Below are 57671 nucleotides of genomic sequence, written 5' to 3' on the forward strand. Positions count from 1 at the left end.
TGGTGGGCGATACCGGTCTCGAACCAGTGACCCCCTCCTTGTAAGGGAGGTGCTCTCCCAACTGAGCTAATCGCCCTCGTCAGTTTAAGCATCACAACATAAGACACCGAAAAAAGTGGTGGGCGATACCGGTCTCGAACCAGTGACCCCCTCCTTGTAAGGGAGGTGCTCTCCCAACTGAGCTAATCGCCCTTATGTTGTGGAGTGGCATTATAAGTGTTATGGCATGACAGTCAACACATTTTTGCGCTATTTTGCCCGATCGACGTAAAAATAGGCATAAATTTCGATTTTTTATCGTGCATCGCGGCAAGTCATAGTACAATAATGCGCATTTATTCTTAGCTAAAATAAAGGCACTATAATGAAATCAGAATCCCTTTTTCCCTTAGATCCGAATGTGAAAGTACGCACCCGTTTCGCTCCCAGCCCGACCGGCTATTTACACGTCGGCGGCGCCAGAACCGCGCTGTATTCCTGGTTATACGCCAAACACAATCAGGGCGAATTCGTGCTGCGGATTGAAGATACGGATTTAGAGCGTTCCACCCCGCAAGCCACACAGGCGATTTTAGAAGGCATGGCATGGCTGAATCTGAGCTGGGAACACGGCCCTTATTATCAAACCAAACGTTTTGAGCGCTACAATCAGGTGATCGATCAAATGCTGGAACAAGGCCTTGCCTACCGCTGTTACTGTTCGAAAGAACGGCTGGAGGAATTGCGTCACAGTCAGGAACAGCACAAACAAAAACCGCGCTATGACCGCCATTGCCTGAATGATCACAGCCATTCACCGGATGAACCGCATGTAGTGCGGTTTAAAAATCCGACGGAAGGTTCCGTGGTATTTGAAGATGCGGTACGCGGACGGATTGAAATCAGCAACGGCGAACTGGACGATCTGATCATCCGCCGCACCGACGGCTCGCCGACTTATAACTTTTGCGTGGTGGTGGATGACTGGGATATGGGCATCACTCATGTGGTGCGCGGCGAAGATCATATTAATAACACCCCGCGCCAGATTAATATTCTGCAAGCGTTGGGCGCACCGATCCCGACTTATGCTCATGTTTCCATGATTCTCGGCGATGACGGTCAGAAACTATCCAAACGTCACGGCGCAGTCAGCGTCATGCAGTACCGTGACGACGGCTATTTGCCGGAAGCGCTGGTTAATTATCTGGTTCGTTTGGGCTGGGGACACGGCGATCAGGAAATTTTCAGCCGCGAAGAAATGATTGCCTTGTTCGATCTGCATTCCGTCAGTAAATCCGCCAGTGCGTTCAATACGGAAAAATTGCAATGGCTGAACCAGCATTACATGAAAACGCTGGATCCCGCCTATGTGGCGCAGCACCTCGCCTGGCACTATCAGGCACAGGGCATCGACACCACAAACGGCCCGGCGCTGGCGGATATCGTCACAATGCTGGCGGAACGCTGCAAAACCCTGAAAGAAATGGCTGCGGCAAGCCGCTATTTCTTTGAAGACTTCGACACTTTCGACGAAAGTGCGGTGAAAAAACACTTTAAATCCGCCGCCATTGCGCCGTTGGAAAAAGTGAAGGAAAAACTGACCGCACTTGAGCACTGGGATCTGCATGGCACCCACCAAGCCATTGAGCAAACCGCCGCCGAACTGGGCGTCGGCATGGGCAAAGTCGGTATGCCGCTGCGCGTAGCCGTAACCGGCGCCGGTCAATCGCCTTCCATGGATGTCACGCTGGTCGCCATCGGCCGCACGCGCACATTGGCGCGCATTCAGAACGCCATTGATTTTATTCGGGCGAAAAATGCTTAATATTTCGTCTGCCGGAAGAATATTCACGATTTTCTGTTGACAGGAAGGAGAGCGAAATTTATCATTAGCGCCACGAACAGAATGACGGGGATATAGCTCAGTTGGGAGAGCGCTTGAATGGCATTCAAGAGGTCGTCGGTTCGATCCCGATTATCTCCACCAAATCTTAGCCTTATCAATTGATAAGGCTTTTTATTGGCCGCACGGCCGATAACTCCGCCGCCCGATTTAACGCCCGCATCATTCCCGCCGGTTATTTTATGTAACATTTTAATCTAAAACCGAACTTGAATTTCCGCACATTATCGTGTTAAATCACCTCCAGTTAGATAGATTTCATCAGGTCAAAGATTTTATGTGCCAGCTACTCGGAATGAACTGTAATACCCCGACAGATATCGTGTTCTCTTTTGAAGGCTTCCGTCGCCGTGCGGGGTTGACGGATTGCCACTCGGACGGCTTCGGCATCGCCTTTTTCGAAGGCAAGGGCGTGCGCATTTTCCGTGACAATCATCCCGGTCATTCATCGCCTATCGCCGATTGCGTTAAGCAATACAACATTAAATCCTTAAATGTGATTGCGCATATCCGCAAAGCCACGCAGGGCGATGTGAATATCGAAAACACCCATCCGTTCATCCGCGAAATCTGGGGTGAAAACTGGGTATTCGCGCACAACGGCAACCTGAATACGCTGCCGGATATGTCGGAAAGTTTCTGCCAGCCAATCGGCTCCACCGATTCGGAAACCGCATTCTGCTATATGGCGGAACAGCTGAAAAACCGTTTTCGGAAAAAACCGACGGAAAAACAAATCTTTACCGCCATTCAGGAAATCAGCGCAGAATTATCCTCGCGCGGCACGTTTAACTTTATTCTGTCCAACGGCGAGTGGATGATCGCCCATTGCTCCACCAACCTGCATTATCTCATCCGTAAAGCGCCGTTCGGCACCGCACAGCGCATTGATGACGACAGTGTGATTGACTTCCGCGATTATGCCAAAGACGGCGATCAAATCGTGATTATCGCCACCTTCCCGATTACCAAAAACGAAGTCTGGACCAAAATGGAACACGGCGGCTTCGCGTTCTTTAAAGAAGGGGAAAAAGTGTATGAAATCCTCGGCACCCCGAAAGACGCCGTTGACGACGGCACTTTAGGCAAGCAAAAGGCGGCATAATCAGGCGAAAAACGGCGCGATCGCAGCGCCGTTGGTATTGTCGTTATATCTTTTCTTTATATCATCCGCTCCCCCGATTAAAACCCAATGTTAAATTCTGGTAAACAATCCGCCATGCTTTAGCCGGTTTTAAACTAAAAAATGAGATCCTTTTCACAAATCGGATATCTTTATTTGAAATATTTCTCCAATCAACATATTATTCCGCACCGAAACTCGGCGTATTTGCCAATATGCCGTTTCAGGCTGAAAACAACACATAAAAAACCAAAATAAACAAGAAATATGGGGATGTATATGGTTAACGATTCTTCCGTTAAATGGAACAAATTTGATTTACTTTGGGCGTTAAATTTATTCGGAACCGCGGTTGGCGCCGGGGTGTTATTTTTACCGATTAACGCCGGTATGGGCGGCTTCTGGCCATTAGTGGTGATGGCAATCTTAGTCGGCCCGATGACCTATTTTGCGCACCGGGCGCTGTCACGATTCGTCTTATCGTCTTCCGTTGAAGGCAGCGACATCACCGAAGTGGTGGAAGAACATTTCGGCAAAAACGCCGGTAAACTGATTACCCTGCTTTATTTCTTCGCCATTTTCCCGATTTTATTAATCTACGGCAACGGCATCACCAACACGGTGGATTCCTTTATCGTCAACCAAATGGGCTTAGCCTCGCCGAATCGCGTGGTATTGTCTTTCGTGCTGATTGCTTCGTTAATTTCGGTCATGTTAATGGGCGAAAAAATCATGCTGAAAATCACCGAGTTTCTGGTTTATCCGCTGGTGCTGATTTTATTCGTGCTGTCTATTTACCTGATTCCCGAATGGAATACCTCAATGCTGCACGAAATGCCGACCGCACAGGGTTTTATCACCACATTATGGATCACCATTCCGGTATTGGTATTCTCCTTTAACCACTCGCCGGCGATTTCCTCTTTCTCACAATCGCAGCAACGCCAATATAAAGAGCGGGCGATAACCGAAAAACATGCCGCGCACACGTTAAAAGGTACCGCCACGATTCTGCTGTTTTTCGTGATGTTCTTCGTGTTCAGCTGCGTGCTGACCTTAACCCCGGAAGAACTGGCGCTGGCTAAACAGCAAAATATCAGTATTCTGTCTTTCCTGGCCAATAAATTCGAGAACCCTTATATCTCTTATTTCGGTCCGTTGGTTGCGTTTTTAGCCATTACCAGTTCATTCTTCGGCCATTATTTAGGCGCCAAAGAAGGCTTGGAAGGGCTGTTTGTTAAAATGACCGACAATCACAAGATTAATCGCAAAAAACTCAATTATATGACCGCACTTTTCTTCCTGATTACCCTGTGGGGCGTGGCAATCGTCAATCCGAGTATTCTGGGATTAATCGAATCTTTCGGCGGGCCGATTATTGCCGCGATTCTGTTTATTATGCCGATGTACGCCATCCGTAAAATTCCGGCCATGCAGCGTTATCAGGGGCAGCTCAGCAATGTGTTTGTCACCGTGATGGGCATTATCGCGATTTCCGCCGTCATCTATGGCTTATTCTAAAAATTAATGTAAAATAACGCGCTTTTTTATCATAACAAAATAACCGGCCCTTTTCTGACCAAGGGCCTTTCATCAGTAGGCACAAAATGATTAGCGTTTTTGATATTTTCAAAATAGGCGTCGGGCCGTCCAGTTCGCACACCGTCGGGCCGATGAAAGCGGGAAAACAGTTTATCGACGATTTGATCGAGCAAAATCTGCTGGAACGCGTCAGCCATATCAAAGTCGATGTTTACGGTTCCTTATCCATGACCGGTCTGGGACACAATACGGATATCGCCATTATTATGGGGCTGGCGGGCTATCTGCCGCACGATGTGGATATCGATCTGATTCCGTCATTCATTTCCGAGGTAAAACGCACCGCACTTTTACCGCTGGCGCAAGGCAAAAAAACCGCGCAATTCGATTATGCGCAGGATATGAGATTCCATCAAACCTTTTTACCGCTGCACGAAAACGGTATGACGCTGACGGCGCTGGCGGGCGAAGCGCTGCTGTACCGCCAGACTTATTATTCTATCGGCGGCGGCTTTATCGTTGATGAGGCGCATTTTAACCAACCGGCGGAGCAACCGCTTGCCGTGCCGTATCCGTACAAAAACGCGGCGGATATTCTGCATCATTGCCGTGAAAGCGGCCTGTCGTTATCCAGCGTCATGCTGAAAAATGAAATCGCCCTGCATGGGAAAGCCGCCCTCAGCGAACACTTACAAGCGGTATGGCAAACCATGCACGCTTGTATCGAACACGGTATCCACACCGAAGGCGTGTTGCCGGGGCCGCTGAAAGTGGCACGCCGCGCCGCCACGCTGTATCGCACTTTGCAAGCCAATAACGGGCTGTCCAATGATCCGATGAAAATCATCGATTGGGTGAATATGTTCGCGCTTGCGGTCAATGAAGAAAACGCCGCCGGCGGGCGGGTGGTGACTGCGCCGACTAACGGTGCCTGCGGCATTGTGCCGGCGGTGCTGGCCTATTATGAGAAATTCATCTCTGCGTTAACGCCGGAAATCATCGAGCGTTACCTGCTGGCCTGCGGCATGATTGGCTCACTGTATAAAATGAACGCCTCTATTTCCGGCGCCGAAGTCGGCTGTCAGGGCGAAGTGGGCGTTGCCTGTTCAATGGCGGCGGCGGGCTTAACCGAAATTTTAGGCGGCAGTCCGGAACAGGTTTGCACCGCAGCGGAAATCGCCATGGAACACAATCTGGGGCTGACCTGCGATCCGGTCGGCGGCCAGGTACAGGTGCCTTGTATCGAACGCAACGCGATTGCCTCGGTAAAAGCCATCAATGCCAGCCGCATGGCTTTGCGCCGAACCACCATTCCGCGCGTTACGCTGGATAAGGTGATCGAAACCATGTACGAAACCGGTAAAGATATGAACGCGAAATACCGCGAAACCTCGCAGGGCGGCTTAGCCATTAAAGTGGTCTGCTCGTAACGCAACTCACCCCATACCGCATGGATGGGGTGATGTTTTCTACACCAAGCGTTTAAACCGCTTATTCGAACTCTAATTCCACCGCACTTTCGCCCAGCATATCCACCAGCGCCGCCAGCAGATCATCGGTCGGATTCACCGACCACTGCACGCCGAACCGCAGCAGCGCTCTGCCCTGCGGACTTTGATAATAAATATGCAGCGGTAAGCTGCCGCCGCTGTAAGGGGTGAGCGTTTGTTTGAATTTTTTCATAAACGGGGCGGTAATCTGTTCCTGCGACAAACTCAGCGCCAGACTTTTGGCATAGCGGCTGCGGGCTTCGTCCAGCGTCATCAGTTCGCGTACCGACATTTTCAGCCCCTGTGAAAAATCATCGAAACTCACCTGCCCCGACACGATAACCACGCTATCTTTCTGTAGCTTATCGCCAAAGCGTTCCAGCGCATCGGCAAACAACGTAATATCCAAACGTCCGGAACGGTCGTCCAGCGTCGCAATCCCCAGCCGATTGCCTTTTTTGGTCACCGCAAAGCGGGCATTGACGATCAGACCGCTGGCCATACTGATTTGTCCGCGATAATTCGGCACCAAATCTTTCAGACGGTTCGAACTGTAATGCGACAGTTCTTTCAGATAACGGCTGATCGGGTGGCTGCTTAAATACAGCCCGAGCGTTTCCCGTTCGCCGTCCAGAATTTGTTTTTCCGTCCAGCGCGGCGTATTGGCATAGGCGGTTTCCACATCTTCCGGACTTTCGGTCAGCACACCGAACATATCCGCCTGCCCGATCGCTTCGTCTTTGGCATGCTGATCGGAGGCGCGCAGCGCATCTTCCAGATTCTTCGACAGCGCGGCACGATGCGGCCCCAGCTTATCGAAGGCGCCCGACATAATCAGGCTTTCAAAGGTACGGCGATTGATTTTTTTCAAATCCACTCTGGCGCACAGATCAAATAAATCCTTGAAAATTCCGCCCTTGTTGCGCGCTTCCACCAAGGCTTCGATCGGCCCTTCGCCCACGCCTTTAATCGCCCCGATGCCGTACACGATTTCGCCGTTATCGTTCACACTGAAATGGTGCTTGCCGGTGTTAATATCCGGCGGCACCACGGTTAATCCCATGCGCAGACATTCATCATAAAAACCGACGATTTTATCGGTGTTATCCATTTCCGAGGTCATCACCGCCGCCATAAATTCCGCCGGATAATGGGCTTTCAGCCAGAGGGTTTGATAAGACACCAGCGCATAGGCGGCGGAGTGGGATTTATTAAAGCCGTAACCGGCGAATTTTTCCACCAAATCGAAAATTTTCATCGCCAGATCGCCGTCGATCCCGTTTTTGATTGCCCCCTCTTTAAACACGGAACGCTGTTTCGCCATTTCCTCCGGTTTTTTCTTACCCATGGCACGGCGCAGCAAATCCGCACCGCCCAGCGTGTAGCCCGCCAGAACCTGCGCAATCTGCATCACCTGTTCCTGATACAGAATAATGCCGTAGGTCGGCTCCAGAATCGGTTGCAGGGAAATATGCTGATATTCCGCATCGGGATAAGAAATTTCTTCCTCCCCGTGTTTGCGGCGGATAAAGTTATCCACCATGCCCGATTGTAACGGGCCGGGACGGAACAGCGCCACCAGCGCGATAATATCTTCGAAACAGTCCGGCTTCAGGCGTTTGATCAAATCTTTCATACCGCGCGATTCGAGCTGAAACACTGCGGTGGTTTCCGAATTCAGCAATAAATTGAAGGAAGCGGCATCATCCAGCGGAATGCGGTTAATATCCACCGGCGGCTTGCCCTCTTTCGCCTGACGGGCGTTGATCATATCCAGCGCCCATTTAATGATGGTCAGGGTACGCAAGCCCAAAAAGTCGAATTTCACCAGTCCGGCGTATTCCACGTCATTTTTATCGAAATGGGTCACCGGATGTTTGCCTTCGCTGTCGCAATACAACGGCGAAAAATCGGTGATCAGCGTCGGCGATATCACCACTCCGCCCGCATGCTTACCGGCGTTGCGCGTCACCCCTTCCAGCTTGCGCGCCATATCAATCAGCGCTTTAACCTCTTCGTCGCTGTCATAAATTTCCGGCAGGCGCGGTTCCACCTCAAAGGCTTTCGCCAGTGTCATACCGGGGTCTGGCGGCACCAGTTTGGAAATCCGATCGACAAAACCGTAAGGATGGCCGAGTACCCGCCCCACATCGCGAATTACCGCTTTGGCCGCCATCGTGCCGAAGGTAATAATCTGCGACACCGCACCGCGCCCATAGGTTTCCGCCACATGATCAATCACCCGGTCGCGGCCGTCCATACAGAAATCCACGTCGAAATCGGGCATGGACACGCGTTCCGGATTCAGAAAACGTTCAAACAGCAAGTCGAATTCCAGCGGATCCAAATCGGTGATTTTCAGCGCGTAAGCCACCAATGAGCCGGCGCCGGAACCGCGTCCCGGGCCGACGGGAATATCATTATCCTTCGACCATTGGATAAATTCCATCACGATCAGGAAATAACCGGGAAAGCCCATTTGGTTGATCACATCCAGCTCGATTTGCAGGCGCTGATCATATTCCGCCCGCCGCTGCGCCCGCTCCCGTTCGTCGGGAAACAGAAATTTCAACCGCTCTTCCAGACCGTCGCGGGATTTTTTAATCAGATAATCTTCCGTACTCAAATCGCCGGTGGGAAACTGCGGCAGAAAATATTCGCCCAGCCGAATGGTGACATTACAACGCTGCGCGATCAGCACGCTGTTAGCCAGCGCCGACGGAATATCGGCAAATAATTCGCACATTTCCTGTTCGGAACGGAAATATTGCTGTTCACTGTACAATTGCGGCCGTTTCGGATCGTCCAGCGTAAAGCTGTCATGAATGGCGACCCGGATTTCATGGGCTTCAAAATCCTCCGCCGCCAGAAAACACACATCGTTAGTCGCCACCACCGGCAACTGCCGCTGCTCCGCCAACGCCACCGCCGCCTGAATATAACGTTCTTCGTCGGCACGTCCGGTGCGGGTTAAGGTGAGATAAAAATGATCAGGGAAATACGCCTGATAAAAAGCCAGCGCGCTGTCGGTCTCGTCGGCGGCTTCTTTCAGCAATTTCTTGCCCACATCGCCGTTGCGTCCGCCGGACAGAATAATGATCCCGTCGCGGTGTTCAATCAGCCATTGCTGATCGATATAAGGCAAATCGCTGTAGCCCCGTTCATAGGCTTTGGACAGCAATAAGGTGATATTGTGATAACCGGTGTTGTTTTTCGCCAGCAAAGTGAGTTCGAACGGCTCATCGCCCATTAACTCGCTTTTTACCAGCACATCGGCGCCGATAATCGGTTTGATGCCGCTGGATAACGCTTCGCCGTAAAAACGCACCAGCCCGCAGAAATTGGTAAAATCGGTCAGCGCCATCGCCACCATCTGATGCTGCACACAGGTTTTTACTAACGGTTTGACTTTGGCAATACCATTAATCATGGAAAAATCACTGTGAACGCGCAGATGCACGAAACGGGGTTGCGACATAAAAAATCCTTCATTCAAGACCGAAAGTGCGGTCTATTTTAACGGGATTTTTCGGTCAGCGAAAGGATAAAAAATGCGGCGCCGAAAGCGCGGTTATCCTCACTCGGCGGCAATCGCCTGCGCACAGGCATAGGCGGAACTCCACGCCCACTGGAAATTATAACCGCCCAGCCAGCCGGTAACATCCAGCACTTCGCCGATAAAATACAGCCCCTTTACCGACATACATTCCATGCTTTTGGACGAAATCGCCGCACAATCCACTCCGCCCATCGTGACCTCCGCAGTGCGGTAGCCTTCGGTGCCGTTCGGCCGAACCTGCCAGCGATGAATCAGATTTGCCAGATTTTCGCACCGCACTTTGCTTAACTGCGCCAGCGCGCCGTCCTGCAACATACCGCGTTGCAGCCACAATTCCACCAGCTTATTCGGCAGCAGGCGGGATAACGCCGTTTTCAGCCGCATGTTCGGCGAACCGGCGCACAATGCCTGCAAATACGCGCAGATATCCTGCGCCGGCAGCAAATCGATACTCAGCCCTTCGCCCGGCTGCCAGTAATTGGAAATCTGCAATATCGCCGGTCCCGACAAACCGCGGTGAGTAAATAACAGATGATTGGTGAAGGCTTGACCGCAATGTGCCGTGACCGTCGCCGGCAGCGCAATGCCGGCAAGTGCGGTGTAAAATTTCTCCGTTTCCCGCCAGGTGAACGGCACCAGAGCGGCGCGCGGAGCCACCACCGGCAAGCCGAAATGTTCCGCCAGCTGATAACCGAAAGGGCTGGCGCCCAACCCCGGCATGGATAATCCGCCGCTGGCCACCACCAGATTTTGGCAATACCAGCGCTGTCCGTTCGCCAGCAGGGTAAAACGCCCCGGCGCGCCCGCACATGCCGCCGTTACCGCGTCAATCTGCCGGCGCAGAAAAATCGTCGCGCCATATTTTTCGCACTCCGCCGCCAGCATGGCCACGATATCCTGCGCACCGTTATCGCAAAACAACTGACCCAGTTCTTTTTCGTGATAAGGAATGCCGTACGCCTGTAGCATGGCGATAAAATCCCACTGGGTGAAACGCGCCAGCGCGGATTTCACAAAATGCGGATTGCGCGAAAGATAATGCTGCGGCGTCACCTCAAGATTGGTGAAATTACAAAATCCGCCGCCGGACATTAAAATTTTACGCCCGATTTTTTTACCGTTATCCAGCACCGTCACCTGCTTTCCCCGCTTCGCCAGCTGCCCGGCACAAAACAGGCCGGCGGCACCGGCGCCGATAATTAAGGTGTCGGAAAAATGTATGGTCATAAGCGCGTCCGTCTCACAGAAAAAAGGCGGCGCAATTGTAACAAGATCAGCCGCCTTTGCCTACTGTCAAAACCCGCCCGGCATTTTCACCACAGAAAACGGCAGGCTTGGCGCCTGCCGCGGCGGTTAAAAGTGCGGTCGTTTTTCAGTGTATTTTTCACGCGGCGTTCATCGCTATCCGTTCGCCTTGCGGTATTTGTCCAGTAAACGGATATTCACCTTCGCCAGCAAATCGCCGTTCAATTTATAATAGCGGAAATATACGAACAGCTTGACGGCATAGAAAACAATCGGCAATCCGATCATAATCACTTTCATGTAAAAAACGGTGGTTTCGCTTTGCGCCACATTCGGCACATAATCAATGGCGCTTAACAGCACGCCGATCAGAAACGCCGAAACCGCCGAGCCGGCTTTCACCACCATAGTCTGTACGGCGTAAGCGATACTTTCCGAACGAACGCCCAGTTTATATTCGCCGTAATCCACCGTATCCGCCACCATAATCACCTGCAATGTCCAGAACAGCGCGGTGCCGATATTCATCAGTACGCCGGCGACAATAATCAGGAAAATATTTTGGCTGTCGAAAATGCCCGCATAAGCCAGCGTCAGACAGCTTAACATCGGCGCAATGGAAGAAGTTGCCCATAGCACCCGGCGCGACAAAATTTTAGCCAGTCTGGAAAACAGGATAATCACCGCCAGATTGGCGACCCCGGCATAGGACATGTAATAAGGAAACAGCGCCTTATCGCCGGCAACATAGGTGAAATAATAAATGGCGAAAGCGGAAATGATATTGCTGGCGATGTTATAGCACAGCGCCATTACCAACAGGCTGGAAAGCTGATCATTGCGCGGAATCAGCGAAATCAACTGTTTCAGCGGCAATTTGGCGACGGGCTGGTCATTTTGCTGCTGATCGGAGGAATATTTTTCTTTCACATTCACTAAAGTAATCAGAGTAGAAACCATAAAGAATGCGATAATCACCAACGTAAACATACGAAAGCCGAAACTTTTATCCTCGCCGCCCACCGCATCCACAAACGGCAGACACACGCCGGCGGTGACAAAGCCGGCCAGACTGGCGAAAAAGCGCGGATAAGGCACCAGTTGTTCCCGCTCGCGCTGATCCAGCGTCAGGGTCGGCGTGAGCGACCAAAACGGAATATCCATCAGGGTATAAGTCATGCCCCATAAAATATAGGTGACCGCAATATAAATGATTAACCCCGTTCCGCTGAAATAATCGGCGCAGAACAGGGAAAACAGCACGATGGAATTTAATACCGTCCCGATCAGAATCCAGGGTTTGAACTTGCCCCAGCGGCTGCGGGTATTGTTGACAATCCAGCCCATAATCGGATCGTTCACCGCATCCCAGATGCGCGCCACCATAAAAATCGTGCCCACGGCCGCCGCCGAGACCCCGATCACATCGGTGTAATAATACATTAAATACATATACACGATACCGATGGCGAAATCCTTGCCGTAAGCACCGAGTCCGAAACTGATTTTGGTTTTCATGGATAAACTCATCACTCACTCCTTGCTATTCGGTGAAAATCATAGCGGCGGGATGCGCGCCGCTATGGGTTGAACTTAACGGTTAATCCATTGCGGCAACCAGTCTTTGTGGGCAATCAACAACTCATCCACCAGCGCATAAATCTCTTCCAGACTTAGCGCCGCGGCGGTATGCGGATCCAGCATGGCGGCATGATAAATCCGCTCGCGGTTTTCCGTTAATAACGCTTCCGTCGTAAGGCGTTGAACATTAATGTTAGTCTGCATTAATGCCGCCAGATGATTCGGAATCGCGCCCACTTTGGTCGGCGTAATGCCGTTGGCATCCACCAGACAGGCCACTTCGACGCAGCAATCGGACGGCAGATTATCAATTAAACCGGCATTTTTCACATTACCGTAAATCACGCTCGGTGTGCCGGTCCAGATTGAATTGATAATGATGCTGGCATATTCGCGCGACTCCGGCACGCTCAGGCTTTCCGCCTGTTGATAATCCGCCAGATCCTGCTTCCAGCGGGCGATTTGCTCGACACAGCGTTTCGGATATTCATCCAGCGGCACCTGATAACGTTCGATCAGATCCGGGCGGTTCGGCTTGATAAAATACGGGGTATATTCGGCAAAATGCTCTGAGGATTCGGTGACGAAATAGCCGAGTTTTTTCAGCATTTCATAGCGAATAATATTGTTACAGCGCGGGTTGTCCGCTCTCGGTTTCGGCGCACGTCCTGCGCCATAAGCCTCCAGCAGATCGGGGTAAATGCTGACATAACCGCCGTCCGGCAGTTTTTTCTCCAGATGCAGGTAAAATGCCATATGATTGATACCGGCGCACACATAACGCAGGTCATGATGATCCAAATCCAGATCGCGCGCCAGTTCTTCTGCGGTGCCCTGCACCGAATGGCATAAGCCGACCTGTTTGATCTGCGGGTATTTTTCAAACATCGCCCAGCTGTTCATCGCCATCGGATTCACATAATTCAGCATGGTGGCATTCGGGCAGACCTCCAGCATATCCTCGCAGATTTTCCATAAATGCGGCACCGTGCGCAGCGCCCGCATAATCCCGCCGACGCCCAGCGTATCGGCGATGGTTTGCTCCAGACCATATTTTTTACAGATCTCGAAATCCGTCACGGTGCAAGGTTCATAACCGCCGATCTGAAATGCCACAATCACGAAATCCGCATCACGCAGCGCCGCTTTCTGATCCGTATAGCATTCGATCGTACCGTTGGCGCCAACGGATTTCATCAGTTTTTCAATCACAAAATGCGATTCCGCCAGACGGGTTTCATCAATATCCATCAGTGCGATACGCGCCTGTTTTAAGGCGGGTTTATGAAACACATCGCCTAAAATATTTTTCACGAATACGGTGGAACCTGCGCCGATAAAGGTAATTTTCGGGGAATTCATAGCATTGCTCCTGTTTAAGTATGAAATAAACCGCTAACAAACGAAAAATCATTGTCGATAATCATCATGACACAGAACGACACCGGATTTCGTTTCGGATTTAACGGTAAAATTCCCGAAAACTCATTTTTATCGATCCAACAATCATAATCTGAGATTTCAGGAATTTTTAGATAAAAAATGCTATTTTTCTTTTCCCGCCGGTGTTACCCTTAAGGCGGTCAATCACAGTATTTTTGACGGAATTGCCGTTCGGTGTGGCGGCAAACAGCCCGTAAAACAAGCCAAAGTGCGGTGGAATTTATGCCCGAAATTAACCTTGCAGCAACCCACGCCGATAAGACGATATACGGTAAGAAAATCGTCAGTCCGCTGTCCCTGTATTCGGATCGGCAATCACTCAATGTGGAATTACAGCAGCCGCCGAACGTGATGGACGGTTATCACTGGCACGGTCATATGGAAATCAATATTCCGTTCGACGGCGATGTGGCATATATGTTTAACGGTCGGCACGTCACTCTAACCGCCGGGCATATCGCCTTATTCTGGGCGTCGGTGCCGCATCGGGTAGTGAATTGCAAAAACTGCCGCACTATGGCGGTGCTGGATATTCCGGTGCATTTGCTGCTGTCATGGCCGCTGCCGCATAAACTGATCAACCAACTGACGCACGGCATTGTGATCCAATCGGCGCAGCCTGATCTGGTGAGCGAATTTGAAGTACGGCGCTGGGAAAATGAACTGCAATCCGATAATCTGAACCGCCAGCAGCTGGTTTATGATGAAATCCAGCTGATGATCAAACGCCTCAGTCTGGACGGCTGGACGCTGCTGCTGGAAAACGTTTATCATCTGAATCAGCATGTCAAATCCTCCCGCCACGGGCAGCATTATGTCAGCCTGATGCTGGATCATATCGCCAATCATCACAGCATGCCGTTGACGGTCGCCGATGTGGCGAATGCGGTCGGGCTGAACGCCAACTACGCCATGGGACTGTTTCAAAGCGTGATGCAGCTGACGATTAAGCAATATATTACGATGATGAAAATCAACCACGCCAAAGCGCTGTTAAGCGAAACGGACAAAACCATGCTGGATATTTCACTGACGGCCGGTTTTAATGCCATCAGCCGTTTTTACGACAATTTTCAGAAATATACCGGCACCTCGCCGCAAAATTACCGTAAACGGGTTCGCGCCAATGACAGCATTATCGGCACAAACAACCGTTAAGCGCACGCCGGCTTTATTGCCGTCCCTGCCGCAGCATTTCCGCCATTTGCATACGCTGAATAATGGCGCGCCGATCCACATCCGCTTTACCGCTGTCGAGAATCTGCTGCCATAAATTCAGCGCCTGCGTATAATCCGCATGCAAAAACGCCTCGCCCGCCAGCAGCGATAAACTGGCGGTCTCTGCCGGCTCCTGCCGTAACGCGCTGTCCAGTAAACGACGAACGCGCGGCGTAATCTGCTGTCCGGCCTGATAATACAGCGCGGTTGCCGCCAATCCCAGAATCGGCGCTTTGCTGCCACTGAGTTTTTCCGCATTGCCGTAAGCGGTTAGGGCGTTGTCGAACTGATTATTCAGCATATAAGCCTGCCCCAGTTCAAGCCATTGCTGCGCATCATTCGGATCACGGCGCAACCGGTTTTGGATCGCGGCGATATAATCCGCGTTTTTTTCCGCCGCACCGGTCTCCGCCAAACGCAGCTGCTCGGCGCGAACCGCCCGTTCGCCCTGTAAAACCGTCGTGAAACGATCCAGGGTAAAATAGCTGCCGACTGGTAACAGAATCAAAAGCGCCAGCAGCAAACATTTAAGCCGAAAACCGACCGCACTTTTTAGCCCGTCCGCCGGTATGGCAAAGTGCGGTTGATTTTCCATCAGTTTTTCATCCGCCAGTAAACGCTGCGCAAACTCATCGGCAAGTTCGCTGTCCGTACAGCTTGCCGCCTGTTGCTGATACAGGGCGATATTCTGCCGGCGACGATAATTTTGCCGCCAGTTTATGTGGGCGTTCAGCGGTGCAAAAATCAGCAGCGCCGGCAAGATAAAAATCAGGATACCGAGAAAAAATATTGTCATTCGTCATTCCGTTTTTGCAATAAGCGTTTTAGTGCCTGCCGCTGTGCATCGTCCAGCGGTTCACGGCGTGCCTGCATACCGCCGGCATAACGCCACACGGCAGCCGCGCCCGCCAACAGCAACACGAAAGGCAAGCCCCATAATGCCGCAGTCGTCCATTTAAACGGGGGATTGTAGCGCACAAAATCGCCGAAACGTTCGGTCATCCGCGCGACAATCTGCTGATCGGATTGCCCGTCGTCCACCATGCGATAAACTTCAAGGCGCAAGTCATAGGCAATCGGCGAATTGGATTCCACCAGATTCTGATTCTGACACTGCGGGCAGCGCAACGATTTTGCCAACGCCACCGCTCGCTGGCGATCCTCGCTGTTTTTAAACTGATAGGTATCCACCATTTCGGCGCGCAGCGCCACGCTCAGAACTAACAGCAGCAGCCAAATACAGTGTTTCACGGTTTGTCCTCCGTTAATGCGGTGATAAGCGGCATAAATTCCTGCTGCCAGACCTGCTCATTCAATACGCCGGCATAGCGATAACGGATAATACCATGCGCATCCAGCAGATAGGTTTCCGGCGCGCCGTCCACGCCGAGCTTCAGCGCCAGCACGCCTTTGCTGTCATCAATCACCAAAAGAAAAGGGTTGCCGCGTTTAGCCAGCATATCCAGCGCACTTTGTCGGTTATCGCGGTAATTCAGACCGACGATTTTTACCCCCTGCTGCGCCAGCCCCATTAAAAACGGGTGTTCCTGCTGACAATATACGCACCAGCTGCCCCACACGTTCAGCACAAAAATGCCCGCCGGCAGATTGCGGTTATTCAGTGTGTTTGCGCTCTCGAACAGGTCGGGCTGATAAAATTCCGGTATCGGTTTGCCGATTAACGCCGAGGCGATTTTTTTCGGATCCTGCTGTAAGCCGGACAGCAGTAAGCCGCACAATGCGAGAATCAGCAATAAGGGGACAGACAGCAGAATTTTTTTATACATCGCCTTGCTTCCTTAAGCCTAATGCGCCGCACAATGCGCCCAGCGCCATTAATATGCCGCCCAGCCACAGCCAGCGCACAAACGGTTTGTAATGCAGACGGAAGGTAAACTCGCCACGGCCGGTTTTATCGCCCATCACGATATACAGATCACCCAGCCAGCCGGATTGCAGCCCCACTTCCGACATAGTCATGCCACGCACGTCATAATAGCGGCGTTCGGGATAAAGTGCGGTGATTTTTTTGCCGTTTTTGAAAATATCAAAATGCGCTTTCTCGCTGGTATAATTCGGCCCCAGTTCATTGCTGAAACCGAGGTAACGGAATTCGTAACCGCTTAGCTGCCGGCTTTGCTGCGGCGCCAGACGAACGCCGATTTCGCTACCGAAATAACCCGACATCACCGCGCCTATCACCGTTACCGCCACGCCGCCGTGAGCAAACAACACGGCACAGCGTTTGAAAGTCGGTTTATAACGCAATGTGCAGCATGCGGTCAGCAGCAGCCAGATCGCAAGGCTCAGCAACAACCATGCCAGCATATTAAAATGCAGGCTTGCTTCCTGCCGCAGCGTCAATTCAATCAGCAGATACGCCAAGCCAAAGGCCGGCAGCGACAATACGGCATATTTTCTCGGCAGCGGGCGGCGGATGTGTTTCCACTCCGTTGCCGGCACAAACAGCATCATCACCAGCAGCACCACGAACAGCGGCAAAAACACGGTGTTAAAATAAGGCGCGCCGACGGAAATCGATCCCCAGCCCAGCGTGCTGAACAGCAGCGGGTAAAAGGTGCCGAGAAAGACGCTGACGGTGGCGATGCTGAAAAACAGATTTGCCGCCAGCATGGCGCTTTCCCGCGAAAACAGGGAAAAACGCACCGCACTTGCCGGCGCTTTCGCTTTCAAAGCGAAGACGCTCAACGCACCGACGCTGAGCAGAAAGAACAAAATCAGCAGTGCCGCACCGCGCTGATTATCCATCGCAAAGGCATGCACCGAAGTCAGTACACCGGAGCGGATAATAAAGGTACCCAACAGGCTGAAAGCAAAACTGAACAGAGAAAATAAGATCGTCCAGTAGGAAAAAATCCCGCGTTGTTGCGTTACCGACAGGCTGTGTAATAACGCCAATCCCAGCAGCCACGGCATCAGGGAGGCGTTTTCCGCCGGATCCCAGAACCACCAGCCGCCCCAGCCCAGTTCGTAATACGCCCACCAGGCGCCCAGCATGATGCCTAAGGTCAAAAACAGCCAGGCCACCAATACCCACGGGCGCATCCAGCGGGCGATTGCCGCATCCAAATGCCCACTCACCAATGCCGCCAAGGTTAAGGCGAAATTGACCGCAAACCCGACATAACCGAGGTAAAGCAAAGGCGGATGGAAAATTAATCCGATATCCTGCAGCATCGGATTTAAATCGCGTCCCTCCGGCGGTGGCGGGAACAATCGCAGAAACGGATCGGAAAAAAACAGGATAAATACCGTCAAACCGAGACTGACAAGCCCCAGCAAAGATAAGGTGCGGGCGGCGAGAAGCGGGTCGATTTTACGGCTGAAAAAGGCAAACGCACTCATCCATAGGCTCAATGAAAACAGCCAGAACAGCATCGAGCCTTCATGGCCGCCCCAAGTGGCCGCAAGTTTAAACAAAAGCGGCAATTGGGAATTGGCATGCGCCGCCACATACTGCACGGAAAAATCGTCGGTGGCAAAGGCATAGGCCAGCAACGCAATGGAAAGTGCGGTGAAAACGGCGAATAAATAGGTGAAATGCCAGGCAAGCCGGACTAAACCCGGCTGACGGCGAATGATGCCGATTTGCGGTATGACAGCGAGCAATACCGAACAGGTCAACGCAATAAGTAAAGCAAGAAAGCCGAGTTCCGGGAGCATCATGTTGTATAAAAGTTTAATTAAAACGCATAACCGTCGTGATGACATCACGCGGCAAACTATGTTGATTAAGGGAGCGGATTAATGACATATCGGGCGGACACAATGGCCCGCCCGACGTCGTCTTTTATCCTGTCAAATGACTGTGTCAGGCCAGCGTCATTTGCCCTGCGTACAGGACAAAATAGCGCAGACAAAGCACGCCGACTAATCCCAGCACCGCAACTAGCAGCATAAAACCTTTGCGGTGTTTCACGCTGTCTTTCGCCACGGCGTTAAGCAGCAATGGTAACACAATACCGATGCCGACGACACCAATCCAGAACACATTTGCCCAGAAACCGCCTAAAAGTGCGGTCTGAAATGCAACGGTTTTCTGACCGCCGCCGAGATATAATCCGACAAAAAAGGCGAACAGCAAGAAAGCTTCAATTAACACTACCGGCAATTCAAATTTATGCAGGAAGGCAATGGAGGCCGAATGCGTGCTTTCTTTGGTAAACAGCAGCGTACATACAATCAGCGCCGCAATCCCTGATGAAGTACCGGACGCCAAAAATAATGCCGGCAAAACCGGGTTATTCAGCATCGGGTAGCTGACCAGCGCGGAAAGCAGGAAGCCGGTATAAGCGCCGAGGGCGACACTTAAGATCAGCGTAATGATTTCAATCGGGCCGGTAAATTTGGCGATGAAATCAATGGTTTTTTCCGCAAAATCGGTCAATTTCGGGATAAAACGCTTAACCAGATTCAACACCCAGAATTTGAAAATAACCGCCAGCCATAGGATCAAAAACAGCATGTACACCTGGAATAACATCACCCCCATGGACATAATCGAGGTGTGGTGATAGTTAAACATTAAATACCAGAATGTCCAGGGTTTGGTTAAATGGAAAATCAATAACAACAAACCGAGGATAATGCTCACCGGCGCCAGCCACGCATTACAGCGCAGTACATTGTTTTCTTCCGGCCGCTCTCCGGCAAGGCCGCTGCGTTTGAGCAATACGGCCAGCATTGTGGCACCGGCGGAAATCCCCAATAAAAAGAGATAAACGGCAATCGGACCGTCCCATACCAGAGACGGAAAATGAAACGGACTATTCATCGTCTAATCTCCCCCGGACGTGCCGGCACATGATAGAGATTCGGATCAGTGCCGAGCTCTACTTTCGTGCGGTAAACTTGTTTCTCTTTCAGTTTTAAGGAAATGGCGCTGTGCGGATCATTGGTATCGCCGAAGGTCAGCGCCTTGGTCGGACAGGCCTCCACACAGGCCGGTTGTTTGCCTTTCGCCAGATTGGTATCGCGGCAGAAGTTACACTTATCGGCCGATTTATACACCGGGTGAATAAAACGTACGCGATACGGGCAGACGGCAATACAATACTGGCAACCGACGCACAGATCCTTATTCACATCCACGATTCCGGTCGCTGCATCAATATAAGAGGCGCCCGTCGGACAAACCGCAACACAAGGCGCATTCGTGCAATGCTGACAGGAATGGCGGAAAAATTCATATTTCACATCGGGAAATTCACCATAAGGCTTGCTGCGAATAATTTCCAGACGCGAAACCCCTTGCGGCACCTGATTCGTCTCACGGCAAGCGTCCATACAGGCCGTGCAACCGATACACGCGCTTTCATCGTGTAGCATTGCATAGCGGATTGGCTGCTTTTCCGTTGGACTTTGTGCCGCCGATTTCATTGTTGTTCCCGTCATCAGGATTAACGCTCCCATGCCGGAAACAAAACTACGGCGTGAGCAAGCTGTCATTTTTTATCCTTTTGTTCGGTGGCTGGGTCTTCGGTTTTCAACTGTTGTGCTTTACGTTTCTGCTGTTCGCCATGGCAATCCACACACAGTTTCACCTGTTCTTTCGGCGCGATGCCCTTCATTTTATCCTTTTCCGGATGTAGCGTATGGCAGCTGGCACAAGGCAGTTTCATCGCGTGAACATCATGCGCCCACAGTTTTTCGCGCAGTTTTTCCGGCTGATGGCAGGAAAAACAAACTTTATTTTGTTCCTGCACCGAATACATCGGCGGTTCGTCACTGAAAATATTGCCGTCAAAGCGCATCACATCTTTCGCACCGCGCCGGTGATCTTCGGAAATATTGCCGTGACAGCTGACGCAGGTAATCGGTTTTCCGGTACTCGGGTTGGTTTTGGATAAATGCAGACCGTGGAATTTACCGAAGTGTAAATCGCCGCCGGATTGCTCGTCATTGGCGTCCAGTTTATGACATTTGGCGCAATATTCATTCGGGTTGCGCTGATTTTCCAGCGTCGGCTCATAGCTAAGCTTATTGTCCGGCGCCGTTTGTGCCGCTGCAGGCAAGGTCAGCATCATCGCCCCCGCTATCGCCGCAACGGTCATCATTTTTTTTAATACAGAGTTCATGTTCATTACCTCAATTCGTTGCTCGGCTAAACCGCACTTAGGTTAATAAGTGCGGTCATATTTTTGATTATTTTGCAGGAGGCGCTTCAAAAATTAAGCCTTTATCAATGGCTTCTTTATTCCATTGCGGCACAATTTCTTTGAGGAATTTTTCTTTATCCGCACGTTCTTTCTCAATATCGATACCCATGACTTTCCAGGCATTTTCCGCGGTGGAAATATCAGGCACTTTAACCGGAGTCTGAACGCCGTGTTTAACCAAAATCACCGCCAGTTTCGCCCGCGCATCCGCCGCGCGATCCAGACCGGAAGCAATCACTTTCAGCAGTACATCCGGTGCGTGCATGTGGCCGCCGTGTCCTGCCGCCGAGAAATCCCAGCGCCATTGCGCATGACGAATCGCCTGCAACGCATCTTTCATTTCGGCTTCGGTTGCGCCCGCATCCCATGCGGTTTTGGCTTCAAAGTGAGCGCGAACCAGTTGATCTTCCAGTTTCAGCATCACCTCTTTAATATCATGCTTACGGGAATCAACAATGGCGCGCAATTTTTCTTTGCTTTGATCATGACAGTTGGCGCAGGTATTTTCAAACGCATCAAACGGATTACCGATTTTATGATCGGTATAAACCTTACCGTCCGCGCCCTGTACTTTCGGCATATGACAGTCAATACAGGTCACACCGTTTTTACCGTGGATCCCCAGCGACCAGGTTTCATAATCCGGGTGCTGCGCTTTCAGCATCGGCGCTTTAGACATGGAATGAACCCAGTCTTTGAATTCGATATCATCGTAATATTTTTCTATGCTGTCCACATCCACACCGTTAAACCATGGGAACACCACATTATTTGTGACGTTTTTATCGAAATAGTATTCCACATGGCAGTTAGCGCAGACCGCCGCACGCTGATCGGTTCTGTCCAGACCGGAGAAATCCTTACCGATGGCGTCTAACGCGCGCAATACATGCGGACGGGCGATGCGTAACGCCGGTTTACCTTCGGCGAAATCTTTTGATGTGGTGTCATGGCAATCGGCACAACCGATGGAATTGACCACTTCCGCCCCGCCTTTCGCCCATTTACCGTTAAAATAACCCTCTTCACCCCACTCGGCGATTAAACGCGGCACATCCGGCCCTTTACAGGTCCAGCACGCCATCGGTTGCGGCCCGCTGTTGGCATCCATCGGCGCACCGGTACGCAGAATGTTACGCACATCGGTTACGGCGTAAAAATGGCCGCGCGGTTTGTTATATTCTTTGGAGAACGCATAGCCGCCCCACAGCACGATCATACGCGGGTCCACCTCAATGGCCGGCACGATTTCCGTCGATTTATCCGTATCTTTCCAGCTGTTGTACTGACGCGCGTACTTTTCGGCAAAGGTCGCGTTATTCGACTGAATCTTCACATCGGTCGGTTTTGCCAACTCCTGTAAGCTCGGGGCATGCTTACCACTTTCGGTCGTCACTGTTTTTGTTTCGGCAACCGCGCTTTGGGTCATTGCCAAACCTAATCCGGCCAAAGCCAGAGAAGCCAGCGTTTTTCTGAAAATGTTCACGATAATTACTCCACTAAAAAATTAACCAAGGACTGTCCGTTTATAAAAATGAATGCTAGTTATCAACCTGCCGCAACCATAAATTAATGATAATTTTTATCATTAAAATCTATTAACCGGTTGATAAAAAGAGAGTTGTTCGAGGGTAAAAATAGCAAATAACGGCATTATTTTCATGGTTATTTGCAGATTTCTTGCGTTTGATCAAGATTCTGACAGAAAGCGCCTCTTTTAAATTTTTTTGCTACATGAAAATAATTAGAAAGGGGTATGGAAATTGAAGAAAATCAGCCGTTTTTCAGCAAGTTACATCGCAAAATGTAAAAGTTACATAAAAAACAAATACAATACCCATTTATGGGTATATTAAAATTTATGCTACATTTTTGTACGCAATAAAAATGCGGCCGAAAACGACCGCACTTTTACCCGAAATCACGGCGCTTATTTCACCAAGCCGCCGCTGGCCTGTAAATCCGCATGGTAGGAAGAACGCACGAAAGGCCCGCAGGCGGCATGTTCAAAGCCCATTTCCTGCGCTTGACGGCGAAACAGGTCGAACTCTTCCGGCGGTACATACCGCGCTACCGGTAAGTGATGCCGGCTCGGCTGCAGATATTGCCCCAGCGTCAGCATGGTCACGCCGTTAGTACGCAGATCGCGCATAACCTGTAAAATTTCTTCGTTGCTTTCGCCCAGCCCGACCATTAATCCTGATTTGGTCGGAATATGCGGGAACATGGCTTTAAATTCGCGCAGCAATTTCAGCGACCATTCATAATCCGCGCCCGGCCGGATTTCACGGTATAAACGCGGCACGTTTTCCAGATTATGATTAAACACATCCGGCGGGTTGTCTTTCAGTTTATCCAGCGCCTGTGCAATGCGTCCGCGAAAATCGGGTACCAGAATTTCAATCTTAATTCCCGGATTCAACGCACGGATTTCTTTAACGCAGGCGGCAAAATGCCCGGCGCCGCGATCGGGTAAATCATCGCGATCCACCGAGGTAATCACCACATAACGCAATTTCATATCCTGAATGGTTTCCGCCAGTTTGCGCGGTTCTTCCGCGTCCGGCGGCAGCGGTTTACCGTGCGCCACATCGCAGAACGGGCAACGACGGGTGCAGATCGCGCCCAGAATCATAAAAGTTGCGGTGCCGTGATTAAAACATTCGTGCAGATTCGGGCAGGAGGCTTCCTCGCACACAGAGTGCAAACCGTGCCGGCGCATGCCGTTTTTAATGCTGTTAATCCGCGCTGAATTAGCCGGTAATTTGATCTTCATCCATTCGGGCTTTTTCAATAATACCTGATTGGGATCGATATTTTTCACCGGGATAATGGAGGTTTTTGCCGCGTCGCGATATTTCACGCCGCGTTCCATTTTAAAGGGAGTCGCCATCGATAGATCCTATGCTTGTTAAAAATTTGTTACATTATACGCCAATAATTGGGTAAAGTATGTAACTAATTTCGGTGCGACTTTATCGCACTGCGCTTCGTCCGCCGACACAAAATCCGCCAGCTGGCACATTTCAAGCCCGGCATAACCGCAAGGATTGATATTCCGAAACGGTGAAAGATCCATATTGATATTTAACGCCAGCCCATGAAACGAGCAGCCTTTGCGAATCCGCAATCCCAGCGAGCAGATTTTTTTGCCGTTCACATACACGCCTGGCGCATCGGCTTTCGGATAGGCCTGCACGCCGTAATCGGCCAGCGTTTTCACCACCGACTGTTCCAGCGCGGTCACCAGTTGGCGCACATTGAGCTCATGCCCCTGCGCTTTACGCCGTTTAATGTCGATTAACACATACATCACCTGCTGACCCGGCCCGTGATAGGTAATCTGCCCGCCGCGATCAGACTGCACCACGGGAATTGCGCTGCGCTGCAGCAAATGTTCCGGCTTGCCCGCCGAACCTTGCGTAAATACGGGAGGATGCTGCACCAGCCAGATTTCATCGGCGCTGTCGGCATCGCGTTGATCGGTAAAATCCTGCATGGCATGCCAGATTTCCTGATAATCGCGCACGCCGAGCTGCCGGATAAGGATTTCTGAATCGGATAACATCGCCATTACAGCACCATTCTTACGCCGTCGATTTTGGCCAGTTCAATATACAGCGTTTCCACCTGCTCGATATTTTCCGCGATAATATCCACGGAAACCGAATTATAAGTGCCTTTCGAGCTAAGATGTTCACGCGGAGTATAATCGCCCGGCGCATATTTCTGGATCACCGCCAGCGTATCGTCGGCTAAATCAACGCGGTTTTTGCCCACCACTTTGAAGGTAAACGCACAGGGAAACTCGAGCAGATCTTTTAATTGCTTTTGCGGGATGTCTTCCAGTTTCACGACTTTTTCTGTCATCTTATCTCCTAATAAATAAATTCGGACGCCACATCGGCGTCCTTAACTGTACTAAAGTGCGGTTACTTTTCGCTTAATTCAAGTTTAGTTGAAAAAACTCTTTACCGTCAGCACCAGCCAATCCCAGATCTTGCCGAAAAAGCCGCCTTCTTTCACCTCTTCCATCACTTGCAGATTCACTTTCGCCACATCTTTACCGTCTAACTGATAAATCACCTGACCGACAACCTGCCCTTTCGCCAGCGGCGCTTCCAGATATTTCTTTTCCAGCTCATAACGGGCTTTCACATCCGCCTGACGGCCTTTCGGTAAGGTAATAAACTGATCCTGCAACACGCCTAACTGCACTTTGCCCGCATCGCCGTAATACACGCTCTGTTCGGAAACGCCTTTGCCCGCTTCCAGCGTTTTAAAGGTTTCAAAGTTCGCAAAGCCCCACTGCAATAATTTTTTGCTTTCCACTTCACGCCCTTTGTACGTCGGCACGCCCATAACGACAGAAATCAGGCGCATACTGCCGTTGCCTGTGGCGGAAGCCACCAGATTATAACCGGCTTTGTCCGTATGACCGGTTTTCATGCCGTCCACATTCATACTTTTATCCCACAGCAGACCGTTGCGGTTAGGCTGTTTGATATTGTTGAAGGTAAAATCTTTTTCAGCGTAAATTTTATATTCTTCCGGCAAATCGCGGATCAGGTGCGAACCGATAATCGCCATATCGCGGGCGGAAGAAAACTGATTTTCATCATCTAAACCGTGTACCGTGGTGAAATGGGTATTTTTCAGCCCGAACCGGCTGACAAATTGATTCATCGTCTCAATAAAATTCCGCTCCGAACCTGAAACATGTTCCGCCATCGCCACACAGGCATCATTGCCGGAAACGATAATAATACCGCGGTTTAAATCCGCCACCGACACCTGCTGATTCAGGTTCAGGAACATTTTCGACGATCCCGGAAAATTCTTGCCCCAGGCACTTTCACCGATGGTGATCACATCCGTATTATGGATTTTCCCCTGCTTGATGGCGTCCCCCACCACATAGCTGGTCATCATTTTCGTTAAGGATGCGGGATATTGACGCTGATCCGGATTCAATGCGGCCAAAACCGTACCGGAATGATAATCCATCAGAATATACGTCTGAGCATTAAGTTCCGGCGCGCTAATACCGAATTGAATATCTTCCGGCTCGGCCATTGCCGATGCGGCCGATACCGCAAGCATACCGGCGATCAAGGTTAATTTTGTGTTGTTAAATACTTTCTTGAGCATACCTCTACATCCTAAAATTAGTTCGTGGTTTATCTGTTATAACTGTACACGATCAATTGCTTCGCACCGTTAAGTTTCTGTAACTGCGCTTTCAATTGATTCACCTGGTTTTTCGTAGTTAACGGCCCGAAGTGAATATCGTATCCTTTGCCGTTGCGCGCAATTTCCGTTTTCACATTTTCCAGCGCCAACCCTTCGATGACTTTTTCCGCCTGCCGTTTGCTGTTAACATTCAGCATGCGGAGCTTATAACTTTCCGAATCGGGCGGATTTTTCACCGCACTTTTGGCGCTCGCCTGCGCCGTTACCGTCGGATCGAGACGCCGCACCGCCTCCGGCGTTTTGGCAATTTTAGCCAACGATGTCGCCGCCGCGCCGGAAATTTTACCCTCCGAGCTGACATGCAGCGCCTCTACCCGCACCGGACTGGTTCCGCGCCCGATAATGCCGATTTCTTTCGCCGCTGCACTGGAAAGATCGATAATTCGCCCTTTGGTGAACGGCCCACGATCATTAATGCGCACAATCACTTTCCGGTTGGTACGCAAGTTCGTCACCAGCGCATAAGAATTTATCGGCAACGTTTTATGCGCCGCGGTATAAAGCAGCGGACTGTACGCTTCGCCGCTGGAGGTGCGGCGCCCGGTAAATTTCTTATGGTAATAACTGGCCACCCCTTCATGAGAATAATGTTTGGCGCTGTGATGAGTTCTGGTGGTATAAGTTACCCCTTTCACCACATAAGACCCCGCCTGCGTAGTCGGCTGACGATAAGTCAGCTTAGGCCCCTGTACGCCGTATAGCTTTTTGGTTTCGGCATGAGCCGATAACGCGCTTACGGCTGCCAGCAACGCCAGCGTGAATTTCACTATGTTCGTTAATTTCATCTTAAATTGCTCAATTTTTACAAAGTACTGTGTTTAAGATTCATAAAATCTTATTTAGTTCCCTTGAAAAAATGCTCTTTGTGGGTATGTATCGACATGATAAGACCGAATCCGGCCATCAATGTCACAAAAGACGTGCCGCCATAACTGACCAACGGCAGCGGTACGCCGACCACCGGCAAAATACCGCTCACCATACCGATATTTACAAACACATACACAAAAAAGATCAAGGTCAGCGCCCCGACCAGAATCCGCCCGAAGGCGGTTTGCGCATTGACGCCGATCATCAGCCCCCTGGCCACGATAAACAGGTAAATCGCCATTAATACCGTAAAGCCTATCATGCCGTGTTCCTCACTTAATACCGCGAAAATAAAATCCGTATGCGGTTCCGGCAAAAATTCCAGCTGCGACTGCGTTCCCTGCATCCAGCCCTTGCCCCATATGCCGCCCGAACCGATGGCGATTTTCGACTGTAGAATATGATAACCGGCACCGAGCGGGTCCTTTTCCGGATCCAGCAGAGTCAGCACACGGGTGCGCTGATAATCGTGCATTAAATAAAACCACATTATAGGAATAAAACCGGCTAACGCAATAACCGCAATTAAAATCAGCCACCAACTCATCCCCGCCAGAAACACCACAAACACGCCCGAGGCACTGACTAAAATAGAGGTGCCCAGATCCGGCTGAATCGCCACCAGCAAGGTCGGCACGATAATCAACAGCAGCGCGATAAAGGTATCGCCGAGCTTCGGCGGTAGCGAACGTTTGCCCAAATACACCGCCACCATTAACGGCACCGCCAGTTTCACGATTTCCGACGGCTGAAAACGAAACAGCCCCAAATCCAGCCAGCGCTGCGCGCCTTTACTGGTGGTGCCGACCAAATCCACCAGAATCAGCAGTACGATACCGACACCGAATAAATAAGGCGCCAGTCGCTGATAAAACTTCGGCGAAAACTGCGCCATCACCAGCATCACGGTAAACCCCAGCCCCACTTGAATGATGCGGCTGCGAAACATCGCCTCATTCGCCCCGGAAGCGCTGTACAGCACCAACAACCCGTAACCGGAAATCACCACCAGACCGATAAACAGCCATAAATCAATATGCAGACGACGCCACACCGCAAGCCAGATATTTTTTTCGCCCATTATTCCACCACCTGATCGTTGTGCGGCAATGATTCCGGCAAATCGGACTGACTGCCTTCGCCGTGCAGCTGAGGCCAACGAATATTCAAATAATAATCCATAATACGTCTGACCACAGGCCCGGCATTGCTACCGCCGCCGCCTGCGTTTTCCAGAATCACCGCCACCACGATTTTCGGCTCTTCATAAGGCGCATAACCGATAAACCACGCATGGTCATGCAGCTCTTTGACCAAAGAGCCGGCATTATAGGTCTGGTTTTCTTTTAAACTAAACACCTGCGCCGTGCCCGATTTGCCCGCCACATGATAATTGGTACCGGCAAAGGCTTTGCGCGCCGTACCGTTGGCGGCATTCACCACATTATACATTCCGCGTTTCGCCAGATCCCAATAAAGCGCTTTCGGCTCGGTAATATCGTCATACAGCAACGGATCCTGATAGACTTCGGTGGTGGAACCTTCCACCGATTTCATCAAATGCGGCGTATTCACTTTACCGTTATTGATCAGAATCGACAGCGCTTTGGCAAGCTGCAACGGCGTTGCCGTCCAGTATCCCTGCCCGATACCGACGGAAATGGTATCGCCCTGCACCCAAGGTTTTTTATAGCGCTTCTGCTTCCATTCGCGGCTCGGCATTATCGCCGCGGTCTCTTCCCGAATATCGATCCCCGTCGGCATCCCGAAGCCGAAACGTTTCATCCATGCCGACAGCCGGTCGATCCCCATATTATAGGCCAGCTGATAAAAATAAGTGTCGGAAGACTCGGTAATCGCTTTATTCAAATCCGTATAACCATGGCCGCTGCGTTTCCAGTCACGGAAACGCTTGGTCGTATTCGGCAGCACCCAATAACCGGGGTCAAACACCGTCGTACCCGGCGTAATAACGTTTTCCTGCAAGCCGGCCACCGCAATAAACGGTTTTACCGTAGAGGCCGGCGGATACGCGCCCTGCGTCACCCGGCTGTACAGCGGCCGGCCCGGATCATCCAACAGGCGTTTATAATCGCCGCCGGAAATCCCGCCGACAAACAGGTTATTATCGTAACTCGGCGTCGACACCATGGCCAGAATGCTGCTGTCTTTCGGATCCAGCACCACCACCGCGCCTTTATGGCCGCCCAACAGATCCAGAATATAACGCTGCAAATTCAGATCAATGGTCAAATGAATACTTTTGCCCGCCACCGCCGGCTGTTCACGCAATTTGCGGATTACCTTGCCGCGATTGTTGATTTCCACCTCTTCAAAGCCGACCGTACCGTGCAGCTGATCTTCGTAATAACGCTCAATGCCCAGTTTACCGATATCGCTCGAACCGGCATAATTGGCAATTTTGTCCTCTTTTTTCAGCCGTTCTACGTCTTTATCGTTGATTTTCGCCACATAACCCAGAATATGGGTCAGCGGTTCGCCGTATAAATAATGCCGTTTAAAATAAGGTTTGATCTCCAGACTCGGAAACTTATATTGATTCACCGCAAAACGGGCGATCTGCTCCTCGGTCAAATCGGCTTTCAATAAAATGGAAGTATAGCGGGATGTGCGGCGCCGCTCTTTGCTGAAATTGGCGATATCCTCCTGCGTCAGCCCGACAATGCTTTGCAGCTCTTCAAAAGTGCGGTCTAAATTTTCCACTTTTTCCGGCACGATATACAACCCGAAAAAGGTCAGGTTCTCGGCCAGCAATTTGCCGTTGCGATCATAAATCAGACCGCGCGTCGGCGGCAGCGGCAGCAATTTGATCCGGTTACCGTTGGAACGAGTTTGATAGGTATCGTAGTTGACCACCTGCAGGTGATATAAATTGGTAAATAAAATTGCCGACAACCCGATCACCGCCAGAAAAGACACCAACGCACGGCGGGCGAACAGGTTACGCTCCGCTTTTTTGTCCCGAATCGGCTCATGGGCAGGTTGGGCAAGCCATTTTTTCAGCTTCATGGATTACTCTCGATGATAAGGATGATTGGCGCTCAGTGACCAGGCACGATACAGACTTTCCGCCACCACCACCCGCACCAGCGGATGCGGCAAGGTCAGCGGCGACAGCGACCAGCTTTGTTCCGCCGCCGCTTTACATGCCGGCGATAGTCCTTCCGGCCCGCCGATCAGCAGACAAATATCACGCCCGTCGTTTTTCCATCCTTCCAGCTGGCGGGCTAATTGCTCGGTAGTCCAGGGTTTGCCGGGAATATCCAGCGTCACCACTTTACCCTTGCCGCACGCCGTCAGCATCGCCTTGCCTTCCTGTTCCAGAATGCGTTTGATGTCTGCGTTTTTGCCCCGTTTACCGGCGGCAATTTCCACCAGCTCCAGTGGCATATCTTTCGGGAAACGGCGTTGATATTCCTCAAACCCGGTTTTCACCCAATCGGGCATTTTCGTGCCGACGGCGATAAGCTGAATCTTCATAAAGTGCGGTCTGTTTTGCCGGCGTTTTTACGCCCAAAGTTTTTCCAACTGATACATCTCGCGGCTTTCACGCTGCATAATATGCACCATCGCCTGCCCGAAATCCACCACCACCCAGTCAGCCGTCGCCTTGCCTTCCTCACCGAAAGTCTCAAACCCCGCCCGCTTGCTGTCATCAATTAATTTCTGCGCCAAAGCAGAAACATGACGGCTTGACGTACCGGTGCAAATAATCATATCGTCCGTAACGGAAGATTTACCGCGCACATCGATCGCCAGAATTTCCGTCGCTTTTAAATCATCCAGTTTATTAATCAGAAAATCCACTAAATTCATAAATCCTGCCAATATCGTTTCGCTGATTTAACTAAAAGTGTGCAATTTTAGCATGAGATCGGTCAGAGAGAAACCGGGATAAAAATCACCGCACTGTTAAAAAGTGCGGTCAAAATTAATACCGTTTTTTTACCGTACGCGGGCTGTGTCGTTTTTGCGCGCTGCCGGGGCGTTTGAGGCGGTAAGGTTTCGGCAGGTCGGTCAGCAGGGAGGCGGGATCGTACTGGCTGACCGGGATGCTGTGGCCGATATAGGCTTCGATGGCGGGCAGGTTCATGGCGTATTCTTCGCAGGCAAAGCTGATGGAAACGCCGCTTTCTCCCGCGCGGCCGGTGCGGCCGATACGGTGCACATAATCCTCGCAATCATCGGGCAAATCATAATTGAAAACATGGGTGACATCCGGAATATGCAGGCCGCGCGCCGCCACATCCGTCGCCACCAGAATATCCAGCACGCCGTCGGTAAACTGTTTTAACAGCGCCAGACGTTTTTTCTGCGCCACATCGCCGGTCAGCAGACCGACGCGGTGTCCGTCCGCCGCCAGATAGCCCCAAATGTCCTCACAACGGTGTTTGGTGTTGGCAAACACAATGCAGCGTTCCGGCCATTCTTCTTCCAACAGCGTCATCAACAGCGCCATTTTATCCCGGTTGGACGGGTAAAATAATTCTTCTTTAATCCGGTGTCCGGTTTTTTGCAGCGGTTCGATTTCAATATATTCCGGCGAATTCATATCCTCAAACGCCAGTTCGCGCACTTTATAGGATAACGTGGCGGAAAACAGCATGGTCAGGCGCTGCGCCGGCGGCGGGCATTTGCGCAGTAAATAGCGGATATCCTTGATAAAACCGAGGTCGAACATGCGATCCGCTTCGTCCAGCACCACCACCTGAACCTGATCCAAACGGATAATGCCCTGTTTGACGTAATCGATCACCCGACCGGTGGTGCCGATCAGAATATCAATGCCCTGTTCGATGGCTTTGATTTGTTTATCGTAACCGTCGCCGCCGTAGGCCAGACCGGTTTTCAGCCCGGTGGCCTGCACCAGCAGTTCGGCATCGTTGCTGATCTGCACCGCCAGTTCGCGGGTCGGCGCCAGAATCAACGCTTTCAGATAAGAGGCATCATGCTCGGGGCAAGGATGTTCAAGCAAATGATGAAAGGTTGCGGTTAAAAACGCCATGGTTTTGCCGGTGCCGGTTTGCGCCTGTCCGGCGACATCGCGTCCGCTCAGGGAAACCGGTAACGATAACGCCTGAATCGGGGTACAGAATTCAAATCCTTTTTTTTGCAGCGCCGCGGCGACACGCGGATTTAACGCTAAATCGGCAAAACGCTGCTGACTTAAATGATTATTTTGCATAACAATTAACTATTCAGTGAAAAATTGCGCTAAGCATAGCACGAAGTAAAAAAATCCCCAAAAAACAACCGCACTTTTTCCCGTTTTTCTTGCGGATAACCAACTGTCGGCAGTTTATTTGCAAAAGCCCCTAGACAGTCCGCGGATTTAGTGATAACTTTACGCCCATTCACAGGATCTTAAAATCATATCCAACTAACTCACAATCCAACTCTGACAAACATTATTTTCAATTATGCATTTAACAGAACTTAAAAATACGCCGGTGTCCGATTTAGTGGCGCTGGGCGAAGAGAAAATGGGTCTGGAAAATCTGGCCCGTTTACGCAAACAAGATATTGTCTTCGCAATCTTAAAACAACACGCCAAAAGCGGTGAAGATATTTTCGGCGGCGGTGTGCTGGAAATCCTGCCCGACGGTTTCGGTTTTCTGCGTTCGGCGGACAGTTCCTATTTGGCCGGGCCGGACGATATTTATGTGTCGCCGAGTCAAATTCGCCGTTTTAACCTACAGACGGGGGATAAAATCGAGGGTAAGATTCGACCGCCGAAAGAAGGTGAACGGTATTTCGCCCTCCTCAAAGTCGATCAGGTCAATGACGACAAACCCGAAGTCTCCCGCAGCAAAATCCTTTTCGAAAACTTAACTCCGCTTCATGCCAATTCGCGTTTAAGAATGGAACGCGGCAACGGTTCCACGGAAGATTTAACCGCCCGTATTCTGGATCTGGCCTCGCCTATCGGGAAAGGTCAGCGCGGTTTGATTGTCGCGCCACCGAAAGCGGGTAAAACCATGCTGCTGCAAAATATTGCGCAGAGCATTACGCATAATTATCCGGAATGCGAGCTGATCGTGCTGTTGATCGACGAACGTCCGGAAGAGGTGACGGAAATGCAGCGTTCAGTGAAAGGCGAAGTGATTGCCTCCACCTTCGACGAACCGGCGGCACGCCATGTGCAGGTGGCGGAAATGGTGATCGAAAAAGCCAAACGCTCGGTGGAACACAAAAAAGATGTGGTGATTCTGCTTGACAGCATTACCCGTCTGGCGCGCGCTTATAATACGGTCACGCCGGCGTCGGGTAAAATTCTGTCCGGCGGGGTGGATGCCAACGCCCTGCACCGTCCGAAACGTTTCTTCGGTGCGGCGCGTAACGTGGAAGAAGGCGGCAGCCTGACCATTATCGCCACCGCACTGGTGGATACCGGTTCGAAAATGGACGAAGTGATTTTTGAAGAATTTAAAGGTACCGGTAATATGGAATTGCATCTGTCGCGTAAAATCGCGGAAAAACGCGTGTTCCCGGCGATTGATTTCAACCGCTCCGGCACCCGTAAGGAAGACTTGCTCACCACCCCTGACGAATTACAGAAAATGTGGATTCTGCGTAAGATTCTTAATCCGATGGGTGAAGTGGAAGCGATGGAATTCCTGATCGATAAACTGGCGGTGGCAAAAACCAACGAAGCGTTTTTCGAGATTATGAAACGGTCATAATTCATCCCAAAAACGACAATGCCCTGATGATTCATCAGGGCATTTTTTTAACCGTCGAATAAACCATACGGCTTTCCGCTAAAACCAGAATTTACTTTCCTCTCCGGTGATCACCTCAGAGAACAGCTCGTCCAGTCTGGCGGCCGATTCTTCCAGATTACGCTGTAAATTTAAATGCCAGCCGTCGTCCTCCGCCACGCCTTGCCGCGCACGCTCAAGTAAGCGTTCGACTTCGACCGGATTGGCACTGCCGACGCCGGTATAACTTTTTACCGTCAGCGCCGGATCAAGACAACGGGAAAATTCATCCTGACTCAGCGGAAATTCCGCCTTTTTCCCGCTCATTTCCTGCGCTACGGCGGCAAAAAGCGCGGCGACCTCGGCAAACGGCAGCTCCGCCGGAATCAAAGTATTATGGCGGACATGGTTAACCAATCGGACGGAAAACGCCTGCACCGTCTCGAAAGGCACATTCGGTTTACGCTGTAAGGCACCGACCAACTCGCTGACGGCGGCATAGCTTAAATTCACTTCTTCCAGGCCGGCCGCTTTATCCACGCGAATCCCCGCCAGAACCGCATTTAGTTCGTTTAGCATTTTGCACGCTCTCTCCAGCGTGTCAGCGGCATCTTCCCGTTTATAATCAATCAACCCCGAATTCACATTATGCGCCGCCACCATCGCTTTAACCGCATCGCCGATCACTTCGCTGGCCAGCAAACGCGTACGGTTCAGCGCCGCCGGATTGCTTTTTTGCGCGATCAACGCTTCCGGGCTTTTTAATAACGCTTCACTTAATTGCAGCCAAGGGCGAACATGATGAAACTGTATATGCAAATCCTGCACCAGCGTACCGACGGATAAAGCCAGCAATACGGCGAGATTGGCGGCTTCCGCCCCGATGTCGATCACCGATAACTGCTTGGCATCAAAGGTATTTTCCACAATGCCGTGGAATCCTAATAATTCCGCCAATAATACTCGATCCACAGAAAAGCCGGCAGTGGCCAGTAATGCGGAACCCAAGGGCGATTTATTTAAACGCGGAAAAAACTCTCTCAGCCGTTTTGCCGAACGGGCGAGCGTAGCCTCATAGCCGAGCAGAAGATGCCCCAATGTAACCGGCTGTGCCGGTACGCCGTTGATATAGGAAGGCACCACGGTATGAATATTTTCTGCGGCAAGGTTAAGCAACAGTTTTCTTGTTTTCAGCGAGACAAAATACAAATACACAAAACGTTCGCGAATAAACAAGCGGTGCAAGGTCGCCAACATGCCCTGATGGGTTCTGCCGACGTGAATCATGGCGCCGCTATGGCCGGCTAACTTTAATAACATCGGCTGAATATCCGTATAATCTTTCGGCCGCACTTCGCTGTCCGTCAGTTCGCCGACCGCAACGGCGATGGTTTTTGCCGTCTTTTTATCAATGATGCCTTGTTTCAGCGCCGCCACTGTCGAGGCTTTATCCATCCGGTTTATCCAATAAAACGCATCATGTTTAAACATAACTTTTCTCCTTCTGTTTTCGCCAACCAATAAACGCCAAACCGCAACTGAGTAAGATCATAATCATCAGTAAATACACACACTCCGCCCAGCCGAAAAGATAATAGACTTTGCCCGGCATAATTCCGCCCAGACAACCGCCCAAATAATATGAGAATAAATACAGCCCGACCGAGGTTGCCCGCGCATAGGGGCTGTTTTTCGCAATAAACGAGGTGCCGCACGCCTGACCGAAAAAGACCGATACGCAGGATAAGGTCAGGCCGGTAATAACCTGATAAAGCTGATCGGATAAGGTCAGATACAGCCCGCCGATGCCCAACAGACAAGACAACGAAAAGGCGTAAACATACCCGAACCGATTAATGGCCACCGCCGTCAGCGGCGTGAGCAAAGACGGAATTAAAAACACCACGAAAATTAACCCCACTTGTATGGAATTTAAATAAAAGGGCGCGCCAGCAAGATATAAACTGCCGAAGGTAAAAGAACCGACCTGCTGAAACAGCAGGGAAAAAGCGATAAAACAGCTGATCAGCATTTTTTTATCCGTCATCATGCCGCCTAAATCGGCAAACACCGAACGCGTCGGCGCTTGAGCTGCGCGTTTTTCCGGCGGTAAATAGTTTATCGTCAGCAGGAACGTAAAAAACAAAAATAACGCCAGCGTCACAAAGGTCAGTTTCCATTGCGGGAAAAGTTCCACCGTAATACCGGATAATAAGCGTCCGCAAAAGCCGCCGAATGCGGTGCCGGCAATATAAAGGCTGTTAAATTTCACCGCCTCGCGTTTATCCCATTGTTCGGCAATATAAGAGACCGTATTGGAAAAAATAAAAGGAATACAGATCCCTTGTATAAAACGAAAGAAAATCAACGACGGAAAATTCCAGGCCGACACGGCCAACAAGGTAGTCAGACATAAGGCGCCGACAGCGATAAAAATCGTTTTGCGCCGTCCCAAGCGCACAGCCATGGAGCCGGAAAACGGGGCGAACAACGCCACCCCCAGCGTCGTTGCGCTAATGGTCAGCGCGGCACTTTCCACTTCCACACCGCCCCATGCGGCAATCTGCAATAAAATCGGCTGGGTGGAATATAAACACACCAGCGCACAGGCGCCCAGCAGAAAAATGGTGAGATAACATTGATAGGGTCTCGGCATACATTCACTCTGATTTATTGTTATAAGATAAGGCGACGGTGTTGCGCTGCCGCCCCCATCAAAACATCCCGCGCAACCTTAACCGGTATGTTTTATGCAAAAAAGAAACATTTTTTTAACAATTTTATCAGAGTATCGAGGAAAAATATGTGATCGGTCTAACAGATAAACAAAAAGTGCGGTAAAAATCACCGCACTTTCGTCGCTTTTAAGGCAGGCAAGAAAATCTTAACGGATAACCACTTGTGCGACGGCGTAACCGACCAGACAGGCGGTGGTCACGCCGATAAGACCGGGTACCATAAAGCTGTGGTTAAAATAGTATTTACCGATTTTGGTGGTGCCTGTTACGTCAAAGTTGACGGTGGCGATATCCGACGGGTAATTCGGAATAAAGAAATATGCGTAAGTCGCCGGAATCAAACCGACCAGCAATGGCGCCGGTAAGCCGAGGCTGATCCCCACCGGCAGCATCATCACCGCGGTTGCCGCCTGACTGTTAATCACCACCGAAACGGCAAACAGGGCGAAGGCGAATGTCCACGGGTAACTTTCCACCATGGTGGTGACCGCCGCTTTAAATTCCGGCATTGCATATTGGAAATAGGTATCGCTCATCCAGGCAATACCGAAGATGGCGATTGCCGCCACCATACCGGATTTAAATACCACGCCGTTCGGAACAAGTTGCGGGTTGGTTTTGGTGGCTAATAAAATGATCCCGCCGAAACACAGCATCATCATCTGAATCACCAACGACATGGAAATCGGTTTAGCCCCATCGCCGATAGTACGGATTTCCGGGAACATCGCAACAACCACCACCGTCAGCAAAGAAAGCAAAAACAGATACACCGAAATTTTGGCCGAACGCGGCAATTCGTCATTTAAGGCGGTCGTGGTGGTATTTAAAATACGTTCGCGCCAGACCGGATCCTGCAACCGGCGCTGATATTCCGGATCATCGTCCAGTTCTTTGCCGCGGCGCAAGCTGTATAACGACAATGCAAGCGTGCCGAGGAAGGTGGCGGGAATCGTAACGGAAATAATATTTAATAACGAAATATGTTCATAACCCGGAATTTTTGAAATCTGTGTCAGATAAAAGGCGATCGCGGCAGCCAGCGGGCTGGAGGTGATCGCCAGCTGCGAGGCGACGGAAGCGGCCGCCATCGGGCGTTCGGGGCGGATTTTATTTTTCAGCGCCACATCACCGATAATCGGCATAATGGAATAGACGGAATGCCCGGTGCCCAGCATAAAGGTCATCACATAAGTGACCAGCGGGCCCAGCAGCGTAACCCGTTTCGGGTTGCTACGCAGTATTCTTTCTGCGATCTGCAACATAAATTTCAGACCGCCTGCGGCTTCAAGCACCGATGCGCAAGTCACCACCGCCAGAATAATCAGCATTACGTCAATCGGCGCTTTGCCCACCGGCATGCGCAGCACAAACACTTCGATAACCAGACCGATGCCGGACACCACGCCCAGACCGATACCGCCGAAGCGGCTTCCGATATAAAGCATCAGCAACAGAAATAAAAATTCTAAATAAAGCATAAATAATTCCTAAAGCAGAGTAAAAAATAAAAACGCGGGCTATGATACTTGATTCAGAAATTAGCACAATTGATTCAGCAGGAAATCCGGATTTTTCTGGCGAAAAACTAATTTAAATCAATTTTTAACCGGAAATAAAAAAGTGCGGTGGTTTTCGGGCGGGAAACGGGCAAAATTAAAGCGGTGATTTCACCGCCTTAATGCTGATTACTGGTTGTTCTGAACGTAATCAATTGCTGATTGAACGGTGGTGATTTTTTCAGCTTCTTCGTCAGGAATTTCGATATCGAATTCTTCTTCCAAAGCCATGACCAATTCAACGGTATCCAAAGAGTCTGCGCCTAAATCTTCTACAAAAGAAGCTTCAGGTTTTACATCTTCCTCTTTCACACCTAATTGCTCAACAATGATTTTTTTTACGCGTTCTTCAATGCTCATCTTGCTTTTCCTATTATAGTTAGCCATAAAATAATGGTTTTATAGTGTATGTATTTTTAGTGAAGTTGCAACCTGTTTTTGCAAGGTCAAACCACAAACGGAGACAATTCAAATACATACCATAAAGTGAGTTACGTTACTCTGCTAACGCAACAGGCAACGTAATCCGATTACATCGCTGGGCGAATTTTAACATTAACACTCCGCTTTGGCTATGACTTTGTCGCATAATTCCCCTAACAGGGTAAGGGTATAACCTATACGGAACCCAGCGCTTTAAACAGATTCCGTTTGCTCAAATCCGGCGCCTGTTGTTTTACCGGCAGCGACAGCATCATCTGCAAACAATCCGCCGCCAGACCGACCGCCCGCGCCGGAGTAAGGGATTTATCCAGCGGCGACAGCAGCGAGCAGGTCAGATATTGCGGAATATCCTCCAGATGGCCGACGGTAAAAACCAGATCTTTGTACGGCAGGCGCAATAGACGCTTATCGCCGATAATTCGGTTTTCCCAATATTGATCCGGCCCCGGCAGGATCACCACGCTCAACATCCACGGCGTCACCACCGCCCCCAGCCACTGCCCTTCAAACAACACGAATTGCGGACAGAAACAGGGAATATCGGCACGGAAAAACGGCAGATCATGCATGTGCGGTACGATCTTTTCCATCGCCTGCCGGAATAATTCCGCCGGATTGTGCGCAAATCCCATACAGGACAGATCAAGTGCGGTGTCTTTTTCGCCGGTTTTCATTGTGTATTGCTTCCCTTGCCTGATGAGCGGTCAACGCCGTATCGCCGCAGCTGTTCGACAACCCGGCGGCAGACCTGCGGCAATACCGCGCGCAGGGTTTTGCTCAAACCGATAGCCGGTTCGAAACTTTCCGGCTGCACGCCGATTAAACAAAGATGCCGCGGAAATTCATCCGTCAGTTTCAGCGCCGATAACACATCACAGATACCGAGCTGATGGGGCGAGATTTTGCGTGAAAAAAACACCGGCACCTGCTCGTCATGCAGCTGGATAATCTCCCCGGGCGCTTTGTCCGCCAGCACCGCATCCACAATAATAATCTGTTCGCGGCTGGCCATCACATCCAGCAATTCCATGCCGCAGGTGCCGCCGTCCACAATATCAAAGTGCGGTGCAAAATGCGGATCTTTTTCCAGCTCCCGCACCGTGTAAACGCCGATACCTTCGTCGCTCAGCAGAATATTGCCGATGCCTAAAATCAAGGGTTTCATTATAAAATTTTCACCTGTGTCACTTCGCCGTTCGCCAGATTCACCACATGCACGGCGCAGGACATGCACGGGTCGAAGGAATGAATGGTACGCACCACTTCCAACGGTTTGCTCGGATCCGCCACCGGCGTGCCGATAATGGAGAGCTCGTAAGGCCCCATTTCATCGTGTTGGTTGCGCGGACCGGAGTTCCAGGTGGACGGCACCACCGCCTGATAATTTTCGATTTTGCCGTCTTTAATCACCACCCAGTGCGACAACATACCGCGCGGCACTTCACCGAAACCGACGCCTTTAAACTCGCCCTGCGGCGGAATATCCGCTTTCAGGTAAGCCACCGTATCGCCTTTGCCGATATTTTCCACCAGCTTCTGCCATTGCTGGCTCAGAATATCGTTCAGCACGCAGCAATGCGTGGTGCGGCCGATAATGCGTCCCAGCGTGGAATGCAAATCCTCAACGGCGATAGTCTGCCCGCTAAGTGCGGTATAAATTTGCTGAATTTGGTCGAAATGTTTTACCGTGCGCGCATCCTTTGATGCCAGTCCGCACATTAAATAAGCCAGCGGCCCCACTTCCACCACGTTGTCATAGAAAGTCGGCGCTTTCACCCAGGAATATTTGCCCTCATCCTGCCAGCCGGTATAGTTCGGCCGGGTCAGCCCCGCCCACGGCGGCAGCGCCTCGTCGTCTTCATACCAGGCGTGCTTGCCGCTTTCTTTAATGCCGTTAATCACATATTCGTCCCGGTGATCCTTAATCGCGCGGAAAGTGGTCAAATCACCGTTTTCAATATACCCGCCGTACAGCTCGAAAACCTTATTTTCTTCATCAACCGGATACTCGGGAACGGATAAATAATTGCGCGACGTGCCGCCCAGCTTCAGCCATTGCGGATAAAACGCCGCGATCACTGCGGTATCGACCTTATAAACCTGATTGACGAAATCGTTCAGTTTATCAATGCAGGTTTTCACAAACATCAGCCGTTCCAGATTCAGCACCGCCTGTGAGTCAAGATTAATCGGATTAGCCACCCCGCCGATCGCCAAATTCTGAATGTGCGGCGATTTACCGCCCAGCAGCGCCACCACGCGGTTGGCATCGCGCTGACATTCCAGCGCCTGCAAATAATGCGCCACGGCGATTAAATTCACTTCCGGCGGCAGCTGCATCGCGGCATGACCGAAATAGCCGTTGGCGAAAATCCCCAGCTGCCCGCTGTCCACCAGCGCCTGAATTTTTTTCTGCACATTGCGGAATTCGTTGGCGCTGTTGAGCGGCCAGCTGGAAACATCCTTCAGCATGGTGGCGGCCTTGTCCGGATCCGCCTTTAACGCCGCGGTGATATCCACCCAGTCCATCGCGGACAGCTGATAAAAATGCACGATATGATCATGCATACTGTGTGCGGCCAGAATCATATTGCGGATATATTGCGCATTAACCGGCACTTTGGCGCCCACCGCATCTTCCACCGCCCGCACGCTGATAATCGCGTGTACGGTGGTACAAACGCCGCAAATGCGCTGCATGATCATCCAGGCATCACGCGGGTCACTGCCCTTAACAATATTTTCCATGCCGCGCCACATCGTTCCCGATGACCAGGCCTTAGTCACCTTGCCGTCTTCGATCTCACAATCGATACGCAAATGTCCTTCAATGCGCGTAATCGGGTCGATGGTGATGCGTTTTGTTTCTGTCATGCTTTTTCTCCACTAAATTTTTCACTGCGGGCGGCTTTCTCGGCAATAATATGCTGCGATTCTTCGCTGGACGCTTCTTTCAGCACCGGTAACACCGGGAATAAACGGATAATTAAAATATAGGCGCAAACCTCAATGGATACGAAACCGATTGAAATCAGCAATTCCTCGGCGGACGGGAAATAACGGTAGCCGTTGCCCGGATCATACATAATCAATGAATAATTCATCCGCCATAAGGCGGCGCCGAGCAGCATACTTAACGCCGAAACGAACAGCCAGCGTCCGTCGGAACGTTTTTCGCCGAGGAACAGGGTCAGCAGCGGCAAAACCAACAGCCAGACTTCCAGCCAGAACATCCAGGCTTCAAATTTATTTAATTTATCCCAGCCGAACACATAATGCAGTTTATGGTTATAAATCAGCTCGCCGAAACGACAAAGCAGGAACAATGCGATTAAACCGGCGGTGACTTTAATCAGTTGTGTGAACAGCTGCCGTTCGTCCGGCGTTTTGCCCGCCAGCCCCGCTTTAACCAGCGAGCCTTCGAAAATCACAATGGAAAAGCCCATAATAAATGCGGTAAACAACGAGAAAATCGGCAGCATTTCATAGCTTTGCCACACCGGATGAATTTTCTGTCCGGCCACAATCATCAGCGATCCCATGGACGACTGGTGCATCATCGGCAGCAATGCGCCGAGGGCAATCACGAAAAACATAATCTTATTCAGTTTTTCAAATAACTTTTTAAAACCGAAATACCCCAGCCAGACCGGCGCAAATTCCAGCGTAACCACAAAAATATAAATCGTCATACATACTGCGGTTTCAAACAGCACGGAATTGGTATTGAACTGACCGGGCAGAAAGAAATACGGCAAATGCCAGTAACGCCCCATATCAATGGTAATGGACAGTCCGCCGAGGGAATAACCGAACAGGCTGGCAAGCAGCGCCGGGCGCACCAGCGGGTGATATTTACCTTTGTTGAACACATACACCGTCCACGCCAACGCCCAGCCGCCGCAGGCAAAACCGGTACCCACCAGCAGGTCGAAGGCAATCCACAAGCCCCACGGATAGCCGCCGTTTAACGCGGTGACCGAACCGATCCCGAAAAACAAACGTTTCACAATCAGCAGCAGACAAATCACCGCCAGCGGAGCAAAAAACAAAATAGGCGTCGAAATCAATCTGCCGCCCACCGGACGTATTTTACCCATGATGTTTTTCCTCCTCTTTATCCAGTTCCTCCTGCATTTGCCGACGGGCGATTTTCATCTCGCGCAGTTTGGCTTCGATTTTATCACGGTGCATATTGCGGAATGTCATGGCAGTCAGCCCTGCCAGCGCCACCAGCGGCAACGCCATACCGCGATAGAGGAAATGCTGCAAATGCGCAGCGCGGGTACCGGTGGAATGTTCGTCGAGCTGCGGCAAGCCGAGATTTTCCTGCGGCACGCCGCTTAACACCAGCACCTGCGTGCCGCCGGCTTCCTGCTCGCCGTAAATATGCTGATAATAACGCGGTACCGTCGCACGATAGCGATCGGCGCTGTCCACCCGCTGACGCGGATAATCGTAATCGGTGCCGCGCAATAAACCGAGGCGGTGTTTGGCTTCTTTCAGCAAATCCTCGCGCCGGCCGAAAATCACCGCGCCGGTCGGGCAAACATGGCAGCAGCCCGGCAGTTCGCCGTGATCAATGCGGGAAACGCCTTTTTGGTTGCATAGTTCGCATTTACTGATTTCGCCGAGCGGATTGTCATAATCGTATTTCGGCACATCGAACGGGCAGGCAATCATACAATAACGGCAGCCGGTACAAATATCCGGATCATAGCCCACAATGCCGGTGTGCGGATTTTTGGTCAGCGCCTGCACCGGACAAACCGTCACGCAGTTGGGATCAACACAGTGCATACACTGTTTTTTGATATAAGCATAGCCGTTTTCCGCTTGATCTTTATGGCGACCCTCGCCGTCGGACCAGACCTGAATAATGTTGCGGGTGAAAGGCGATAATTTGTCGTTGTTCGACCAGGTTTGCTCGCCCGCCGGATTCAGCGCGGTGCCGTTCACCTGCTGACATTCCGCCACACAGGCCTGACAACCGACACAGAGCGTGGAATCGTACAGCATACCGACCGCATCCGGTGCGGCTTTGCGCGTATCCGCTTCCGCCCGGGTATCCGCCGCCGGCAACGCAGAAACGGCGCCGCCCAGCAAGCCGGCTTTGATAAATTGACGTCTATCCATTGTTGTTATCCTGTATGGTTATTTATCCGCCGGTGTGTCTTTCGTTGCCGGGGCGTCCTTGGCTTTGTTGGCTTTACGCTGGCTGGTCAGCTCACGCAGGGTTTCCACCGTGACGCCGGCAAGTACGGCCGCCGCACCGCCCAGCAAGCCGATTGCCGTCAGCGACGCGCCGCTGCCTTCGGTATTATTGACATCGGGTTTGTCCACTCTCGGCGTCGGGTTTTCCACCGAAGCCAGCTGAAAAATGCCTTTGGTAAAGCCGACGCCTTTCTCATTGCAGCCGTAACAGGGATGACCGATGCCCACCGGCCAGTTATTGCCGCCTACATCACAAAATTCCAGCGTGGAACAGTTACCGTAGGTTTCCGGGCCTTTGCAGCCGAGATGATACAGACACCAGCCGTGGCGATGACCGTAATCGCCGTATTCGCGTGCAAAGCGCCCCGCATCAAAGTGCGGTCGGCGATAACAGTTTTCATGAATTAGACGGTCATAGGCAAACAGCGGACGATTTTGCGCATCCATGGCCGGCAGAGTTTTATAAGTGATGATATGCGCCACTGTGGCTAAAAAATTATGCGGATTCGGCGGGCAGCCCGGAATGTTAATCACCTGCGCGCCCGGTAAAACTTCCGCTAAACTGACCGCACCTGTCGGGTTACCGCCGCTTGACGGCACGCCGCCCCAAGCCGCACAGGAACCTATCGCAATAATGGCGGCGGCGTCTTTGGCGGCGTTTTTAATGTGTTCGACAATCGGTTTGCCGGCCACCATACAATACACGCCGCCGTCTTTCAGCGGAATGGAACCGTCCACCACCAGCACATATTTTCCTTTGTATTTATGGATCGCGTTATGTTTGTTTTCTTCCGCCTGTTCGCCGAACGCCGCGGATAACACCTCGTGGTATTCCAGCGAAATCACATCCAGCACCAGATTTTCCAGCGTCGGATGGGTCGCCCGCAGCAGCGATTCGGTACAGCCGGTACATTCCTGCGCACCGATCCAGATCACCGGCGGCCGTTGCGGATCGGTCAGCGCCGCGCCGATTTCCGCGCCGGCTTTGCTACTCAGTCCCATCGTCGCCGCCATGGCGGTACATAATTTCATAAAATCCCGGCGGCTCACCTCGTTCAGTGAGAAGATACCGTCCAATTGATTATTCATAGTGCGCTCCATATTCACCTATAATTTATATGGCTTTTCCGATTGCCGCATCTTACTCCTGTTTGCCTGAAAATAAATTGATCTCTATCATAAACAACAATATATTTACAAAATACTTACAAATAGGTAGTTTTGTTAACATTTTTGAGAATTATTCTCATTAATAACAATAAACCAAAGCCATAATCGGACGGGACGAACAGCCCCAAAGTGCAGTACAAAAACATGACAAAAAGTGCGGTATAAAAATACAACGAAAGTGCGGTATAAAAACACGACAAAAAGTGCGGTATAAAAAAAGACAAAATCAGTAGAATTGCGGGCAATAAAAAAGCGGGAAACCCCGCTTAAACCTAACTTCATTGACCGTTTCAGGCATTATGCCATATACAGCCCGCCGTTAACGTGCAGCGTAGTGCCGGTAATATAAGCGGCGTCATCCGAGGCCAGAAACGCCACCGCTTTGGCGATGTCTTGCGGTTCGCCCAAACGGCCGGCCGGAACATTAGACAAAATTCCCGCTTTCTGCTCGTCGCTCAGCACTTCCGTCATATCCGTGGCAATAAAGCCGGGCGCCACCACGTTCACCGTAATGCCACGCGCCGCCACTTCTTTCGCCAGCGCTTTAGTGAAACCAACCAGCCCGGCTTTGGCGGCGCAATAGTTGGTTTGTCCCGGATTGCCCATTGAGCCGACGACGGAACCGATAGTGATAATCCGGCCGTTGCGTTTTTTCATCATACTGCGCAGCATGGCTTTGGATAAACGGAACACCGAGGTCAGATTGGTTTGCAGAATATCCAGCCACTCGTCATCTTTCATGCGCATCAGCAGATTATCACGGGTAATGCCGGCATTATTAACCAGAATATCAATATCGCCGAACGCCGCTTTGATCTGCGCCAGCACGTCATCAATGGAGGTTGCGTCCGCCACGTTCAGCACCAGCCCTTTGCCTTTTTCGCCCAAATACGCGGAAATGCTGTCCGCTCCCTTTTCCGATGTCGCGGTGCCGATCACAAAGGCGCCCTTAGCCGCCAGTTCTTCTGCAATCGCGCGGCCGATACCGCGGGTTGCGCCCGTAACCAATGCAATTTTACCCTGCATGAGATTCTCCTTTATCTTAATCAATCATTTTTATGCTAATAATGCCTGTGCGTTTGCCAATGATGTAACATCATTGACCGCCTGCGCCTGTAATGTTTTCACGATACGCGGGGTTAAACCGGTCAACACTTTGTTCGGGCCGAGTTCAATCAACACTTCAATCCCGCTTTGCGCCATTTTCTCCACGCTTTCCGTCCAGCGCACCGGACTGTAAAGCTGGCGCACAAGTGCGGTGCGAATTTCCTGCGTTTCGCCGGCGATTTTCACATCCACATTGTTAATCACCGGAATTTGCGGCGCTTTGATGGCGATGCTTTCCAGCGACACCGACAGCTGATCCGCCGCCGGCTTCATTAACGCACAATGCGAAGGCACGCTGACCGCCAGCGGCAGCGCCCGTTTCGCACCAGCGGCTTTACAGGCGGCCGCCGCGCGTTCCACCGCCGCTTTCGCGCCGGCAATCACCACCTGTCCCGGCGAATTAAAGTTCACCGCGGAGACCACTTCGCCTTGTTCCGCTTCTTTACAGGCGTTGATGATGCTTTCATTATCCAGACCGATAATCGCATACATGGCGCCGCTGCCTTCCGGTACCGCCTGCTGCATTAATTTACCGCGCAGTTCCACCAGTTTCACCGCATCTTGAAAATCAAGCGCGCCGGCGCATACCAAGGCGGAATATTCGCCCAGACTGTGCCCCGCCATCAGCGCCGGCGTAAACTGCGGGTATTTTTCCTGCCAAACCCGGAAAATCGCCACGGATGCGGTTAACAGCGCCGGCTGGGTCTGCCAGGTTTTGTTCAGCGCTTCGGCAGGCCCTTGCTGTACCAGCTGCCATAAATCATAGCCCAGCACCTCGGAGGCCTGTTTAAACGTGTCTTCCACCAGCGGAAATTCGGCGGCCAGCTCCGCCAGCATACCGACGCTCTGCGAGCCTTGTCCCGGAAAAACCATTGCGAATTTTTTCATTGTCATTTCCTTTAGTTGTTCTGTTTTTTTCCGAGCATGATGATGTTCGGTATCTTTTTATTTGATATGGCGCGGCAAGCGCGTTATGCCGAAAAGTGCGGTAAAAATAACCGCACTTTTTGCTGTCTTGCCGCTGATTTTAGCAGATTAATTAAAATCGCACTAACGCGGAACCCCAAGTCCAACCACCGCCGAAGGCTTCCAGCAGCAAAAGCTGTCCGCGCTGAATCCGCCCGTCGCGCACCGCTTCATCCAATGCAATCGGCACGCTGGCGGCACTGGTGTTGCCATGCCGATCCAGCGTCACCACCACTTGCGACATCGGCATATCCAGTTTTTTCGCCGTGGCGGAAATAATCCGCAAATTGGCCTGATGCGGCACCAGCCAGTCGATATCGCCTTTTGCCAGCTGGTTGGCCGATAGAGTTTCTTCCACAATACTCGCCAGTTCGCGCACCGCCACTTTAAACGTATCGTTGCCTTGCATCTGAATATAGCCCGATTGCGCCTGTCCGCGCTGCGGGTACGGCAGGCTCAGCATGTTTTTAGTATCCGGCGATGCATGCAAATGAGTGGAAATCACCCCCGCCTGTGCGGAGGCTTCCAGAATCACCGCCCCGGCACCGTCACCAAACAAGACCACGGTGCTGCGATCCGTTTCGTCCAGATTGCGCGAATTCAGATCCGCGCCGATCACTAAGGCTTTTTTGACCCGGCCGCTGCGGATAAACTGATCGGCGACGCTTAACGCATACACAAAACCGGTACAGGCCGCCGCCAGATCAAAAGATATCGCATCGGCAATATTCAGCATGCCCTGAATCTGACAGGCCGCACTCGGATAACCGTGGCTGTTGCTGGTGGTGGCGACCACGATCAGCTCAATATCGTCGGGCGCCAGCTGCGCCGCTTCAAGACAGCGCTTGGCGGCGGTAAATCCCATACTTGCCACGCTTTCATCCGCCGCGGCAATGCGGCGTTCTTTGATGCCGGAACGGGTGGTGATCCATTCGTCCGAGGTTTCCACCATTTTTTCCAGATCGGCGTTGGTTCTGATTTGTGCCGGTAAATAACTTCCGGAAGCTAAAATTCTACTATACATAACAATCTCGGCTTAGTTTATAAAGTCTGTTTATTAATATTTTGCTAAACCGGCTAAAATTTTCGCCGGAATCTGCTGACGAACCTGCAACGCGGCATCGGCGATGGCATAAGCGAAACCATCGACATTCGCACCGCCGTGGCTTTTTACCACCACGGCAGTCAGACCGACCAGCGACGCCCCGTTATATTGGTCGGGGTTAATCTGTTTTAAACGCTGATAACTGCCTTTTAAAAAGAGTGTTTTCATCAGCCAGGTGAAAAGCGGTTTTAAAAGATGATTGGTTTTATTTAATGTGGCGTTGCCTTTAAACAACGTAATAACATTTTTTGCCGCCCCTTCCAGCGTTTTTAACGCCACATTACCGACAAAACCGTCATGCACGATCACATCGGCCTTGCCGTTGAGCAGCAAATCGCCTTCGATAAAGCCGATATAATTTAAACCGGTATTGCGGCTAAGCATCTCCGCCGCATCACGGATAGACTTGTAACCCTTGATTTCCTCAATGCCGATATTCAGCAAGGCAATGCGCGGAAAAACCAGCCCCAGACTGTTCTCGGCGAAAATTGAGCCCATAATGGCGAATTGATACAGATTTTCCGCGCTGCACTCAATATTGGCGCCCAAATCCAGCATAACGCTGCGCTCGCCGGTCATGGTCGGGATCATGGAAATCAATGCCGGACGTTCAATCCCCGGTAAAGGCTGCAAAATAATTTTAGACAGCCCCATCAGCGCCGCCGTATTACCCGCACTGACGCAACCCTGCGCCTCGCCTTTCTGTACGGCTTCGATCGCCAGACGCATGGAGGTTCCTTTGCTGCGGCGCAGCGCATAGGCCAGGCCCTGTGTGTTTTCGATCTCGCGCGCGCAATGGCAAAGCGTTAAACGCTGTTTTAAATGATCGGGTACGGAGTGAAGTAACGGATTGATTTGCTGGCTGTCGCCGAACAATAATAAAGAGAGCGTTGGGTCTTTTTCCAACGCTTTTATTGATGCGGGGATAGTAATACGGGGACCAATGTCCCCGCCCATCGCATCTAACGCCAGGGTTAGACGACTCAAGTGATTACCTTTAAGTAACGGATTACTTATTGATCACTTTACGACCGCGATAGTAACCGTCGGCAGTTACATGGTGACGTAAATGTGTTTCGCCGCTGGTTTTATCAACGGATAAGGCAGCAGTGGTTAACGCATCATGTGAACGACGCATATCACGACGTGAACGGGATTTTTTATTTTGTTGAACAGCCATTGGCTATACTCCTAAATTTACTTTTTCTTTAAACTAGCTAATACAGCGAACGGGTTCGGTTTGTTTGCCAATTCTTCAGGCAAGGCGCCAAAAACCTGTTCGTGCGCGGACACTTCACAGTGTTCAGATGAATGCATCGGCACAATCGGAAGACTCAACATCAATTCATCCTCCACCGTACCGACTAAATCTATTTCCCCGAATTCATTGAATTCAATCGGTTCATAAATTTCCGGTAATTCATCGGCCTGATCCAGATTAGCCACAGGACTATAACAGAAATCACAGCTCAGTGTTTGTACAAAAGGCTTGTTGCAACGCTGACATACCAATTCGACCTCAACCGTTGCCCGACCTTTCATCACCACTAATTTTTGCGGATCAATGAAAAACGATAATGTAACCTGTGCATCGCTGAGCACTTTACTTACCGATTCTGTAAGACGCGTCAGGCGGGCGGCGGCATAATAACCGTCATAATCCAATCGGCGCTGCGCATCTTTTACCGGATCAGTAGTTAGGGGTAGTTTTACCTTTTGCATAGGGCGTGAATATTACCTTTTGATCGCCGATTAGTCAAAGGAAATTATCATTTTTTACGCGCAATCCGCGGCAGCAATTCACTGGCACGGATTTCATCGCCGTTATTTTGCCGCTTACCCGTTCAAAAACAGATACCGGCCGCCCTGAGGTTTTATTTTACCTAAGTCACAAATTCATTTTTTGTATCTTTACAGCCTAATGGTTTTGTTTTATTAATAGAATGAAAACATTATGTTGTCACCCAATAACAAAGGAAAAAATTATGGCAAACACAACCTCGAAAACCGTTCTTCACCTCGCACTGACCGCCGCTTTCGGCCTGCTTGCCGGACACAACGCGGCAGCGGCGGATGTTCCGGCCGGTACCGAACTGGCGGAAAAGCAGGCGCTGCGCATCAATAACGGCGCCGATCCCGCCTCACTGGATCCGAATAAAATTGACGGTACGCCGGAAGGCATGATCGCCCGCCAATTGTTTGAAACGCTGGTAATTTCCGATGCACAAGGCCATATTCTGCCCGGCGCGGCGGAAAAATGGGAACACAGCCCGGATTTCAAAACCTGGACATTCTATTTACGCCAGGACGGTAAATGGTCGAACGGCGATCCCGTCACCGCAGAGGATTTCGTTTTTTCTTTCCGTCGTTTAGCCGATCCGAAAACCGCCTCACCCTATTCCAGCTACCTGAACTATCTGAAATTATTAAACTCCGATGCGGTGGCCGAAGGCAAAAAACCGACCTCCGAACTGGGCGTAAAAGCGCTGGATTCGCATACCCTGCAATTAACCCTGTCGGACAGCGTGCCTTATGCCGATAAATTAGTGGAACATTATGTACTGGCACCGGTAAACCAAAAAGTGGTGGAACAGTTCGGCGATAAATGGACGGATGTCAATCATATCGTGGGTAACGGCGCGTTCAAACTGACCGACTGGATTATCAACGAAAAACTGGAAATGGTGCCGAATCCCCACTACTGGAACCATGCCAAAACCGTTTTAACTCATCTGACGTTTTATCCGATCGTATCCTCAAATACCGACGTATCACGCTATCGTGCCGGCGATCTGGATATTACCAATCATGAACTGCCGATAGAACTGTTCGCGAAATTAAAAGCGGAATCGCCGAACGAAGTTTATACGCCGGCGGTGCTGTGTACTTATCAATATGAAATCAATCAGAAAAAAGCGCCGTTTACCGATGTGCGGGTGAGAAAAGCCTTATCCATGGCGATAGATCGCGACATCATCACCGGCAAAGTCACCGCGCAGGGACAGGTTCCCGCTTACAGTTTCACCCCGCCTTACATTAATGGCGGCGAAAAAATCCTGCCGCCGGAATGGGCCGCATTATCACAGGCGGAGCGTAACGAAAAAGCCATCGCCTTGCTGAAAGAAGCGGGCTTTGATAAAAACAATCCGCTGACCCTGAGCCTGTTATACAACACCTCCGAAAACCACAAAAAACTGGCCATCGCCGCCGCCTCGCTGTGGAAGAAAAATCTGGCCGGCGCAGTGAATGTGAAACTGGAAAATCAGGAATGGAAAACCTATCTGGATTCGCGCCGTCAGGGCAATTACGACATCGCCCGCGCCGGCTGGTGCGCCGATTATAATGAGGCGACCACTTTCTTAAATTATTATTTATCCACCAGCAGCAACAATACGGCATTTTATAAAAGCCAGAGCTACGACGACCTACTCGCCTCCTCCTACCGGCAGGAAAGCGACGCCCAACGCGCCGAGGTTTATGCCGCACTGGAACGTCAGTTAGATCAGGACGCCGCGTTGATACCGCTGTATTATTACGTTGCGCCGCGCATGGTGAAACCTTATGTGAAAGGGTTTGCGGTGGGGCATCCGAGTGAAACCTATTATTTAAAAGACGTTTATCTGGTTAAACCTTGATGTTATTTAAGTGCGGTCAAAAAAACGTGGTTAAAATCGACCGCACTTTTTTCTTTTTCGCCTGTTATGGTTTAGATTATCATTATGTTGAAATTAATTCTGCGTCGGCTACTGCAAGCGATTCCGACCCTGTTTATTCTGATTACGCTGTCCTTTTTTATGATGCGTCTGGCGCCGGGCAGTCCGTTTACCAGCGAGAAAAATTACCCGCCCGAAGTGATCGCCAATATTGAAGCGAAATATCATTTAAACGAACCGCTGTATAAACAATATCTCATTTACCTGCAAGATCTCGCCCACGGTGATTTCGGCCCGTCTTTCAAATATAAGGATTACACGGTGAATCAATTGGTATCCGCCGCCTTTCCCGTATCGCTGAAATTAGGCGTCTCGGCGTTTATCGTAGCGTTGATACTGGGCGTCAGCGCCGGCACCATTGCGGCCTTAAAGCAGAACAAATGGCTGGATTACCTGATTATGGCGTTTGCCATGACCGGTGTGGTTATTCCCAGTTTTGTGGTGGCACCGCTGCTGGTGCTGCTGTTTTCCATTACCCTGCGATGGCTGCCGTCGGGCGGCTGGGAAGGCGGCGCGCTGCAATTTATGCTGATGCCGATGTTCGCCCTGTGCCTGTCTTATATCGCCAGTATCGCGCGCATTACCCGCGGCTCGATGATCGAAGTGCTGCATTCCAATTTTATCCGCACTGCCAAAGCCAAAGGCCTGCCGATGCGCCGCATTCTGCTGAAACACGCGCTGCGCCCCGCCTTGTTGCCGGTCATTTCCTATATGGGCCCGGCGTTTGTGGGAATTATCACCGGCTCCATGGTGATCGAAAGTATTTTCGGCTTACCGGGCATCGGCCAGCTTTTCGTTAACGGCGCCTTAAACCGGGATTATTCCCTCGTGTTGAGCCTGACCATTCTGGTCGGCGCGCTGACTATCGCCTTTAATGCGATTGTGGATATTTTATATGCGGTTATCGACCCGAAAATTCGCTATTAACCGTTCAACAGGCAGAGAAAAGGATACCTTATGTTAACTCACCCAAAAGACAGCGCGTTGCTGGAAAATGTCACGGAACAGCTGGAAACCGTTGAAGGACGCAGCCTGTGGCAGGATGCGCGGCGGCGTTTTTTGCACAATAAAGCCGCCCTTGCCAGCTTATGCGTACTGTTTTTGATCAGTCTATTTGTAATTTTTGCCCCGATGCTGATGCCGTACCCTTACGACGAACTGGACTTCGGCGCCATTTCCATCGCACCGGAATGGGACAGTATGCACTATTTCGGCACCGATGCCTCCGGCCGCGATTTATTGGTACGCGTGGCGATCGGTGGGCGCATTTCGCTGCTGGTCGGCATCGCCGGCGCGCTTATTGCGGTGCTGATGGGCACCCTTTACGGTGCCACCTCAGGCTATATCGGCGGCAAAACCGATGCCGTGATGATGCGCCTGCTGGAAATTTTAAATTCCTTTCCGTTTATGTTTTTCGTGATTCTGCTGGTTACTTTTTTCGGGCGCAATATTTTCCTGATTTTTGTCGCTATCGGCATGGTTTCCTGGTTGGATATGGCAAGAATCGTGCGCGGTCAGACCCTGAGCCTGAAACAAAAAGAATTTATCGAAGCCGCCATTGTGTGCGGCGTCTCCGCGCGCCAAATCGTCTGGCGGCATATCGTGCCTAACGTATTGGGCGTGGTCGTGGTTTACGCCTCGCTGCTGGTGCCCGGCATGATTTTATTCGAATCCTTTTTAAGTTTTCTCGGTTTAGGCACTCAAGAGCCGCTCAGTAGCTGGGGCGGACTGTTGAACGACGGGGCGAAATCCATGGAAGCGGCGCCTTGGTTATTGGTTTTTCCGGCTCTGTTCTTAGTGATTACCTTATTCTGCTTTAATTTTATCGGCGACGGACTGCGCGACGCGCTCGACCCGAAAGACCGCTGAGCAAGCGCGGTTGGAGTGAATGATGACAACATCAAATTTATTACTGGACGTGCAGGATTTGCGCGTCACCTTTAGCACCCCCGACGGCGATGTCACGGCGGTGAACAATTTAACCTTTTCCCTGCATGCCGGTGAAACGCTCGGCATCGTGGGCGAATCCGGTTCGGGCAAATCGCAGACCGCCTTCGCCCTAATGGGATTGCTGGCAGATAACGGCCGCATTTCCGGTTCGGCAAAATTTAACGGTCGGCAAATCCTGAATCTGCCGGAAGCCCAGCTTAACCGCCTGCGGGCGGAGCAAATCGCCATGATATTTCAGGATCCGATGACGTCGCTGAATCCTTATATGAAAATCGGCGAGCAGCTGATGGAAGTGCTGATGCTGCATAAAGGCATGGATCACAAAACCGCTTTTGAAGAATCGGTGCGGATGCTGGATGCGGTGAAAATGCCCGAATCGCGCAAACGCATGAACATGTACCCGCACGAATTTTCCGGCGGAATGCGCCAGCGCGTGATGATCGCAATGGCACTGCTGTGCCGGCCGAAATTACTGATAGCCGACGAACCCACCACCGCACTGGATGTGACCGTACAGGCGCAGATTATGACTCTGCTAAACGAACTGAAACGCGAATTTAATACCGCCATTATTATGATTACCCACGATCTCGGCGTGGTGGCGGGAATCTGCGATAATGTGCTGGTGATGTATGCCGGCCGCACCATGGAATACGGCAGTGCGGAACAGATTTTCTATACCCCGAGCCATCCCTATTCCATCGGTTTAATCGGTGCGGTGCCGCGGGTGGACAATCAGGAAGACGCGTTGCTGACCATTCCCGGCAATCCGCCGAATTTATTGCACCTGCCCGCCGGCTGTCCGTTCAAACCGCGTTGTGCCTACGCCACGGAAAGCTGTTTACAGGCGCCGGCGCTGAGCGCACTTCCCGACCGGCGGCTGCGCGCCTGCTTTATTTCCGCCGCGCAATTAACCGGAGGTAACGCATCATGAGTGCCGAGAAAAAAACACAGAAAAAAGTCATTTTAGAGGTCAACGAATTAAGCGTTCAGTTCAGCATAAAAAACCGCCAATCCCTGTGGTTTGCCAAACCGCAGCATTTAAAAGCGGTTAATAACGTCTCTTTCCAACTGTATGAGGGCGAAACACTGGGCGTGGTCGGCGAATCGGGCTGCGGCAAATCCACACTGGCGCGCGCCATTATCGGTTTGGTTAAAAGCAGCGCAGGCAAGATCTTATGGCTGGGGCGCGACCTGACTACGCAATCGGAAAAAGACTGGAAAAAGGTGCGCAGCGACATTCAGATGATCTTTCAGGATCCCTTGGCATCGCTCAATCCGCGCATGACCATCGGCAGCATCATCGCCGAACCGCTCCATATTTATCAGCCGCAGTTAAGCAAACAGGAAGTGAAAGAAAAGGTACGCGCCATGATGATGAAAGTCGGTTTGCTGCCGAACCTCATCAACCGCTATCCGCATGAATTTTCCGGCGGGCAATGTCAGCGTATCGGCATTGCGCGGGCGCTGATCGTCGAGCCGAAACTGATTATCTGTGACGAACCGGTCTCCGCGTTAGATGTTTCCATTCAGGCGCAGGTGGTGAATTTGTTGAAATCCCTACAGCGGGAAATGGGCTTATCGCTGATCTTTATCGCGCATGATCTGGCGGTGGTAAAACATATTTCCGATCGCGTGTTGGTGATGTATTTGGGCAATGCGGTGGAACTGGGCGATTATCAGCAGGTCTATCACAACACCAAACACCCTTACACCAAAGCCTTAATGTCGGCGGTGCCGATTCCCGATCCGAAACTGGAACGCCATAAACGGATCCAGTTGCTGGAAGGCGATCTTCCCTCGCCGATCAACCCGCCTTCCGGCTGCGTATTCCGCACCCGCTGCCCGCTGGCGGATCAGCATTGCATCGCCGACAAACCGCTGCTCAAAGGACAGCCCGACCATCTGGTCGCCTGCTTTAAGGCGGAATAAAACGCACATTCAGCACAGCAAAGTGCGGTCGGTTTTTTATCCGTTTTTAAACTCCGCCAGCGTTTCGAATTGGCTGTCGGGGTGATATCGGCGCAGATAACGGCGTAAAACGCACATTAAGCACCGTAAAGCGCGGTCGGTTTTTTATCCGTTTTTAAGCTCCGCCAGCGTTTCGAATTGGTTGCCGGGATGATATCGGCGCAGATAACAGCATAAAACGCATATTCAGCGCGACAAAGTGCGGTCGGTTTTTTTATCCGTTTTCGAGCTGCGCCAGCGTTTCGAATTGGCTGTCGGGATGATATTGGTGCAGATAACGGCGTAAAAAACGCTGCGTCTCCCGGCTGATGATCTCATCCGCCGGCGGATACAGATTATACACCAGCGCATGCAGGGTAATATTGCGTGTCCGGCATGCCAGCAGGCTGAGCAGGGTGTGATTGATGCTGCCCAGTTTGCCCGACGTAACTAAAATCAGCGGGTAGCCGCGGGCGGCGATATAATCCAGCGTGGTTTCGCTGTCGTTATAGGGCACGCACAATCCGCCGGCGCCTTCCAATAACACATAATCGTATTTCTGCGCCAAAAGTGCGGTGGATTTTGCAATGATTTCGGGCTCAATCCGACGCATCTCCCGCGCCGCCGCCAAATGCGGCGAGCAGGGATAATCGAACACATAGGGGCAGGTAATGCCCTGTTTATCTTCTTCGGTCGGCACGATGCCCTGCATGCGGCGGTGGGTCAGCAAATCCTGCGCAATTCCCCGGCAGCCGGTCTGCACCATCTTCTGCGTGATGACGGAAAACCCTTGCCGCATCAGCTTTTGCGCATACCAACCGGTCGCCACGGTTTTCCCGATATCCGTATCGATACCGCTGATAAAAAACACTGTCGCTGTCATACTTATCCTTTTTTCTGTCACGCTAAGCCGAACGCGCCAGCAAATAAACCGGCGCATAAGTTAAACGCACCTGATCGTGCGCGCTGGCAAACTGCCGTTGATATTGCCGGCAAAAATGCTGTAAATCGCCTTTCGTCCACGCCTGCCGGCCGGTGGCGGTGACGCCGGTGTGTTTCAGGTGCCGCAGCACGGCCAACGGGCTGTCAAAGTGCAGCACAATATTTTCCTGTTCTAAGCTGAGCAGCTCAAACCCGGCACTCAACCAGCGGCGCCACTGCGCAGGCGAAGGATAATTCAATCCTACGCCGGTAAGTTGCCTGATTTCGCTCAGATTTTCCGCGCCGAAAGTGCTGAGTAGCAAAAATCCCCGTTTTTTCAACCGCACTTGACAGCGGGCAATAAATCCCGCCGGATCGGCAAACCACTGCACCACCGAGGCGCCGGCAATCAAGTCATATTGTTCAGGCCATGGCAGCCGTTCCGCATCGCCCGCATAAAACCGAAAAGACTGCGGCAAAACCTGCGTTAAGTGCGGTGCGATATCGCACAGATCATTGAGCGTCCAACACTGTGCGTTTAAATGCCGCATGAGCTGTCGGGTCAGCCCGCCGGTGCCGCAGCCGATTTCCAGAATATGCTGAAAATCGCGCCGCTCCATTAGCGGCAATAACGCCGTCAGACGCTGATGAATCCGCTGCTGCGCCAGCGCCTGTTGATCATAATGGGCTAACGCCCGGCTAAAACGCTGCTGAATCCGTCGCT

51 protein-coding genes and 3 tRNA genes (1 of these 54 only partly in view) are annotated in these 57671 nt (G+C 51.2%); 12 read left to right on the forward strand and 42 right to left on the reverse strand.

What is annotated here, in order from left to right:
* Positions 1 to 76 (reverse strand) — tRNA-Val (locus tag ACESOH_RS09430).
* Between the two features lie 40 nt (positions 77 to 116).
* Positions 117 to 192: transfer RNA gene (locus ACESOH_RS09435), tRNA-Val, on the reverse strand.
* Positions 193 to 364: 172 nt separating this feature from the next.
* On the opposite strand from ACESOH_RS09435, the gene gltX reads away from it, so the two are divergent.
* The 5 genes from gltX to ACESOH_RS09460 all read left to right on the forward strand — a co-directional run bounded on the left by gltX (position 365) and on the right by ACESOH_RS09460 (position 5980).
* A complete protein-coding gene (gltX, locus tag ACESOH_RS09440; RefSeq protein WP_373100924.1) occupies positions 365 to 1807 on the forward strand; it encodes a glutamate--tRNA ligase in 1443 nt (480 codons plus the stop codon).
* Positions 1808 to 1893: 86 nt separating this feature from the next.
* Positions 1894 to 1969 (forward strand) — tRNA-Ala (locus tag ACESOH_RS09445).
* Between the two features lie 193 nt (positions 1970 to 2162).
* On the forward strand, positions 2163 to 2990 hold the full coding sequence (locus ACESOH_RS09450) for a class II glutamine amidotransferase (RefSeq protein ID WP_032094001.1): 828 nt from the start codon (positions 2163 to 2165) through the stop codon (positions 2988 to 2990).
* 297 nt (positions 2991 to 3287) lie between these two features.
* Entirely contained in the window at positions 3288 to 4529 is a 1242-nt protein-coding gene (locus tag ACESOH_RS09455) for a serine/threonine transporter (protein ID WP_373100925.1), read from the forward strand.
* 86 nt (positions 4530 to 4615) lie between these two features.
* Positions 4616 to 5980, forward strand: coding sequence for an L-serine ammonia-lyase (locus tag ACESOH_RS09460; protein WP_373100926.1), 1365 nt, complete (start codon positions 4616 to 4618; stop codon positions 5978 to 5980).
* 61 nt (positions 5981 to 6041) lie between these two features.
* Here ACESOH_RS09460 and dnaE read toward each other — a convergent pair whose 3' ends face one another.
* The 4 genes from dnaE to ACESOH_RS09480 form a co-directional block, all read right to left on the reverse strand.
* A complete protein-coding gene (dnaE, locus tag ACESOH_RS09465) occupies positions 6042 to 9518 on the reverse strand; it encodes a DNA polymerase III subunit alpha (protein ID WP_373100927.1) in 3477 nt (1158 codons plus the stop codon).
* Positions 9519 to 9617: 99 nt separating this feature from the next.
* On the reverse strand, positions 9618 to 10826 hold the full coding sequence (locus tag ACESOH_RS09470; RefSeq protein ID WP_373100928.1) for a BaiN/RdsA family NAD(P)/FAD-dependent oxidoreductase: 1209 nt from the start codon (positions 10824 to 10826) through the stop codon (positions 9618 to 9620).
* A gap of 174 nt (positions 10827 to 11000) precedes the next feature.
* Positions 11001 to 12374, reverse strand: a complete 1374-nt coding sequence (gene melB, locus ACESOH_RS09475) for a melibiose:sodium transporter MelB (protein WP_032094005.1) — start codon at positions 12372 to 12374, stop codon at positions 11001 to 11003.
* Between the two features lie 63 nt (positions 12375 to 12437).
* Positions 12438 to 13787: an alpha-glucosidase/alpha-galactosidase gene (locus ACESOH_RS09480; RefSeq protein WP_373100929.1), complete on the reverse strand. Its 1350-nt coding sequence runs from the start codon at positions 13785 to 13787 to the stop codon at positions 12438 to 12440.
* A 303-nt stretch (positions 13788 to 14090) separates the two neighbouring features.
* Between ACESOH_RS09480 and melR the strand changes: the two genes are divergently transcribed.
* A complete protein-coding gene (gene melR, locus ACESOH_RS09485) occupies positions 14091 to 15026 on the forward strand; it encodes a transcriptional regulator MelR (RefSeq protein ID WP_373100930.1) in 936 nt (311 codons plus the stop codon).
* Between the two features lie 13 nt (positions 15027 to 15039).
* Here melR and ACESOH_RS09490 read toward each other — a convergent pair whose 3' ends face one another.
* The 18 genes from ACESOH_RS09490 to rhlB form a co-directional block, all read right to left on the reverse strand.
* Positions 15040 to 15882, reverse strand: a complete 843-nt coding sequence (locus ACESOH_RS09490) for a TPR domain-containing protein (protein WP_373100931.1) — start codon at positions 15880 to 15882, stop codon at positions 15040 to 15042.
* On the reverse strand, positions 15879 to 16280 hold the full coding sequence (gene nrfF, locus ACESOH_RS09495; RefSeq protein WP_373101022.1) for a heme lyase NrfEFG subunit NrfF: 402 nt from the start codon (positions 16278 to 16280) through the stop codon (positions 15879 to 15881). The genes ACESOH_RS09490 and nrfF overlap by 4 nt, the downstream gene beginning before the upstream one ends.
* 53 nt (positions 16281 to 16333) lie before the next feature.
* A complete protein-coding gene (locus ACESOH_RS09500) occupies positions 16334 to 16873 on the reverse strand; it encodes a DsbE family thiol:disulfide interchange protein (protein WP_373100932.1) in 540 nt (179 codons plus the stop codon).
* Positions 16866 to 18770: a heme lyase NrfEFG subunit NrfE gene (gene nrfE, locus ACESOH_RS09505; protein ID WP_373101023.1), complete on the reverse strand. Its 1905-nt coding sequence runs from the start codon at positions 18768 to 18770 to the stop codon at positions 16866 to 16868. Before nrfE ends, ACESOH_RS09500 begins: the two co-directional genes overlap by 8 nt.
* Positions 18771 to 18918: 148 nt before the next feature.
* On the reverse strand, positions 18919 to 19881 hold the full coding sequence (gene nrfD / locus ACESOH_RS09510; RefSeq protein WP_373100933.1) for a cytochrome c nitrite reductase subunit NrfD: 963 nt from the start codon (positions 19879 to 19881) through the stop codon (positions 18919 to 18921).
* Positions 19878 to 20555, reverse strand: a complete 678-nt coding sequence (gene nrfC, locus ACESOH_RS09515) for a cytochrome c nitrite reductase Fe-S protein (protein ID WP_032094011.1) — start codon at positions 20553 to 20555, stop codon at positions 19878 to 19880. Before nrfC ends, nrfD begins: the two co-directional genes overlap by 4 nt.
* Positions 20552 to 21190, reverse strand: a complete 639-nt coding sequence (nrfB, locus tag ACESOH_RS09520; RefSeq protein WP_032094012.1) for a cytochrome c nitrite reductase pentaheme subunit — start codon at positions 21188 to 21190, stop codon at positions 20552 to 20554. Before nrfB ends, nrfC begins: the two co-directional genes overlap by 4 nt.
* A 61-nt stretch (positions 21191 to 21251) precedes the next feature.
* On the reverse strand, positions 21252 to 22751 hold the full coding sequence (nrfA, locus tag ACESOH_RS09525; protein WP_032094013.1) for an ammonia-forming nitrite reductase cytochrome c552 subunit: 1500 nt from the start codon (positions 22749 to 22751) through the stop codon (positions 21252 to 21254).
* A 444-nt stretch (positions 22752 to 23195) separates the two neighbouring features.
* Positions 23196 to 24158, reverse strand: coding sequence for a lipoyl synthase (lipA, locus tag ACESOH_RS09530; protein ID WP_032094014.1), 963 nt, complete (start codon positions 24156 to 24158; stop codon positions 23196 to 23198).
* 18 nt (positions 24159 to 24176) lie between these two features.
* Entirely contained in the window at positions 24177 to 24833 is a 657-nt protein-coding gene (lipB, locus tag ACESOH_RS09535) for a lipoyl(octanoyl) transferase LipB (protein WP_373101024.1), read from the reverse strand.
* Between the two features lie 5 nt (positions 24834 to 24838).
* Positions 24839 to 25135 carry a DUF493 family protein YbeD gene (gene ybeD, locus ACESOH_RS09540; protein WP_032094016.1) on the reverse strand — a complete coding sequence of 99 codons (297 nt, stop codon included), beginning with the start codon at positions 25133 to 25135 and terminating at the stop codon, positions 24839 to 24841.
* Between the two features lie 84 nt (positions 25136 to 25219).
* Positions 25220 to 26416 carry a serine hydrolase gene (locus ACESOH_RS09545; RefSeq protein WP_373100934.1) on the reverse strand — a complete coding sequence of 399 codons (1197 nt, stop codon included), beginning with the start codon at positions 26414 to 26416 and terminating at the stop codon, positions 25220 to 25222.
* Positions 26417 to 26445: 29 nt separating this feature from the next.
* Positions 26446 to 27303, reverse strand: a complete 858-nt coding sequence (locus ACESOH_RS09550; protein WP_373100935.1) for a septal ring lytic transglycosylase RlpA family protein — start codon at positions 27301 to 27303, stop codon at positions 26446 to 26448.
* A gap of 50 nt (positions 27304 to 27353) precedes the next feature.
* Positions 27354 to 28469 (reverse strand): rod shape-determining protein RodA, encoded by a 1116-nt coding sequence (gene rodA / locus ACESOH_RS09555; RefSeq protein WP_373100936.1) that lies wholly within the window; start codon positions 28467 to 28469, stop codon positions 27354 to 27356.
* Positions 28469 to 30418 (reverse strand): penicillin-binding protein 2, encoded by a 1950-nt coding sequence (mrdA, locus tag ACESOH_RS09560; protein ID WP_373100937.1) that lies wholly within the window; start codon positions 30416 to 30418, stop codon positions 28469 to 28471. Before mrdA ends, rodA begins: the two co-directional genes overlap by 1 nt.
* Positions 30419 to 30421: 3 nt before the next feature.
* Positions 30422 to 30889 carry a 23S rRNA (pseudouridine(1915)-N(3))-methyltransferase RlmH gene (gene rlmH, locus ACESOH_RS09565; protein ID WP_032094021.1) on the reverse strand — a complete coding sequence of 156 codons (468 nt, stop codon included), beginning with the start codon at positions 30887 to 30889 and terminating at the stop codon, positions 30422 to 30424.
* A 27-nt stretch (positions 30890 to 30916) separates the two neighbouring features.
* Positions 30917 to 31225, reverse strand: a complete 309-nt coding sequence (rsfS, locus tag ACESOH_RS09570; RefSeq protein WP_032094022.1) for a ribosome silencing factor — start codon at positions 31223 to 31225, stop codon at positions 30917 to 30919.
* A 115-nt stretch (positions 31226 to 31340) separates the two neighbouring features.
* Positions 31341 to 32594, reverse strand: a complete 1254-nt coding sequence (rhlB, locus tag ACESOH_RS09575) for an ATP-dependent RNA helicase RhlB (RefSeq protein WP_032094038.1) — start codon at positions 32592 to 32594, stop codon at positions 31341 to 31343.
* Positions 32595 to 32829: 235 nt separating this feature from the next.
* Between rhlB and rho the strand changes: the two genes are divergently transcribed.
* Positions 32830 to 34092 (forward strand): transcription termination factor Rho, encoded by a 1263-nt coding sequence (gene rho / locus ACESOH_RS09580; protein WP_032094039.1) that lies wholly within the window; start codon positions 32830 to 32832, stop codon positions 34090 to 34092.
* 78 nt (positions 34093 to 34170) lie between these two features.
* On the opposite strand, the gene ACESOH_RS09585 is transcribed toward rho, so the two are convergent.
* The 16 genes from ACESOH_RS09585 to yceD all read right to left on the reverse strand — a co-directional run bounded on the left by ACESOH_RS09585 (position 34171) and on the right by yceD (position 50135).
* Positions 34171 to 35601: a lyase family protein gene (locus ACESOH_RS09585; RefSeq protein ID WP_373100938.1), complete on the reverse strand. Its 1431-nt coding sequence runs from the start codon at positions 35599 to 35601 to the stop codon at positions 34171 to 34173.
* The gene (locus tag ACESOH_RS09590) at positions 35594 to 36766 is read right to left on the reverse strand and encodes an MFS transporter (protein WP_373100939.1); all 1173 of its coding nucleotides are present in this window, start codon (positions 36764 to 36766) and stop codon (positions 35594 to 35596) included. The genes ACESOH_RS09585 and ACESOH_RS09590 overlap by 8 nt, the downstream gene beginning before the upstream one ends.
* A 228-nt stretch (positions 36767 to 36994) precedes the next feature.
* Entirely contained in the window at positions 36995 to 38329 is a 1335-nt protein-coding gene (locus ACESOH_RS09595) for an anaerobic C4-dicarboxylate transporter (protein ID WP_373100940.1), read from the reverse strand.
* A 207-nt stretch (positions 38330 to 38536) separates the two neighbouring features.
* Complete coding sequence (gene acpP / locus ACESOH_RS09600) at positions 38537 to 38767, reverse strand: acyl carrier protein (RefSeq protein WP_005544465.1); 231 nt, start codon at positions 38765 to 38767, stop codon at positions 38537 to 38539.
* 257 nt (positions 38768 to 39024) lie between these two features.
* Complete coding sequence (gene hybE, locus ACESOH_RS09605; RefSeq protein ID WP_373100941.1) at positions 39025 to 39525, reverse strand: hydrogenase-2 assembly chaperone; 501 nt, start codon at positions 39523 to 39525, stop codon at positions 39025 to 39027.
* Positions 39522 to 40016 (reverse strand): HyaD/HybD family hydrogenase maturation endopeptidase, encoded by a 495-nt coding sequence (locus tag ACESOH_RS09610; protein ID WP_373100942.1) that lies wholly within the window; start codon positions 40014 to 40016, stop codon positions 39522 to 39524. Before ACESOH_RS09610 ends, hybE begins: the two co-directional genes overlap by 4 nt.
* Complete coding sequence (gene hybC, locus ACESOH_RS09615; RefSeq protein ID WP_373100943.1) at positions 40016 to 41725, reverse strand: hydrogenase 2 large subunit; 1710 nt, start codon at positions 41723 to 41725, stop codon at positions 40016 to 40018. The genes ACESOH_RS09610 and hybC overlap by 1 nt, the downstream gene beginning before the upstream one ends.
* Positions 41722 to 42951, reverse strand: coding sequence for a Ni/Fe-hydrogenase cytochrome b subunit (hybB, locus tag ACESOH_RS09620; protein ID WP_032094044.1), 1230 nt, complete (start codon positions 42949 to 42951; stop codon positions 41722 to 41724). The genes hybC and hybB overlap by 4 nt, the downstream gene beginning before the upstream one ends.
* Entirely contained in the window at positions 42944 to 43987 is a 1044-nt protein-coding gene (hybA, locus tag ACESOH_RS09625) for a hydrogenase 2 operon protein HybA (protein WP_373100944.1), read from the reverse strand. The genes hybB and hybA overlap by 8 nt, the downstream gene beginning before the upstream one ends.
* A gap of 18 nt (positions 43988 to 44005) precedes the next feature.
* On the reverse strand, positions 44006 to 45154 hold the full coding sequence (gene hybO / locus ACESOH_RS09630) for a hydrogenase 2 small subunit (protein WP_373100945.1): 1149 nt from the start codon (positions 45152 to 45154) through the stop codon (positions 44006 to 44008).
* A 378-nt stretch (positions 45155 to 45532) separates the two neighbouring features.
* Entirely contained in the window at positions 45533 to 46261 is a 729-nt protein-coding gene (gene fabG, locus ACESOH_RS09635; RefSeq protein ID WP_373100947.1) for a 3-oxoacyl-ACP reductase FabG, read from the reverse strand.
* A 30-nt stretch (positions 46262 to 46291) separates the two neighbouring features.
* Positions 46292 to 47230: an ACP S-malonyltransferase gene (gene fabD, locus ACESOH_RS09640; protein WP_373100948.1), complete on the reverse strand. Its 939-nt coding sequence runs from the start codon at positions 47228 to 47230 to the stop codon at positions 46292 to 46294.
* Positions 47231 to 47381: 151 nt separating this feature from the next.
* A complete protein-coding gene (locus tag ACESOH_RS09645; protein WP_032093028.1) occupies positions 47382 to 48332 on the reverse strand; it encodes a beta-ketoacyl-ACP synthase III in 951 nt (316 codons plus the stop codon).
* Between the two features lie 33 nt (positions 48333 to 48365).
* On the reverse strand, positions 48366 to 49400 hold the full coding sequence (plsX, locus tag ACESOH_RS09650) for a phosphate acyltransferase PlsX (protein ID WP_373100949.1): 1035 nt from the start codon (positions 49398 to 49400) through the stop codon (positions 48366 to 48368).
* Positions 49401 to 49422: 22 nt separating this feature from the next.
* The gene (gene rpmF / locus ACESOH_RS09655) at positions 49423 to 49593 is read right to left on the reverse strand and encodes a 50S ribosomal protein L32 (protein ID WP_032093030.1); all 171 of its coding nucleotides are present in this window, start codon (positions 49591 to 49593) and stop codon (positions 49423 to 49425) included.
* 17 nt (positions 49594 to 49610) lie between these two features.
* Positions 49611 to 50135, reverse strand: coding sequence for a 23S rRNA accumulation protein YceD (gene yceD / locus ACESOH_RS09660; protein ID WP_032093031.1), 525 nt, complete (start codon positions 50133 to 50135; stop codon positions 49611 to 49613).
* A 263-nt stretch (positions 50136 to 50398) separates the two neighbouring features.
* Between yceD and ACESOH_RS09665 the strand changes: the two genes are divergently transcribed.
* From ACESOH_RS09665 to oppF, 5 genes are all read left to right on the forward strand, one after another.
* Complete coding sequence (locus ACESOH_RS09665; RefSeq protein ID WP_373100950.1) at positions 50399 to 52048, forward strand: ABC transporter substrate-binding protein; 1650 nt, start codon at positions 50399 to 50401, stop codon at positions 52046 to 52048.
* Positions 52049 to 52132: 84 nt separating this feature from the next.
* Positions 52133 to 53053, forward strand: coding sequence for an oligopeptide ABC transporter permease OppB (gene oppB / locus ACESOH_RS09670; protein WP_032093033.1), 921 nt, complete (start codon positions 52133 to 52135; stop codon positions 53051 to 53053).
* Between the two features lie 30 nt (positions 53054 to 53083).
* Positions 53084 to 53995 carry an oligopeptide ABC transporter permease OppC gene (oppC, locus tag ACESOH_RS09675; protein ID WP_032093034.1) on the forward strand — a complete coding sequence of 304 codons (912 nt, stop codon included), beginning with the start codon at positions 53084 to 53086 and terminating at the stop codon, positions 53993 to 53995.
* Between the two features lie 22 nt (positions 53996 to 54017).
* Positions 54018 to 55010 (forward strand): ABC transporter ATP-binding protein, encoded by a 993-nt coding sequence (locus ACESOH_RS09680; protein WP_373101025.1) that lies wholly within the window; start codon positions 54018 to 54020, stop codon positions 55008 to 55010.
* On the forward strand, positions 55007 to 56008 hold the full coding sequence (gene oppF / locus ACESOH_RS09685) for a murein tripeptide/oligopeptide ABC transporter ATP binding protein OppF (RefSeq protein ID WP_373100951.1): 1002 nt from the start codon (positions 55007 to 55009) through the stop codon (positions 56006 to 56008). The genes ACESOH_RS09680 and oppF overlap by 4 nt, the downstream gene beginning before the upstream one ends.
* 253 nt (positions 56009 to 56261) lie before the next feature.
* Here the strand turns inward: oppF and bioD are convergent, their stop codons facing one another.
* Positions 56262 to 56909: a dethiobiotin synthase gene (gene bioD, locus ACESOH_RS09690; protein ID WP_373100952.1), complete on the reverse strand. Its 648-nt coding sequence runs from the start codon at positions 56907 to 56909 to the stop codon at positions 56262 to 56264.
* A 22-nt stretch (positions 56910 to 56931) separates the two neighbouring features.
* Positions 56932 to 57671 carry the 3' portion of a malonyl-ACP O-methyltransferase BioC gene (gene bioC, locus ACESOH_RS09695; protein WP_373100953.1) on the reverse strand. The gene runs 7 nt beyond the window's last position, so the window shows 740 of its 747 coding nt (coding positions 8–747); its start codon lies beyond the right edge, outside the window — the gene reads right to left on this strand; the stop codon is at positions 56932 to 56934.

The organism is Necropsobacter rosorum (assembly GCF_964241405.1).
Taxonomy (GTDB): domain Bacteria; phylum Pseudomonadota; class Gammaproteobacteria; order Enterobacterales; family Pasteurellaceae; genus Necropsobacter; species Necropsobacter rosorum.

Coding starts and splice junctions, on each gene's coding strand:
- gltX (WP_373100924.1), top strand. CDS start 365: ATGAAATCAGAATCCCTTTTTCCCTTAGATCCGAATGTGAAAGTACGC.
- ACESOH_RS09450 (WP_032094001.1), top strand. CDS start 2,163: ATGTGCCAGCTACTCGGAATGAACTGTAATACCCCGACAGATATCGTG.
- ACESOH_RS09455 (WP_373100925.1), top strand. CDS start 3,288: ATGGTTAACGATTCTTCCGTTAAATGGAACAAATTTGATTTACTTTGG.
- ACESOH_RS09460 (WP_373100926.1), top strand. CDS start 4,616: ATGATTAGCGTTTTTGATATTTTCAAAATAGGCGTCGGGCCGTCCAGT.
- dnaE (WP_373100927.1), bottom strand. CDS start 9,518: ATGTCGCAACCCCGTTTCGTGCATCTGCGCGTTCACAGTGATTTTTCC.
- ACESOH_RS09470 (WP_373100928.1), bottom strand. CDS start 10,826: ATGACCATACATTTTTCCGACACCTTAATTATCGGCGCCGGTGCCGCC.
- melB (WP_032094005.1), bottom strand. CDS start 12,374: ATGAGTTTATCCATGAAAACCAAAATCAGTTTCGGACTCGGTGCTTAC.
- ACESOH_RS09480 (WP_373100929.1), bottom strand. CDS start 13,787: ATGAATTCCCCGAAAATTACCTTTATCGGCGCAGGTTCCACCGTATTC.
- melR (WP_373100930.1), top strand. CDS start 14,091: ATGCCCGAAATTAACCTTGCAGCAACCCACGCCGATAAGACGATATAC.
- ACESOH_RS09490 (WP_373100931.1), bottom strand. CDS start 15,882: ATGACAATATTTTTTCTCGGTATCCTGATTTTTATCTTGCCGGCGCTG.
- nrfF (WP_373101022.1), bottom strand. CDS start 16,280: ATGGTGGATACCTATCAGTTTAAAAACAGCGAGGATCGCCAGCGAGCG.
- ACESOH_RS09500 (WP_373100932.1), bottom strand. CDS start 16,873: ATGTATAAAAAAATTCTGCTGTCTGTCCCCTTATTGCTGATTCTCGCA.
- nrfE (WP_373101023.1), bottom strand. CDS start 18,770: ATGCTCCCGGAACTCGGCTTTCTTGCTTTACTTATTGCGTTGACCTGT.
- nrfD (WP_373100933.1), bottom strand. CDS start 19,881: ATGAATAGTCCGTTTCATTTTCCGTCTCTGGTATGGGACGGTCCGATT.
- nrfC (WP_032094011.1), bottom strand. CDS start 20,555: ATGACAGCTTGCTCACGCCGTAGTTTTGTTTCCGGCATGGGAGCGTTA.
- nrfB (WP_032094012.1), bottom strand. CDS start 21,190: ATGAACATGAACTCTGTATTAAAAAAAATGATGACCGTTGCGGCGATA.
- lipA (WP_032094014.1), bottom strand. CDS start 24,158: ATGGCGACTCCCTTTAAAATGGAACGCGGCGTGAAATATCGCGACGCG.
- lipB (WP_373101024.1), bottom strand. CDS start 24,833: ATGTTATCCGATTCAGAAATCCTTATCCGGCAGCTCGGCGTGCGCGAT.
- ybeD (WP_032094016.1), bottom strand. CDS start 25,135: ATGACAGAAAAAGTCGTGAAACTGGAAGACATCCCGCAAAAGCAATTA.
- ACESOH_RS09545 (WP_373100934.1), bottom strand. CDS start 26,416: ATGCTCAAGAAAGTATTTAACAACACAAAATTAACCTTGATCGCCGGT.
- ACESOH_RS09550 (WP_373100935.1), bottom strand. CDS start 27,303: ATGAAATTAACGAACATAGTGAAATTCACGCTGGCGTTGCTGGCAGCC.
- rodA (WP_373100936.1), bottom strand. CDS start 28,469: ATGGGCGAAAAAAATATCTGGCTTGCGGTGTGGCGTCGTCTGCATATT.
- mrdA (WP_373100937.1), bottom strand. CDS start 30,418: ATGAAGCTGAAAAAATGGCTTGCCCAACCTGCCCATGAGCCGATTCGG.
- rlmH (WP_032094021.1), bottom strand. CDS start 30,889: ATGAAGATTCAGCTTATCGCCGTCGGCACGAAAATGCCCGATTGGGTG.
- rsfS (WP_032094022.1), bottom strand. CDS start 31,225: ATGAATTTAGTGGATTTTCTGATTAATAAACTGGATGATTTAAAAGCG.
- rhlB (WP_032094038.1), bottom strand. CDS start 32,594: ATGCAAAATAATCATTTAAGTCAGCAGCGTTTTGCCGATTTAGCGTTA.
- rho (WP_032094039.1), top strand. CDS start 32,830: ATGCATTTAACAGAACTTAAAAATACGCCGGTGTCCGATTTAGTGGCG.
- ACESOH_RS09585 (WP_373100938.1), bottom strand. CDS start 35,601: ATGTTTAAACATGATGCGTTTTATTGGATAAACCGGATGGATAAAGCC.
- ACESOH_RS09590 (WP_373100939.1), bottom strand. CDS start 36,766: ATGCCGAGACCCTATCAATGTTATCTCACCATTTTTCTGCTGGGCGCC.
- ACESOH_RS09595 (WP_373100940.1), bottom strand. CDS start 38,329: ATGCTTTATTTAGAATTTTTATTTCTGTTGCTGATGCTTTATATCGGA.
- acpP (WP_005544465.1), bottom strand. CDS start 38,767: ATGAGCATTGAAGAACGCGTAAAAAAAATCATTGTTGAGCAATTAGGT.
- hybE (WP_373100941.1), bottom strand. CDS start 39,525: ATGAAAACCGGCGAAAAAGACACCGCACTTGATCTGTCCTGTATGGGA.
- ACESOH_RS09610 (WP_373100942.1), bottom strand. CDS start 40,016: ATGAAACCCTTGATTTTAGGCATCGGCAATATTCTGCTGAGCGACGAA.
- hybC (WP_373100943.1), bottom strand. CDS start 41,725: ATGACAGAAACAAAACGCATCACCATCGACCCGATTACGCGCATTGAA.
- hybB (WP_032094044.1), bottom strand. CDS start 42,951: ATGGGTAAAATACGTCCGGTGGGCGGCAGATTGATTTCGACGCCTATT.
- hybA (WP_373100944.1), bottom strand. CDS start 43,987: ATGGATAGACGTCAATTTATCAAAGCCGGCTTGCTGGGCGGCGCCGTT.
- hybO (WP_373100945.1), bottom strand. CDS start 45,154: ATGAATAATCAATTGGACGGTATCTTCTCACTGAACGAGGTGAGCCGC.
- fabG (WP_373100947.1), bottom strand. CDS start 46,261: ATGCAGGGTAAAATTGCATTGGTTACGGGCGCAACCCGCGGTATCGGC.
- fabD (WP_373100948.1), bottom strand. CDS start 47,230: ATGAAAAAATTCGCAATGGTTTTTCCGGGACAAGGCTCGCAGAGCGTC.
- ACESOH_RS09645 (WP_032093028.1), bottom strand. CDS start 48,332: ATGTATAGTAGAATTTTAGCTTCCGGAAGTTATTTACCGGCACAAATC.
- rpmF (WP_032093030.1), bottom strand. CDS start 49,593: ATGGCTGTTCAACAAAATAAAAAATCCCGTTCACGTCGTGATATGCGT.
- yceD (WP_032093031.1), bottom strand. CDS start 50,135: ATGCAAAAGGTAAAACTACCCCTAACTACTGATCCGGTAAAAGATGCG.
- ACESOH_RS09665 (WP_373100950.1), top strand. CDS start 50,399: ATGGCAAACACAACCTCGAAAACCGTTCTTCACCTCGCACTGACCGCC.
- oppB (WP_032093033.1), top strand. CDS start 52,133: ATGTTGAAATTAATTCTGCGTCGGCTACTGCAAGCGATTCCGACCCTG.
- oppC (WP_032093034.1), top strand. CDS start 53,084: ATGTTAACTCACCCAAAAGACAGCGCGTTGCTGGAAAATGTCACGGAA.
- ACESOH_RS09680 (WP_373101025.1), top strand. CDS start 54,018: ATGACAACATCAAATTTATTACTGGACGTGCAGGATTTGCGCGTCACC.
- oppF (WP_373100951.1), top strand. CDS start 55,007: ATGAGTGCCGAGAAAAAAACACAGAAAAAAGTCATTTTAGAGGTCAAC.
- bioD (WP_373100952.1), bottom strand. CDS start 56,909: ATGACAGCGACAGTGTTTTTTATCAGCGGTATCGATACGGATATCGGG.